Annotated in this window: 37 protein-coding genes and 1 pseudogene (1 of these 38 cut by a window edge); 17 read left to right on the top strand and 21 right to left on the bottom strand. The window is 67.5% G+C overall.

Annotated elements, in window-relative coordinates; all coding sequences use genetic code 11:
* The 3 genes in view from nth to C9412_RS03790 are tightly spaced (at most 4 nt apart) and all read right to left on the bottom strand, a layout consistent with a single transcriptional unit that may run on beyond the window.
* On the bottom strand, window positions 1-193 hold the start of the coding sequence (gene nth, locus C9412_RS03780; RefSeq protein ID WP_107230372.1) for an endonuclease III. It extends 500 nt beyond the left edge of the window; 193 of the gene's 693 nt are visible here — the first part of the coding sequence; the start codon lies at window positions 191-193; the stop codon falls past the left edge of the window.
* On the bottom strand, window positions 193-546 hold the full coding sequence (locus tag C9412_RS03785; protein WP_107230373.1) for a hypothetical protein: 354 nt from the start codon (window positions 544-546) through the stop codon (window positions 193-195). The genes nth and C9412_RS03785 overlap by 1 nt, the downstream gene beginning before the upstream one ends.
* A gap of 4 nt (window positions 547-550) precedes the next feature.
* Window positions 551-1,333, bottom strand: a complete 783-nt coding sequence (locus C9412_RS03790; protein WP_107230374.1) for an enoyl-CoA hydratase-related protein — start codon at window positions 1,331-1,333, stop codon at window positions 551-553.
* A 167-nt stretch (window positions 1,334-1,500) separates the two neighbouring features.
* Here C9412_RS03790 and C9412_RS03795 point away from each other — a divergent pair, with 167 nt between their 5' ends.
* The 3 genes from C9412_RS03795 (at window position 1,501) to C9412_RS03805 (ending at window position 4,001) form a co-directional block, all read left to right on the top strand.
* The gene (locus C9412_RS03795) at window positions 1,501-2,202 is read left to right on the top strand and encodes an FKBP-type peptidyl-prolyl cis-trans isomerase N-terminal domain-containing protein (protein ID WP_005408797.1); all 702 of its coding nucleotides are present in this window, start codon (window positions 1,501-1,503) and stop codon (window positions 2,200-2,202) included.
* Window positions 2,203-2,298: 96 nt separating this feature from the next.
* Complete coding sequence (locus C9412_RS03800) at window positions 2,299-3,102, top strand: CoA pyrophosphatase (protein WP_107230375.1); 804 nt, start codon at window positions 2,299-2,301, stop codon at window positions 3,100-3,102.
* Window positions 3,099-4,001, top strand: a complete 903-nt coding sequence (locus tag C9412_RS03805; RefSeq protein ID WP_107230376.1) for a sulfurtransferase — start codon at window positions 3,099-3,101, stop codon at window positions 3,999-4,001. The genes C9412_RS03800 and C9412_RS03805 overlap by 4 nt, the downstream gene beginning before the upstream one ends.
* A gap of 286 nt (window positions 4,002-4,287) precedes the next feature.
* Here C9412_RS03805 and C9412_RS03815 read toward each other — a convergent pair whose 3' ends face one another.
* Window positions 4,288-4,854 carry an N-acetylmuramoyl-L-alanine amidase gene (locus tag C9412_RS03815; protein ID WP_107230377.1) on the bottom strand — a complete coding sequence of 189 codons (567 nt, stop codon included), beginning with the start codon at window positions 4,852-4,854 and terminating at the stop codon, window positions 4,288-4,290.
* A 72-nt stretch (window positions 4,855-4,926) separates the two neighbouring features.
* Here C9412_RS03815 and C9412_RS03820 point away from each other — a divergent pair, with 72 nt between their 5' ends.
* Together C9412_RS03820 and rlmKL are read left to right on the top strand one after the other, a co-directional pair.
* The gene (locus C9412_RS03820) at window positions 4,927-5,454 is read left to right on the top strand and encodes a YqiA/YcfP family alpha/beta fold hydrolase (RefSeq protein ID WP_107230378.1); all 528 of its coding nucleotides are present in this window, start codon (window positions 4,927-4,929) and stop codon (window positions 5,452-5,454) included.
* A 144-nt stretch (window positions 5,455-5,598) separates the two neighbouring features.
* Window positions 5,599-7,737: a bifunctional 23S rRNA (guanine(2069)-N(7))-methyltransferase RlmK/23S rRNA (guanine(2445)-N(2))-methyltransferase RlmL gene (gene rlmKL, locus C9412_RS03825; RefSeq protein WP_107230379.1), complete on the top strand. Its 2,139-nt coding sequence runs from the start codon at window positions 5,599-5,601 to the stop codon at window positions 7,735-7,737.
* Between the two features lie 137 nt (window positions 7,738-7,874).
* Here rlmKL and C9412_RS03830 read toward each other — a convergent pair whose 3' ends face one another.
* From C9412_RS03830 to C9412_RS03860, 7 genes are all read right to left on the bottom strand, one after another.
* Window positions 7,875-8,204, bottom strand: coding sequence for a DUF3325 domain-containing protein (locus tag C9412_RS03830; protein ID WP_107230380.1), 330 nt, complete (start codon window positions 8,202-8,204; stop codon window positions 7,875-7,877).
* Window positions 8,201-9,829, bottom strand: coding sequence for a PepSY-associated TM helix domain-containing protein (locus tag C9412_RS03835; protein ID WP_107230381.1), 1,629 nt, complete (start codon window positions 9,827-9,829; stop codon window positions 8,201-8,203). The genes C9412_RS03830 and C9412_RS03835 overlap by 4 nt, the downstream gene beginning before the upstream one ends.
* Window positions 9,826-10,140, bottom strand: a complete 315-nt coding sequence (locus C9412_RS03840; RefSeq protein ID WP_107230382.1) for a DUF3649 domain-containing protein — start codon at window positions 10,138-10,140, stop codon at window positions 9,826-9,828. Before C9412_RS03840 ends, C9412_RS03835 begins: the two co-directional genes overlap by 4 nt.
* Window positions 10,141-10,246: 106 nt before the next feature.
* Window positions 10,247-12,445 (bottom strand): TonB-dependent siderophore receptor, encoded by a 2,199-nt coding sequence (locus tag C9412_RS03845; protein ID WP_107230383.1) that lies wholly within the window; start codon window positions 12,443-12,445, stop codon window positions 10,247-10,249.
* 273 nt (window positions 12,446-12,718) lie between these two features.
* On the bottom strand, window positions 12,719-14,005 hold the full coding sequence (locus C9412_RS03850) for a DUF445 family protein (protein ID WP_107230384.1): 1,287 nt from the start codon (window positions 14,003-14,005) through the stop codon (window positions 12,719-12,721).
* A gap of 103 nt (window positions 14,006-14,108) precedes the next feature.
* The gene (locus tag C9412_RS03855; RefSeq protein ID WP_107230385.1) at window positions 14,109-14,987 is read right to left on the bottom strand and encodes a plasmid replication/partition related protein; all 879 of its coding nucleotides are present in this window, start codon (window positions 14,985-14,987) and stop codon (window positions 14,109-14,111) included.
* 63 nt (window positions 14,988-15,050) lie between these two features.
* A complete protein-coding gene (locus C9412_RS03860; protein ID WP_107230386.1) occupies window positions 15,051-16,403 on the bottom strand; it encodes an aspartate aminotransferase family protein in 1,353 nt (450 codons plus the stop codon).
* Between the two features lie 103 nt (window positions 16,404-16,506).
* On the opposite strand from C9412_RS03860, the gene C9412_RS03865 reads away from it, so the two are divergent.
* Both C9412_RS03865 and C9412_RS03870 read left to right on the top strand, forming a co-directional pair.
* Window positions 16,507-18,003, top strand: coding sequence for an aldehyde dehydrogenase (locus C9412_RS03865; RefSeq protein WP_107230387.1), 1,497 nt, complete (start codon window positions 16,507-16,509; stop codon window positions 18,001-18,003).
* Between the two features lie 231 nt (window positions 18,004-18,234).
* Window positions 18,235-19,536 (top strand): MFS transporter, encoded by a 1,302-nt coding sequence (locus C9412_RS03870; protein WP_107230388.1) that lies wholly within the window; start codon window positions 18,235-18,237, stop codon window positions 19,534-19,536.
* On the opposite strand, the gene C9412_RS03875 is transcribed toward C9412_RS03870, so the two are convergent.
* Both C9412_RS03875 and C9412_RS03880 read right to left on the bottom strand, forming a co-directional pair.
* Entirely contained in the window at window positions 19,517-19,978 is a 462-nt protein-coding gene (locus tag C9412_RS03875) for a bacteriohemerythrin (RefSeq protein WP_053509854.1), read from the bottom strand. The two genes, C9412_RS03870 and C9412_RS03875, sit on opposite strands and share 20 nt — an antisense overlap.
* A gap of 85 nt (window positions 19,979-20,063) precedes the next feature.
* Window positions 20,064-21,407 carry a diguanylate cyclase gene (locus tag C9412_RS03880; protein ID WP_107230389.1) on the bottom strand — a complete coding sequence of 448 codons (1,344 nt, stop codon included), beginning with the start codon at window positions 21,405-21,407 and terminating at the stop codon, window positions 20,064-20,066.
* Between the two features lie 201 nt (window positions 21,408-21,608).
* On the opposite strand from C9412_RS03880, the gene C9412_RS03885 reads away from it, so the two are divergent.
* Entirely contained in the window at window positions 21,609-21,995 is a 387-nt protein-coding gene (locus C9412_RS03885) for a hypothetical protein (protein WP_258189968.1), read from the top strand.
* Window positions 21,996-22,107: 112 nt separating this feature from the next.
* On the opposite strand, the gene C9412_RS03890 is transcribed toward C9412_RS03885, so the two are convergent.
* On the bottom strand, window positions 22,108-23,718 hold the full coding sequence (locus C9412_RS03890) for an MASE1 domain-containing protein (RefSeq protein ID WP_258189969.1): 1,611 nt from the start codon (window positions 23,716-23,718) through the stop codon (window positions 22,108-22,110).
* A 213-nt stretch (window positions 23,719-23,931) separates the two neighbouring features.
* A complete protein-coding gene (locus C9412_RS03895; protein WP_107230392.1) occupies window positions 23,932-25,209 on the bottom strand; it encodes an FAD-binding oxidoreductase in 1,278 nt (425 codons plus the stop codon).
* A 160-nt stretch (window positions 25,210-25,369) separates the two neighbouring features.
* Between C9412_RS03895 and C9412_RS03900 the strand changes: the two genes are divergently transcribed.
* From C9412_RS03900 to C9412_RS03930, 7 genes are all read left to right on the top strand, one after another.
* The gene (locus C9412_RS03900) at window positions 25,370-26,131 is read left to right on the top strand and encodes a gamma-glutamyl-gamma-aminobutyrate hydrolase family protein (protein WP_107230393.1); all 762 of its coding nucleotides are present in this window, start codon (window positions 25,370-25,372) and stop codon (window positions 26,129-26,131) included.
* Window positions 26,128-27,525, top strand: coding sequence for a glutamine synthetase family protein (locus C9412_RS03905; protein ID WP_107230394.1), 1,398 nt, complete (start codon window positions 26,128-26,130; stop codon window positions 27,523-27,525). Before C9412_RS03900 ends, C9412_RS03905 begins: the two co-directional genes overlap by 4 nt.
* Before the next feature lie 91 nt (window positions 27,526-27,616).
* Entirely contained in the window at window positions 27,617-28,726 is a 1,110-nt protein-coding gene (locus C9412_RS03910; RefSeq protein WP_107230395.1) for a polyamine ABC transporter substrate-binding protein, read from the top strand.
* A gap of 278 nt (window positions 28,727-29,004) precedes the next feature.
* Window positions 29,005-30,141: a polyamine ABC transporter ATP-binding protein gene (gene potA / locus C9412_RS03915; protein WP_107230396.1), complete on the top strand. Its 1,137-nt coding sequence runs from the start codon at window positions 29,005-29,007 to the stop codon at window positions 30,139-30,141.
* Window positions 30,138-31,070 carry an ABC transporter permease subunit gene (locus C9412_RS03920; RefSeq protein ID WP_107230397.1) on the top strand — a complete coding sequence of 311 codons (933 nt, stop codon included), beginning with the start codon at window positions 30,138-30,140 and terminating at the stop codon, window positions 31,068-31,070. Before potA ends, C9412_RS03920 begins: the two co-directional genes overlap by 4 nt.
* Window positions 31,067-31,909 (top strand): ABC transporter permease subunit, encoded by an 843-nt coding sequence (locus C9412_RS03925; protein WP_106550353.1) that lies wholly within the window; start codon window positions 31,067-31,069, stop codon window positions 31,907-31,909. The genes C9412_RS03920 and C9412_RS03925 overlap by 4 nt, the downstream gene beginning before the upstream one ends.
* Window positions 31,910-31,975: 66 nt before the next feature.
* The gene (locus C9412_RS03930) at window positions 31,976-33,340 is read left to right on the top strand and encodes an NAD-dependent succinate-semialdehyde dehydrogenase (protein ID WP_107230398.1); all 1,365 of its coding nucleotides are present in this window, start codon (window positions 31,976-31,978) and stop codon (window positions 33,338-33,340) included.
* 138 nt (window positions 33,341-33,478) lie between these two features.
* Here the strand turns inward: C9412_RS03930 and C9412_RS03935 are convergent, their stop codons facing one another.
* The 6 genes from C9412_RS03935 to C9412_RS03960 form a co-directional block, all read right to left on the bottom strand.
* Window positions 33,479-34,501, bottom strand: a complete 1,023-nt coding sequence (locus C9412_RS03935; RefSeq protein WP_107230399.1) for a magnesium and cobalt transport protein CorA — start codon at window positions 34,499-34,501, stop codon at window positions 33,479-33,481.
* 6 nt (window positions 34,502-34,507) lie between these two features.
* Window positions 34,508-35,761, bottom strand: a complete 1,254-nt coding sequence (locus C9412_RS03940) for a DUF4105 domain-containing protein (RefSeq protein WP_107230400.1) — start codon at window positions 35,759-35,761, stop codon at window positions 34,508-34,510.
* A complete protein-coding gene (locus C9412_RS03945) occupies window positions 35,758-36,639 on the bottom strand; it encodes a transporter associated domain-containing protein (protein WP_107230401.1) in 882 nt (293 codons plus the stop codon). Before C9412_RS03945 ends, C9412_RS03940 begins: the two co-directional genes overlap by 4 nt.
* Before the next feature lie 64 nt (window positions 36,640-36,703).
* On the bottom strand, window positions 36,704-37,273 hold the full coding sequence (locus C9412_RS03950) for a hypothetical protein (RefSeq protein ID WP_107230402.1): 570 nt from the start codon (window positions 37,271-37,273) through the stop codon (window positions 36,704-36,706).
* A gap of 53 nt (window positions 37,274-37,326) precedes the next feature.
* Window positions 37,327-37,812: an rRNA maturation RNase YbeY gene (gene ybeY, locus C9412_RS03955; RefSeq protein ID WP_107230403.1), complete on the bottom strand. Its 486-nt coding sequence runs from the start codon at window positions 37,810-37,812 to the stop codon at window positions 37,327-37,329.
* A complete protein-coding gene (locus tag C9412_RS03960) occupies window positions 37,809-38,795 on the bottom strand; it encodes a PhoH family protein (protein WP_107230404.1) in 987 nt (328 codons plus the stop codon). Before C9412_RS03960 ends, ybeY begins: the two co-directional genes overlap by 4 nt.
* A 423-nt stretch (window positions 38,796-39,218) precedes the next feature.
* Between C9412_RS03960 and C9412_RS03965 the strand changes: the two genes are divergently transcribed.
* Window positions 39,219-42,401, top strand: a complete 3,183-nt coding sequence (locus tag C9412_RS03965) for a type VI secretion system Vgr family protein (RefSeq protein WP_107230405.1) — start codon at window positions 39,219-39,221, stop codon at window positions 42,399-42,401.
* A pseudogene (locus C9412_RS03970) lies at window positions 42,401-44,063 on the top strand (phospholipase); the annotation flags it as partial. The gene C9412_RS03965 and the pseudogene C9412_RS03970, both read left to right, overlap by 1 nt.

The following is a 44,063-nucleotide window of genomic DNA, read 5'->3' on the forward strand; positions in this document are numbered from 1 at the left end:
TGACGCCGACGTCGGTAGCCTGCGCCGACAGCGCGACCGCCACCAGCAGCTCGAACGGCGAGCTGTATTCCAGTTCGGTCTTCGGGTGCGGGTTGAGTTCGCGCAGGCGGGTGAACATCTCCACCACGTCGGCGCGCGGCATCGCGCCGGCACGGCGCGCCGGTGCGCGCGGGGTCTTCTTCGCGGTGGCCATTACTGCTCCTTGCCGCTGGCGCGGGCCTTGGCCCGGGCGAGGATGGCGGCCGCCGCAGCGGGCAGGGCGGGCTTCACATCCGGCGCCGGCGCCGGCGTGCGTCGTGCGTCGCGCTCGGCCTCGCGTCGTGCCAGGCGCACCGCACGGGCGCGGTAACGCTCGCGCGCGGCCCAGGCCGTGTGCAGCTGCTGCTGGGCCTGTTGCAGGCGCTGCGGAAGCTCTGGGTGGCCGGGCAGCAACTGTTCGTCACCGGCAAGGGCCACATAGTCCATCAGCCCGGCCTGCAGGGCGCCATCGAGATCGTCTGCCTGGACCCGGGCGAACAGCTGCGCGGGGTTGGGTCGGGATGCCATGGCGTCAGCGGTTCTGGAAGGCCGGCGGGCGGCGCTGCAGGAAGGCGCTGGTGCCTTCGCGCATGTCCTCGGTGGCGAACAGCAGGCCGAACTGCGCGCTCTCGTATTCCAGGCCGGCCTCCAGGCTGCATTCGCCGCCCACGTGCACCGCATCGAGCAGGCCACGCAGGGCCAGCGGTGCCGAGCGCGCCAGCTGGCGGGCGACATCCTGGACGCGATCGTCCAGCGCGTCGGCCGGCACCACTTCGTTGACGATGCCCAGTTCCAGCGCACGCGCGGCGGTGATCGGTGCACCCAGCAGGCACAGCTCCAGAGTGGCGGCGCGACCGCACAGGCGCAGCAGGCGCTGGCTGCCGCCGAAGCCGGGAATCAGGCCGAGGTTGATCTCCGGTTGGCCGACCTTGGCGGTATCGGCGGCAATGCGCAGGTGGCAGGCCATCGCCAGCTCCAGGCCGCCGCCCAACGCAAAACCGTTCACGCGGGCGATCACCGGCTTGGGCATGCGTTCGATCTGGCGCATCAGGGCCTGGCCCAGCAGCGAGAAATCACGTCCCTGAACCGCGCTGAGTGTGTTCATCTCCGTGATGTCGGCGCCGGCCACGAAGGCCTTCGGGCCGGCACCGGTCAGCACCACCACGCGCACGTCCGGGTCGGCGGCGGCGGCGCTGAACGCCTCGGCCAGGGCCTGCAGGGTCGCGGCATTGAGGGCGTTGAGCTTGTCCGGGCGCTGGACGGTCACGGTGCGGATGGCGCCGTCGTCGGCGACAGCGATCAGGGCATCGGCCACGGGGAAACTCCTGGAACGTTAAAAAAAAGTGATATTGAACTCTGCAAACGCAGACGGGTCATAGCCTGCATCGTGAGTAGCGGTTACACGTTGCGCCCGTTATCCTAACCCGTCGCCTCAGGGCGGCGCAGAACGTCCCTGAGTTACCACCCCTGGAGAACTGTTTGATGAAGTTGCGTTCTATCGCGGTCGCCGTCGCGGCCCTGGCCCTGACGGGCAATGCCTTCGCCCAGGACGTTTCGTCCGAAAAGGGCAAGCTGAGCTACTACTTCGGTTACGACTACGGTAACAACCTGGCGGAGCTGACCGGTCGCGGTGAGCAGCTGGACATCAACTCGGTGGTGAAGGGTCTGCAGGACGCCTACGCCAAGAAGCAGCCGGCGATCACCGCCGAGCAGCTGAAGCCGGCCGTTGAAGCGTTCCAGAAGCGCGAGCAGGGCCGTGCCCAGGCCGCCAAGGCCGAGTACGAAAAGGCTGCTGCCGAAAACAAGACCAAGAGCGATCAGTTCATCGCGGCGAACAAGGCCAAGGCCGGCGTGCAGTCCCTGCCGAGCGGCGTGCAGTACCGCGTGATCGAAGCCGGCAAGGGTGCCAAGCCGACCCAGGCCAGCACCGTGCAGCTGGAAGTGGCCGGTCCGTTCCCGTACGGCCAGCGCCCGACCGAAGCCCGCCCGGCCCAGCAGATCCCGTCGATCAAGGTCAGCGAAGTCGAAATGAAGGCCATGCGCGAGACCCTGCTGCAGATGCCGGCAGGCTCGAAGTGGGAAGTCACCCTGCCGCCGGACCAGGCCTACGGTGCCGACCCGCGCACCCCGTTCCCGCCGAACGTGGCTGTGCAGTTCGAGATCAAGCTGGTCAGCGTCAAGTAAATCGAAGCAGCAAACCCAACGCGCCGGTGATCCCACCGGCGCGTTTTTGTTTGCGCAAATCCCGCCCAATCGCGCTACTGTTGACGGGTGCAAACAATGGAAGAATCGGCGCGTGTTGTCGCAAGTCCCTGCATCGGAGTGTGCACGCTGGATCCGCACCGGCAATGCACCGGCTGCGGGCGGAACCTCGACGAAATCGCGCGGTGGTCGTCGATGAGTAATGACGAACGCAGCCGCATCCTGCATCGCGTGCAACCGTTGCGTGCGCAGCTTCAGCAGTCGCTTCGCGGCTCGCTGGCCGACCCCGAACGATTGATGCGCGCGCTGCATCCGTTGGCCGATCCCCCGGCCGGCGATGGCTGGAACCGCAGTGAACTGATCGATCTGTTGCCGCCTGGGCCTCCCGTGGAAGCGGCGGTGCTGGCCGGTATCGTGCCGCGCGCCAACGGCGCCCAGGTGATTCTCACCCGCCGTACCGAAACACTGCGTACGCATGGTGGCCAGGTCGGCTTCCCCGGTGGCCGCACCGAACCTGACGACCGCGACGCGCTGGCGGCCGCACTGCGCGAAAGCCAGGAAGAAATCGCATTGGCGCCAGGCCAGGTGCAGGCACTGGGGTATCTGGATCCCTTCGTGACGATTACCGGCTACCGGGTCACCCCGGTGGTGGCGGTGGTCGATCCGGACTTCGTGCCGATACCGCAGCCCAGCGAAGTGGCCGAGGTGTTCGAGGTGCCGCTGGACTACTTGATGGCTGCCGACAATCTGCGCCAGGTCGAAATCAACCATCGTGGCCGCATCCGCCACGTCCTCGAATACGGCTGGCCGGGCCAGCGCATCTGGGGCGCCACCGCGGCCATTCTCTACAACCTGCGTCGCCGCCTGGAGCAAGTGCAATGAAGCCGATCGATCCGCCGTGGACCACCCTGGTCGATGTCGCCACCCTGGCCGCTGCAATGGGCGAGGGCGTGCGCGTGGTCGATGCGCGCGCCACCGCCAGCACCGCCGTGCGCGTGGTCGATGCGCGGGCCTCGCTGGCCGATCCGCAGGCAGGTGGTGGCCAGTATCTGGCAGGGCATGTGCCGGGTGCGGTGCATGCCGATCTCAATCGTGACCTGTCCGATCTGTCGCGCGTCGGCCATGGTCGCCACCCGTTGCCGGACAGCGATGCCTTTGCCGCCAAGCTTGGCCAGTGGGGCATCGGCCCCGACACCCAGGTGGTGGTCTACGACGGCAGCGACGGCAGCATGGCCGCCTCGCGCCTGTGGTGGCTGCTGCGCCTGATCGGGCATGGCAAGGTCGCCGTGCTCGACGGCGGCATCGCCGCCTGGCAGGCGGCCGGCCATGCACTGGCGACCGGCCAGGAAACGGTAGCAGTGCTGCCCGCCTATCCAGGCCGTTTCGACACCGCGCAGATCGCCAATGCCGATGAAATCAGCGCACGCCTGAAGCACGCACCGGGTTGGCTGGTCGATGCGCGCGCCGGCGAGCGTTTCCGTGGCGAGGTGGAGCCGCTGGACCCGGTGGCCGGACACGTGCCGGGGGCGGTCAACCGTCCGTTCGCCTTGAACGTGCTCGACGGCCGCCTGCGCGATGCACAGGAACTGCGCGCCGAACTGCAGGGCGTGATCGGCAATCGCGATCCAGAACAGGTGGTGTTGATGTGCGGCTCCGGCGTGACCGCCTGCCATCTGCTGCTGGCGATGGAAAGTGCGGGCCTGAGCGGCGCGCGCATCTATGCCGATTCCTGGAGTGGCTGGGTCAGCGACAGCAGCCGTCCGGTTGCCACTGGCGCTTGAGCGATCCGAGCAACAAGCAGTCGAGCATGGCTCGACTCTACAAAGGCACCCTTCAATCGATTCGACCCCGTGCCGACCAACGGTCGGCACCCACCAACAGCAGCGGGAAACTATCGAAGGCGGGGTGGGTCCGGTTGCGAGGGTGTCCGCGGCATGGATGCCGCGGCCAAGCCCCCATGGACGGGTTTACGGCGTCCCTCGCAACCGGACCCACCCCGCCATCCCACGGAATGCCAGCGTTTGACGTTGACGTTGCCTCTGCGGGTGCAGGGCGCAGCCCTGCCGCTCACCCAACAGGCTGCAACGGCACCTTCGCCAGCACCCGCGCCCACGGGAACAGCGGCCCCGGATCGCGCTTGCGCGCCACCGTCAGTGCCGGATCATCACTGGCCGGCACCTGCTCCCGGTCCAGCTGGTCGTGTCCGGCAATCCGCCGCAGCGACGGGTAGCGCGCCACCAGCGCCAGCAGCAGCCGCTCCAGCGCCTCCAGCTGCGCCTCGGTGTAGGCCTCCTCCATCGCCTGATGGCGGCTGTCGAACCAGTGCGGGTAGCGCCCGGTATTGACCAGTTCGATGCCCAGCGTATGCGTGTTCATGCCGCGCACGTGGTGGGCCACCCGCTCCGGCGCCACGTACTGCACCACGCGGCCATCGCGGTCGATGTAGAAATGCCCGCTGTTGCCGGCACCGCTCTCGTACAGCACGCGCTCGCCGTACTCGCGGGCCATGGCCAGGTCGGGCAGCTCAGTGCAGTGGATCACCACCATCTCCAGCGTGGCCGGGTCGCGCAGCGGCAGGCGGTCGTGGTAGGGCAGGGGCTGCAGCTGCAGGCCGGGCAGGAGCGGATTGGGCATCCGGCGATGCTAGCATTGCGGCATGAACCTGCCTTCCCTTTCCTCGCCGGTGCGCGCGCACGGAGCCTGTGCATGAGCCGCGGCCACTGCATCCTGTCCCACGGCTTCGAGAGCGGCCCGGGGGCGATCAAGGTGACCGCGCTGGCTGAGGTGGCACAGCGTCTGGGCTGGAGCCACGAGCGCCCCGACTACACCGATCTGGACGCCATGAGCGAGATCAGCCGGGTAGGCGATGTGCCGACCCGACTGCGCCGCCTGGTCGAGCGCGCTGCCGTTGCCGCCCGGCAGGGCCCGGTGGTGCTGGCCGGGTCGAGCCTGGGCGGCTACATCTCCGCCCTGGCCTCGCTGCAGGTGCCGGTGGCCGGCCTGTTCCTGATGGTGCCGCCGACCACCATGGGTCCGATGCCGGCGCTGGATGCTGCCGCGGTGCCGACCACCGTGGTGCAGGCCTGGCATGACGACGTGGTCCCGGCCGCCGGGGTGATCGCCTGGGCACAGGCGCGCGCGGCGCAGCTGCTGCTGGTTGACGACGGGCACCGCCTGGAGCACCACGTGGAGGCCTCCGCGCAGGCCTTCGAGCGTCTGCTGCGGCAACTGTGAAGCCCGGGCGCACGGCGCGCCCGCCCGCTTTGACTACAATGGCAGCCCCGCCGCCCCTGGCGCGGGCCTGCCGGCCGTGCTGCGGCCCTCCTTTCCGACCGGCCCGGCCCCTGTGCCGCGCCCGACCACCTGCGAACCGATCCCGTGAAATTCTTCGTCTCCTGCGCCAAGGGCCTGGAATACCTGCTTGCCGATGAACTGTCGGCCCTGGGCCTTGGCAAGGCCACTGCCACCATTGCCGGCGTCAACGCCGAGGGCGAACTGGAGCAGGCGCTGCGGATCGTGATGTGGTCGCGCCTGGCCAGCCGCGTGCTGTGGCCGATCGACGAGTTCGACTGCCCGGACGAGCAGGCCCTGTATGACGGCGTGCGCGCGCTGCCGTGGCACGAGCACATCAAGCCGGAGATGACCCTGGCGGTGGATGCGCACGTGTCCGGCGACAAGATCACCCATGCGCGCTTCGCCGCACAACGGATCAAGGACGCCATCGTCGACCGCATGCGCGATGAGGGCCTGGAACGCCCGTCGGTCAACACCGACCTGCCGGACGTGCGCGTGAACCTGTCGCTGCGCAAGGGCCGTGCTTCGCTGTCGATCGACCTCGGCGGTGGCCCGTTGCACCGTCGTGGCTGGCGTGGTGCCGCCCACGAGGCGCCGCTGAAGGAAAACCTGGCCGCCGCGCTGCTGCTGCGCGCGCAGTGGCCGCGCCTGCACGCTGCCGGTGGTGGCCTGCTGGACCCGATGTGCGGCAGCGGCACCCTGCTGATCGAAGGCGCGCTGATGGCCGCTGACGTGGCTCCCGGCCTGATGCGCCATGGCAGCCTGCCGCCGAGCCGCTGGCTGGGCTTCGACAAGGCGGCCTGGAAGACCATCCAGAGCGAAGCGCGCGAGCGCGAAGCCGCCGGCCTGGCTGCGCTGAAGCCGGTCATCCATGGCAGCGACATCGATCCGACCGCGATCCAGGCCGCCCGCGAGAACGCGGAAGTGGCCGGTGTGGCCCACGCCATCCGCTTCACCCGTGCCGACGTGGCCGATCTGGCCGCGCCGGAGCAGGAAATCGGCGCGGTGGTCTGCAACCCGCCCTACGACGAGCGCCTGGCCGCCGACCCGGCGCTGTACCGCGCGCTGGGCAATGCCCTGCAGAAGGCGGTGCCGCAGTGGCGCGCCAGCCTGCTGTGCGGCAACGACGAACTGGCCTTTGCCACCGGCCTGCGCGCCGGCAAGAAGTACCAGATGTTCAACGGTGCGCTGGAATGCGCGCTGATCGTCTGCGATCCGATCGCTGTGCCGGGCCGTGACCCGGCGCAGCCGCGCGAGCTGAGCGAAGGCGCGCAGATGGTGGCCAACCGCCTGCGCAAGAACCTGAAGAAGTTCAAGAGCTGGCGCGCGCGCGAGGACATCACCTGCTTCCGCGCCTACGACGCGGACCTGCCGGAGTACGCGGCCGCCATCGACGTCTACGAGGAAGACGGTGGCAAGCACCGTACCTTCCTGCATGTGCAGGAATACGCGGCACCGGCGGCGATTCCGGAGAACGACGTGCGCCGTCGCCGCAACGAACTGCTGGCCGCCGCGCGTGAAGTGTTCGGCGTGCCGCCGGAACAGGTCTCGATGAAGTCGCGCGAGCGCGGCAAGGGCGGCAGCAAGTACGGTCGTTTCGAGCAGCGCGATGAGTTCATCGTGGTGCGCGAGAACAACGCGCTGCTGCAGGTGAACCTGTTCGACTATCTGGACACCGGCCTGTTCCTCGACCATCGCCCGCTGCGCCGGATGATGGCCGAGCAGGTGCGTGGCAAGCGCTTCCTCAACCTGTTCTGCTACACCGGCGTGGCCAGCGTGCAGGCCGCCGTGGCTGGTGCGGCCAGCACCACCAGCGTCGACCTTTCGGCGACCTACCTGCAGTGGTGCTACGACAACCTGGCCTTGAACGGGCAGGGCGGCAACCAGCACCTGCTGGTGCAGGCCGATGCGATGGCCTGGCTGGAAGGCGACCGTGGCCAGTATGACGTGATCTTCTGCGATCCGCCGACGTTCTCCAACTCGGCGCGTGCCGACGACTTCGACGTGCAGCGCGAGCAGCTGAAGCTGCTGCGCGCGGCCGTGGCGCGGCTGGCGCCCGGCGGCGTGCTGTACTTCTCCAACAACTTCCGCCGCTTCAAGCTGGAAGAGAACGCCATCGCCGAGTTCGCCCAGTGCCGCGAGATCACCGCGCGCACCATCGGCCCGGACTTCGAGCGCAATGCGCGCATCCACCGCGCGTGGGAGCTGAAGCGGTTGGGGTAACCCCGGCGGAAAAACACCGGTAGTGCCGGCCGCTGGCCGGCAACGGGGTCAGATCCTCAGAAGGTTCATGGGATGCCGGCCAGCGGCCGGCACTACCCATATCTGGCCGGTAGATCCACGCCGTGCGTGGATGGCGTTTACACCAGCGCCACCACCAGCCCCAGCACCGGCAACGCGATCGCCAGCGGCGCGATCCACGTTGGCCGATACGGGTACAACCCGAACGACAGCGCCACGCCACCCACCGTCATCGCGCCAAGCCACAGCACCGGGCCCATCGCCCAGCCGTGGTCGGCCACGCACAGTGCGAAGGCCACCGTCAGCAACGCCCAGCCCAGCACCCGCCATTGCGTGCGCCGTGCCGGTGCGGCAGCGGCCTTGCCATGCAGATCGTGCTGGTGCTTTTCCATCGCCAGCGACAATGCGGTGAACGCAGAGAACGACAGCGTCAGTGCCAGCAGCATCATGCGCCGGCCTCCGCTTCGGTCGTTTCAATCTGCGTCTTGGACGCAGCTGCCTCCGCAGCACGCTTCTTCTTCTCGGCCGCACTCAGCGGCGGCGTCCAGCGCTGCATGCGCCAGCCGCACATCGCCAGCATCGCGCCGAAGGCAATCATCGACAGATCGACGCCGGCCAGCACCCAGTCACCGTTGCGCAGGGTGACGCCGAGGTGGGCGTGCGTGGTCAGCGCGTTGACCACCGGCACCAGCGCGAACGCGGCCGCGCCCAGGTACAGCTGCCACGCCCACATCATCCGCTTGGGCCAGATGAAGGCGGCCAGCAGTGCCGCGCCCCAGGCATAGAAGAACACGTTGGCCTCGGCGCTGGAACGCTCGGCGATGTCCAGCGGCAGCAGGCGGTTGCCCCAGAAGTAGGCCGCGAAGGCGATCGGCAGGCCGGCCACGGTGCCGATGTTCAGCGCATCGACCAGGCGCAGGCCGAAGCCGGTGCGCCCGCTCTTGGCATGCTTCGGCCGTTCCTTCACCGCCCACAGCACCACGCCACTGGCTACCATCAGGCAGCCGACCAGGCCGGACAGGAAGAACAACGCGCGCAGGCCCCAGTCGGCGAAGCGGGCCAGGTGCAGGCCGTACAGCACGCCACGAGTGGCGGTGGCGCCACCGGACGGCGGCGTTTCTTCCAGCAGCGCACCGCTGACCATGTTGTAGCGCACGGCCGGAGTGTCGGTGGACAGGCGCTTGCCGTCGCGCTGGCGGATGTCGATCACCGCATTGGCCGCGCCCGGATTGGAGACGGTGAAGCCGGCCACTTCCACGCCGTGCCAGTGTGCGCGTGCGCTGTCCAGCAGCTGTGCGATCGGCAACGGGGTGGCGCGCCCTTCGGCCGGCGCGGTCACCTCCGGCATGCCACCGAAGGCCTCGAAGAAGAACTTGTCCTCATCCTGCGGGTAGGCCACCTTCACCCCCCACGGCAGGTACATGATCATCAGGGTGACGATGCCGGTGTAGGTGATCATCGCGTGGTAGGGCAGTGCCATCACCGCGCTGACGTTGTGGAAATCCAGCCAGGAACGCAGGCCCTTGTCCTTGCGGAAGGTGAAGAAGTCCTTGAAGATTTTCTTGTGGGTGATGACGCCGGTGATGATCGCCACCAGCATGAACATCGCGCAGAAGCCGACCAGGTAGCGCGCCCACAACACCGGGATGTAGTGCAGGTCGAAGTGCAGGCGGTAGAAGAAGTCGCCACCACGGGTCTCGCGCGCCTTCAATGCCTGGCCGGTGTTCGGGTCCAGGGTGGCATCACCGAAGCCACCGCGGCGGCCACGGCTGGAGTCGGCCAGTTCCGGCGGCAGCCGCCAGAACATCTGCATGGCTGGGTTGCGCGGCTGCGGCAGGGTGACGAACCAGTTCTCAGCCTGGCTGGCATTGGCCTGCAGGTAGTCCACCGCGCGCTGCGCGGCCACATCGATGCTGACCTTGTTGGCCGGCAGCTCCGGGCGCATCCAGCGGCTGATTTCCTCGCGGTAGTAGCTGGCGGTGCCGGCCATGAAGATCAGCAGCAGCAACCAGCCGACCAGCAGCCCGGTCCAGGTGTGCAGCCAGGCCATCGACTGGCGGAATCCGTTCTTCATGCCCAGGCTCCCATCAGTCGCGCGATGCCGGCCATCAGCAGGGTGGGGGCGAGGATGCCGACCCAGGCGCGCAACGCGCTGCGGGTGGCAAACGCCCACAGTGCGGCGCAGGCGGCAACCAGGATCGCCAGCAGCATGCCGGTCAGCACGGTCTGGCCGCGTGCGCCGGGCAGGGCCACCGCGCAGAACACGCTGGTCATCGAGGCCAGCGCATAGCCGCCGAAGATCGCGGCCAGCGAACGTGACAGCACGCCCCAGCGCGGGTTGGAGAAGAAGGGGCGGGGGCTGGCGGTTGCGGGCGAGCGGTCCACGGCGATCCTGCAGGTTTCAAGGGAAGAAGGCCGGCGCACCGAAGCGCGCCGGGGTTGGCCATCCGTGGCCGGGTGCCGGTCGCAGAACCGGCGCCATCCATCGGGGTCAGAGCTTCCAGCGCAGCGTCACGGTGACGTTGCGTGGTTCGCCCCAGTACACGCCGTTGTAGAAACCGACGTTGTTGAAGTACTTCTTGTCCAGCAGGTTGTTGATGTTCAGCTGGGCGCTGAAGTTTTCGTTGAAGCGGTAGCCGCCGGCGAGGTTGAGCAGATGGAACGCGTCCTGGGTGATGTTGGCCTTGCTGCGATCGGCCTTGGTGCTGGTGTTCCAGATGCGGCTCTGCCAGGTCACGCCACCGCCCAGCCAGAAGCGGCCATCGATGCCGCCGGGGCGCCAGCTGGTGTTGAGCCGGAAGGTGTCCTGCGGGGCGGTGGTCCGCTGTAGCACGCCGTCCTTGTTGCGGATGACGGTATGGGCGAAGCCGGCCGAAATGTTCCACTGCTCGCCGATGCTGCCCTGGGTCTCGATCTCCCAGCCCTTCACCTTGTTGCCCTTGCCGGTGGAGCGATAGGCCTGGCTGCCGTCGGGCAGTGAGTTCACCGGCACCGAATCATCAATCTCGGCGACGTTGTCCTGCTTGCCTTCGAACACGGCGGCCGAGGCATTGAGCAGGCCGCCGAAGAACTCGGCCTTGACGCCTGCTTCGTACATGTTGCCGACCACCGGCTCCAGATAATTGCCGTTGCGATCGCGGTAGTTCTGCGGCTTGAAGATGTCGGTGTAGCTGACATAGCCGCTGAAAATGGAGTTGAAGTCGTAGATCAGGCCGGCATACGGGGTGAGCATGTCGTCCGGCCGGTAGCCGGTGCGGGTGGTGCGGTTGCGGTTGCCGTCGGCATCGTAGCCATAGGCCCAGCTGCGGGTTTCCCAGCTGCCATAGCGCGCGCCGATCACGGCCAGCAACGGATCGGCCAGGCGCAGGCGTGCGGCGACATAGGCTGCACGCTGGCGCAGTTCATTCTGCGATGACAGGCGGCCGAGGCGGGTGACGGGCAGCACCGGCACCTCGCCGGTCCAATGGCGCCAGTCCGGCACCATGGCATAGGCATCGTCATAGTCGAAATCCATGCCTTCCGATTCGCCCTTGCGCACCGCCTGGCCGAGCCCGAACACCAGTTCGTGCTCGCGGCCGAACAGCTGGAACGGGCCACCGACATTGACGTCGAACACGTCCATCGTGCTGTGTTCGTTGAAGTGCGAGATGTAGGCGGTGATGCCGCTGCCATCGGCGCGCGGGTTGCCGGCCGCGCCGTACCAGACGCTGCCATCGGTATCGCGCACGGCGTGGCTGAAGTTGCCCTTCACCGACCAGCCGTTGCCCAGCTGCTGCTCCAAACGCGCGAAGCTGGTCTTTTCCACGATCGGCCAGGCGCTCCACGAGGCCGACAGATTGGTCGAGCGTGGCAGGTTGGCCGGCGCGCCATCGGCGCCCCAGTACGGCACCACGCCCCAGGTCACGCCGGTGGTGCGCGGCGACTGATACTCGTAGCCCACCTCGAACAGCGTGCTGTCGCTCAGGTCGGCCTGCACGATGCCGTAGAACACGTCCTTGTCCAGCGCATAGACATCACGGAACGAATCGCTCTGCTGCTTGGCCGCGACCACGCGCGCACGGATGCGTCCGTCCCAGGCGACTGGGCCACCCAGGTCGGCTTCCAGGCGGCGGTTGTTCCAGCGGCCCACGGTGAGGTTGGCGCCCATCTGGAAGGTATCGGTGGGACGCTTGCGGATCATGCTGATGGTGCCGGACGGATCGCCGGCGCCGGTGGTCAGGCCGGTGGCACCCCGGATCACTTCGATACGCTCGTAGATCACGTTGTCGGTGTTGGTCTTGACCGAGCCACCGAAGGTGTTGAGCATGCCATCGATCTGGAAGTTCTCGATGGTGTAGCCGCGCGAGACATAGTTGATGCGCTCGCTGTCGGTGACCGACACGCTGACCCCGGTCACCTGGCCCATCACGTCCGACAGCGAGAACAGACCCATGTCGTCCAGGCGCTGGCGGGTGATCACCGTCACCGACTGCGGCGTTTCGCGCAGCGACAGGTCCAGCTTGGTCGCACTGCGCGCGCCCTTGACCGTATAGCTGTTGGGCATCTCGCCGTCGGCGGTCACCTTCACCGTATCGAGCGTGCGCGCGGAAGGATCGGCGGTGCCGTCGGCGTGGGCCAGCGGAGCGATCATCAGTGCGGTCACGGCCAGAGCCAGCAGAGTAGGACGGGGGGAGTTGAGCGGCGTTGCCATCGGTGCGGTTCCATGCAGGACGAAACAGGCGATGGAATGCGCAGACGCAGCAGCCGTGCGCTTCGCGCACGTCGCCCAGCGAGTCCCATCGACGGGGCGCCACCCGCGCAGTGCGGGCGACCCGGTAGTCGGGGGATGTACACGGGCGAAGGGGCGGGTGGGTGCGTGCTTCCGTGCCCCGCTTGGCTAAGCGTACAACCGATCAGCAAATGATAGGCATTCGCATTTCGTTAATCAAGCGTGAGGGCGGCATTCGCCGGCGCAGGGTGTACCTCAGAAGCGGAAGAGGACAGTCGCGGCGTGCAGCAGCAGGCCGATCAGGCCGCCGACCAGGGTGCCGTTGAAGCGGATGAACTGCAGGTCGCGGCCCACGCTCAGTTCCAGCTGTTCGACCAGGTGCCGCTCGTCCCAGCCCTTCACGGTCTGCGCGATATGCGTGGTCACGCCCTCGCGCAGGCGCCCGGTCAGACGTTGCGCACCTTCCAGAAGATGCTGGTTCAGCGCGTCGCGCAGGGCCGGATCGGCCTGCAGGCTGGCACCGAGCGAACCCAGGCTGCGCTGCAGGTGGCCGACCAGTGCCGAATCCTCACGCTGCAGGTCCGCGCGCAGGCTGGCGTGGATGCGCGCCCACAGGCCCTGCACGTAGTCCTGCAGCGCCGGGTGGTCGATCATTTCCTGTTTGAGCTGCTCGATGCGCTCGGCCAGCGCCGGATCCTCGCGCAGGCGCTGCACGTAGTTCTGCAGCCAGGTCTCGTAGTCCTGGCGCAGCGGGTGCTCCGGTTCGCCCAGTACCTGCTGCAGTTCTTCGAGCACCGCACGCGCCAGGCGTTCGGCCAGGCTGTCGCCGATCTCGTCGATCGGCTTGACCCAGTTCACCGTGCTCGACAGCGTCGGCCATTCGCGCTGGATGTAGCGCACGATCAGCTGCGAGGCGCGCTCCTTCACTTCCGGCTGCTCCAGCCAGCGCCCCAGCCGTTGCAGGCCTTCGTCCAGCACGCGCTGGTGGCGTCCATCGGCGGTCAGCAGGGCCAGCAGTTCGCCGGCGGTGGCGGCGGCATTCCACTGCCGCAGCTGCTGTACCACGAAGGCATGCAGCTGCCGGCGTACGGCCGTCTCATCGAAGAAATCCAGCGCCTGCAATGCCCAGCCGCGGGCCATGTCGGCCAGCATCCGCGAGCGCGCCGGGTCGGCCAGCCAGCTGCCGAGGCGGCTGGCCGGATCGAACACTTGCAGCTTGGCCAGCAGCACGCCCGGTTCCAGGAACTGGTCGCGCACGAACAGGGCCAGGCTGTCGCCGATGCGTTCCTTGCTGCGTGGGATGATCGCGGTGTGTGGAATCGGCAGGCCCATCGGCCGCCGGAACAGGGCAACGACGGCGAACCAGTCGGCCAGCGCACCGACCGCCGCGGCCTCGCAGAAGGCCGAGACCCAGGCCCAGATGCCGCGCTCGCCCTGCCAGTGGCTGACCGCGAAACCGGCCAGCATCAACAGCAGCAGGCCCAGCGCGAGGGCTTTCAGGCGCCGCAGCTGGGCGCGGCGCGGATCATTGGCAAGCGTCATGCCGGAAGTCTAACCGCCAGTAGTGCCGGCCGCTGGCCGGCAACGACAACGCACCGGGAACGTTCATGGGGTTGCCGGCCAGCGGCCGGCACTACCGCAGGGTTCAGAGCGCTTCGAGCTGCTTGCGCAGCGCGGCCAGCTGCGCGCGCAGGGTATCGTTCTCGCGGGTCAGGGCAACCACGCGGCGGCGCAGCGCCGGTGCGTCCTCACCCAGCTGCTCCAGCGCCGACAGCACGTCGGCATCGCGGCTGGCGATCTCGTCCTCGTCCGCTTCCTCGAAGTCCATCTCGGCCGGTTCAGGCTTCGGTGCGCGCGGCTTGCGCTTGGACTCGCGCACGCGCTTGGCGGCCTGCTTCAACTCGTCCTTGCCGCCGGCAGCGGCGGCGCGTTGCTCGTCTTCCGGCAGATCGGCCACGGCGGCAGCAGCGCTGATCGAGATCACACCGGCTTTGACCGCTTCCACCACTTCGGCGGCGGCCTGGGCATGGATGCGTTCGATCATGCCGACCTGGCTGGTGCTCAGCTTGGCTTCGCGGGCCAGTTCGGCGCGGCTGATTTTCGGTGCCGGTTCCCACGGCGGGCTGTCTTCGCCGCCCTCGTCGGCGATGTCGGCGGTGCCATCGCTTTCGCGCTGCAGCTGGGCCTGCTCGACCTGCTTGCGGGCGGCCAGGATGTCGCGCTTGCGCAACGCCAGCACGCCACGCTGGAAATCGGACACGCTGCGCCGGCCCAGGTGCTGCTCGATCATCCACAGGTGCACGTCTTCCATGCTCTGGAAGCGGGTGTTCTGCACGGTGTTGAACGGCAGGCCGTGCTTGCGGCAGATGCCGAAGCGGTTGTGGCCATCAACCAGCACGTCGCCCCACAGCACCAGCGCATCGCGGCAGCCTTCGGCCAGGATGCTGCGCTCCAGCGCGTCATGTTCGTCCGCGGTCAGCGGGTCGATATAGGCCTTGAGTTCTTCTTTGACGACGATATCCATGGGCACGGCAACGAGCAGGAGCGGAACCGCCCATTGTACCTGCTCGCCAGCGCCGGCCCGGGCTCAGGCGGTGGCCCGGATCATCTCGCTCAGGGTGCCGGTGATCTGGTCGATCTGCGCCTTGTCCACGATCAGCGGCGGCGACAACGCGATGATGTCGCCGGTACAGCGCACCAGCAGCCGGCCGTCGTGGAAGCAGCGCCGGAACACCTCGTAGCCGCGGCTGCCGGGCATGTCCCGGCGTGGCGCCAGCTCGACCGCTCCGACCAGCCCGAAGTTGCGGATGTCGATCACATTGGGCAGGCCCTGCAACGCATGCAGCGATTCCTGCCAGTATTCGCCCAGTTCGATGGCACGTTCGAACAGGCGCTCCTCGGCGTAGACCTCCAGTGTGGCCAGGGCCGCCGCGCAGGCCAGCGGGTGGCCGGAATAGGTGTAGCCGTGGAACAGTTCGATGGCCTGTGGCGGTGCCTGCATCAAGGTGGCATGCACGGCGTCGCTGACCAGCACGCCGCCCAGTGGCACCGCGCCGTTGCTGACCGCCTTGGCGAAGGTCAGCAGGTCCGGCGTGACCCCGAAACGCTGCGCGGCGAAGGGCATGCCGACCCGGCCGAAGCCGGTGATGACCTCGTCGAACACCAGCAGGATGCCGTGGTGGTCGCACAGCTCGCGCAGGCGCTGCAGGTAACCCGGCGCGGGCAGGATCACCCCGGCCGAGCCTGCGATGGGCTCGACGAACACGGCCGCAATCGTCGAGGCATCGTGCAGGGCGATCAGCCGTTCCAGGTCATCGGCCAGTTCAGCGCCCTGGCGCGGCAGGCCTCTGCTGAACGCATTGCGCTGCAGGTCCAGGGTGTGCCGCAGGTAATCAACGCCGCCCAGCTGCAGGCCGAAGGCCCTGCGGTTGTTGGGCAGCCCGCCCAGCGCCATGCCACCGAAACCCACGCCGTGGTAGGCCTTCTCGCGGCTGATGAAGCGTGTGCGCTGGCCCTCGCCGCGCTGGCGGTGGTAGGCCAGCACCGTCTTCATCGCGGTGTCCACCGCTTCGGAGCCCGAGCTGGTGAAGAACACATGGTTCAGCGGCGTCGGCGCCAGTGCGGCCAACCGCTGCGCCAGCGCGAACGCCGGTGGCGAGCCCATCTGGAACGCAGGCGAGTAGTCCAGCGTGCGCGCCTGCTCGATGATGGCGTTGACGATCCGTGGGCGCGCATGGCCGGCATTGCAGCACCACAGGCCGGCCGTGCCATCGAGGATCCGGCGGCCGTCGACATCCTCGTAGTGCATGCCCTCGGCCCGCACCAGCAGGCGCGGCGCGGCCTTGTACTGGCGGTTGGCGGTGAACGGCATCCAGTACGCCTCCAGTGACTCGGGGCGCTGGGTGGCGAGGTCGTGCAGGTCGCTTTCAGGGCGCTTCATGCCGGCTCCATCGGGTCCGATAGGGTGAATGTAGCGCAGCCGCGTCACGGCGGAGTCGCGGCCACGCCGGTATAACCGGGGACACTGTTCCGAGGAGCCTGACATGGCCGACTTCCCCGACCGCAGCCACTGGCAGGCGCTGTCCCAGCGCCTTTCGATGCCGGGCCAGGCCTTCATCGATGGCCGCTACACCGACGCCGCCAGCGGCGCACGCTTCGACTGCATCAGCCCGATCGATGGACGGATACTGGCGGCGGTCGCCGACTGCGACGCGCAGGATGTGGAACGCGCGGTGCTGGCCGCGCGGCACGCCTTCGAGGCCGGCCACTGGTCGCAAGCGAGCCCGGCCCATCGCAAGCGCGTGCTGCTGGCGCTGGCGGCGCTGGTGGAAAAGCATGCCGACGAGCTGGCCCTGCTGGAAACCCTGGACATGGGCAAGCCGGTGCGCGACGCCCGCCGCATCGACCTGCCCGGCGTGGTGCGCTGCCTGGCCTGGACCGCCGAGGCGGTGGACAAGCTGTACGGCGAGATCGCACCCACCGGTCCGCATGAACTGGGCCTGGTCACGCGCGAGGCGGCCGGCGTGGTGGCCGCGATCGTGCCGTGGAATTTCCCGCTGCTGATGGCCTGCTGGAAGATCGCGCCGGCGCTGGCGATGGGCAATTCGGTGGTGCTCAAACCCTCCGAGCGCTCGCCCTTGAGTGCGCTGCGGCTGGCGGCGCTGGCCGCCGAGGCCGGCCTGCCGGACGGCGTGCTGAACGTGCTGCCCGGCCACGGCGCGCGCGTCGGCGAGCCCTTGGCGCTGCACATGGATGTGGACGTGCTGGCCTTCACCGGCTCTACGGCCACTGGCGCGAAGCTGCTGGCGTACGCGGGCCGGTCCAATCTGAAGCGGGTCTGGCTGGAATGCGGTGGCAAGAGCCCGCACCTGGTGTTTGCCGACGCGCCGGATCTGGACGCGGCGGCCAAGGGCGTGGCGCAGGGCATCTTCTTCAACCAGGGTGAAGTCTGTACCGCCGGTTCGCGGCTGCTGGTGCAGCGCTCGATCCGTGAGGACTTCGTGCGCCAGGTGGTTGCCTACGGCCAGCACATGCAGCCTCGTCATCCGCTGGACGCCGATGCGCCGATGGGGGCGCTGGTCGACGCCGCGCACGCGGACAAGGTGCTGGCCGACATCGCCCGCGCCGAGGGCGAGGGTGCCCGCCTGCTGCTGGGCGGCCACCGGGCCGAGGTGGAGGCTGGCGGCTGCTACGTGCAACCTACGGTGTTCGACCAGGTGCGGCCGGAGCAGGCGCTGGCGCGCGAGGAGGTGTTCGGCCCGGTGCTGGCGGTGCTCGGCTTCGATGACGAGGCCGAGGCGGTACGTCTGGCCAACGACAGCCGTTATGGGCTGGCGGCAGGGCTGTGGACGCGCGATCTCGGCCGCGCCCATCGGGTTGCGCGCCAGCTGCGCGCCGGTAGTGTGTGGGTGAACGGCTGGGACGGTGGCGATATGACCGCGCCATTCGGCGGTTACAAGCAGTCCGGCAACGGTCGCGACAAATCGCTGCACGCGTTCGACAAGTACAGCGAGATCAAGGCCACCTGGATCCAGCTCTAGCCGCGCCCGGTTCTGCGCTGTTCCGTAGCGTCGAGCTTGCTCGACGGCTGTCTGCACATTTGTAGAGCCGAGCCATGCTCGGCTGCACCTCGCGAAAGGCCGTCGAGCAAGCTCGACGCTACGGAAGGGCGCCCGCCACCTTCGTCGGCATCGGTGTCGGCTGAAACCATTGGCCCGTGTGGCCACCGGCCCGTGGCAGAATCGAACGATCCACCGTTGCCCGTACTGCCGATGTCGACGATCACCGCTGCCGCGCCACCCGTGAATTCCCCCCGTCGTGTCCTGCTGGCCAGCCTGATCGGCACCACCATCGAATTCTTCGATTTCTACATCTACGCCACGGCGGCGGTGCTGGTGTTCCCGCACCTGTTCTTCCCGGACAGCAGCGAACAGGCGGCGCTGCTGCAGTCACTGGCAACCTTCGCGGTGGCCTTCATCGCCCGCCCGGTCGGCTCGGCGGTGTTCGGGCACTTCGGCGACCGCATCGGCCGCAAGGCCACCCTGGTCGCCGCGCTGCTGACCATGGGCCTGTCCACGGTACTGATCGGCCTGCTGCCGACCCACGCGCAGATCGGCCTGTGGGCGCCGGCGCTGCTGGCGCTGTGCCGTTTCGGGCAGGGCTTGGGGCTGGGCGGCGAGTGGGGCGGTGCGGTGTTGCTGGCCACCGAGAACGCGCCGCCGGGCAAGCGCGCCTGGTATGGCATGTTTCCGCAGCTGGGCGCGCCCATCGGCTTCCTGCTGTCGGCCGGCATCTTCCTGCTGCTGGGGCGCTACCTGAGCCAGGACGACTTCCTGCAGTGGGGCTGGCGCATTCCGTTCGTGGCCAGCGCGCTGCTGGTCGGCCTTGGCCTGTGGGTGCGCCTGAACATCCACGAGACCCCCGACTTCAAGCAGGCGCTGGAACGCAAGGCGCCGGTGCGGCTGCCGATGTGGACGGTACTGCGCGATCATCCGGTGCCGATGCTGCTGGGCACGCTCGGCGCGTTCGCCACGTTCGTGCTGTTCTACCTGATGACGGTGTTCAGTCTCGGCCATGGCACCGCCGTGCTCGGCTACAGCCGCGAGCAGTTCCTGCTGATGCAGATGGCCGGCATGCTGTTCTTCGCGCTGGGCATCCCGCTGTCGGCGCGCTATGGCGACCGCTGGGGCACGCGCCGTACGATGATCGTCGCCAGCGTGCTGATCATCGGCTTCGGCGTGCTGTTCGCGCCGCTGTTCCAGCCGCACAGTCCGTGGCTGGTCACCGCCTTCCTGTGCCTGGGGTTGTTCCTGATGGGCCTGACCTACGGCCCCTGCGGTACCTTCCTGGCCGAGATCTATCCGGTGGAAGTGCGCTATACCGGTGCCTCGTTGTCATTCAACCTGGCCGGCATCCTCGGTGCGGCGCCGGCACCGTACCTGGCTACCTGGCTGGCCGAGCGCTTCGGTCTGGTCGCGGTCGGTTACTACCTGTGCCTGACCGCGGTGGCGACCCTGTGCGCGCTGGTGGCCCTGCACCGGCGCGCGCTGCGGCTCAACCAAAGAAGCGCTTGAGCGTGCGCCCCAGCCAACCGCCGCCCTGGTGTTCGCGGGCGAACTGGTTCAGGTGCGCCTTGACCTGCTCGGCGTAAGCCTGGTCGTCGCCGCGGATGTGGTTGAACAGCCAGCGCGAGAGCATGGTGCGCAGCTCGTCGCTGATGTCCTCGCCGGCCTGGAAGCGCAGCCGGTACTCGGCCACGCGCTTGATGAAGACCTCATGCACGCGCTTGTGCGCGGCACAGAACGGGTAGCCCGCTTCCTCCATCAGTTCTTCCTCGAACGCGAAGTGCGACATGGTGTAGTCCACCACCTCGTCGATCACCTCGCCCACCGCCGCACGCTGCAGGCTGGCCTGGGCCACGTGCAGGTGGTTGAGCATCTCGATGATGCGGCGGTGTTGTTGATCGATCACATCGATGCCGATGTTCAGATCGTCCTGCCAGACCAGTAGTGCCATCCCCGGCGCCCCTTCATGCGTATGTCGGGGCCGACTGTAGAGCCGCCAACCGCAGGCGGCGTTGATCTGGATCAAAGCGCGGCAATCAGGTCAGCGCAGGCTCGCGCGGGCGCAACGGGCTGGCCACCGTGGTGCAGCTGACCCGGTTGCGGCCGCCGGCCTTGGCCAGGTACAGCTGGCGGTCGGCTTCGGAGATCAGCCGGTGCAGCGCATCGCGCTGCGGGCGCAGGCAGCACAGGCCGATGCTGACGGTCATGCGCAGGGTGGCGGTGCCGATGTCCACCTCCAGCGCGGCGATGCGCTGGCGCAGTTCCTCGAAGTACAGCAAGGCCTCGTCCTGCTCCATGTCCGGCACCAGCAGGCAGAATTCCTCGCCGCCGAAGCGCGCGATCAGGTCCTGGCTGCGTGCATGGGCGGCCACCGCGCCGGCCACGGCGCGCAACGCATCGTCGCCGGCCTCGTGGCCGTAGGTATCGTTGATGTGCTTGAAGTGGTCGATGTCGATCATCGCCACCGCCACGCACTGGCCATGCAGCTGCAGCTGCGGCAGTTGGCGCTGGCTCTGCTCCAGGAAGCAGCGGCGGTTGGGCAGGCCGGTGAGGAAATCACGGGTGGCCAGATCCTGCAGGGTGCCGATCAGCTCCAGCTGATCCACGTTCTGTGAAACGCGGCAGAAGAATTCCTCCCGTGAGAACGGCTTGCGCAGGAAGTCGTTGGCGCCGTTCTTCAGGAAGCGCGGGATCAGCGAGGCATCGGTGTTGCCGGAAATGCCGATCACCGCGACCTTGTCGCGCGAGCGCAGGGTGCGCAGGCGGCGGGTGAACTCCACGCCCTGCATGCCCGGCATTTCCTGATCGACCACCGCCAGGCGGATCGCCGGGTGGGCTTCGATCGCGGCCAGGCCCTCGTTGCCATCGGCGGCTTCATGTACTTCATGGCCGTACATGCGCAGCAGAGCGGCGGCATAGCCGCGCGCGGACGGCGAGTCATCCACCACCAGCGCGGCGATGCGCCGGTTGCGCTCCAGCCGCTGCACCAGCCATACCAGGTAATCGATGCTGCCAGGGGTGTTCTTCAGTACGTAATCGATGATCTGCTGCTGCAGCACGCGCTTGCGCAGGTCCTCGTCATAGACGCTGCTGACCACCACGGTCGGCAGGCCACGCTTGAGGAAGAACTCCACCACCGCGTCGCGGTCGCCGTCAGCCAGCACCAGTCCGGTCAGCACCAGGAACCAGCCGCCGCCTTCGCTCAGCAGACGGTCGGCCTCGGCCAGGGTGGGGGCAACCACGACCGGCAGCTCCAGGCGCTGTTCGATCGCCTCGCGCAGCATGCCGGTGAACGCGCGGGAGTTTTCGACCAGCAGGATCCGCTGTGGCAGTGGATCGGCGAGGTCGCCATCGACGGCGGCCTGCGGCAGCACGGGCATGATGCGGTGGCTCACGAGGGAGGGGCTCGGCACGGATAACGGCGGTTTCGGGTGAAACTTTAGGACGAAAACGTCCGTGCTCGTTGTCTGGCCTATTGCCAGACGAGAAGCGGTTAGTATCTGCTTGAGGTTCTCGACGTCAACTTCGACCTGGAGGTCACTGTGCGATTTTCATGTTTTGGTACGGCTGCTGGATTTCTGATGCTTGCCGCTGCCCCGGCAATCGCGGGCGGTCCGTCGGATTTTCACGGAAAGCCATTGGCTACGGCTGGGTTGGGGCAGGCCAGTCCGGCTGCGATCAATCTCAGCCAGGATCCCAGCTGGCAGCTGTATGGATTCCAGCGTGACGGCATCACCTATTTGCAGGTAAACGACCTCCTCGGAAACGTGCAGCTGATCATCGGCAATGCAGGGGGGGCCTACTGGGTGCTGCCAGCAGGCAACAGCGCGGCCCGGGTTTCGCTGCCCCAGCAGCAGATCCAGATACCGGCAGGCGCCAGCCGCTCGCAGATCTACAGCGGCAGTGATTTCTCGCTGGTGCGTTACCGTAGTGGCGGCGAGGTTATCTGGTCGCTTGAAACACCGTAAAAACGGTGAAGTCCGCAGCGGCGTCGGGATTTCCTGCGCCGCTGCGCTTGCCGCGATGGACGCGGCAAGCGGGTAGTTGTGGCAAGGCAAGCCTTTTGGTGGGCCCCGGCCATCAGGTCTGGGTCTGCGAGCTTCCGTGCCCGAAGGTCGTCACGTGATCCATGGCGTTGAACGATGCCATGCCGTTGTCGGCGGAGTCACCCGTTTCCATCATCGCCATGCGTATCCGATTCCGATGGCACTGCACTGTTCCACCATAGGCAATCGTCCGGCCAGCCAAGCGCTCGACCGTGGCCGTGACCGTGGATGGCGACAGGCTGCGGTATGAATCCAACAGTGCAACCGTCATCAGGATGCCGCGGCGCTCTCCTGTCCGGCCGCATCGCACGCGGATACTGATCTGGCCTGATTCACTGTTGATCAGCAGCGAAACGGCTTCGGTGAGGGCGCGATAGGCCGCCAGCTGCAGGCCGACACTGAGCTGGCAGGGGTCGCCAAGCAAGCGAGGGCGCATCACGCGATGGCTCAGGTCCCAGGTCTTGCGTACGCCGCCGGCCTGTAGAGCGACGTAGAGCCCAAGATGCTCCAATGCTGCGGGGTAGACCATGCTGGTCTGTTCACGAAATTGTCGCGAATGGACCGAAGCCATGTGCAGGAGACTGTTCGCTATCGTGGGATGGCCCTGTGCATTGAGCCAGTTCACTACCTCGCTGAGAGAGGTGTCGATGCCGTCCCCCAGCCTCCTCAGGTGCCGCGCGCGCTCACGGAGATCAAGTTCGCTTGCCACCAATGAATTGCGCGCGTGCTTGAGTGCATCTCTTTCACCCACTTCGCCCAATCGCGAACGGTGGTAGTAATGGGTGATGCGCGAACCCAACACCAGGAGTGCCGCGCCGGTGACCGCCATGATCTGCTGGGTCGCGAAGGCGGCTGGATCGAACGCACCTGTGTGGGGGCTTGGTGTGGTCAGGCCAATGATCAAGTTCAGCGACGGCACGCCGATCGCCGCGCCTCGCCAGCCATACAGGCAGGTGAGCACAACGACCGGCAGCGCCATCAGCAGCTGCATCGACGTTTTGGCGTTGGCTTCGTCCAAGGGCAGCTGTGAGGCGTACAGGCCAATCACCGCCATCAGCATCAGGGCAGCCAGTGCAGGCGGGGCGAAGCCCGATCTCCATCGGGTGTTGTTGGACCGTCGCGTCCACAGCAATGCAAGCGGTGCAAGGGTCAGAATGCCGATGAAGTCGCCAACAACCAGACGCGCGATGCTAGCAAGCACCGGCATCTCCGGTGGTGTCGGCCACAGAAGGTGTGCCAGCATCAGATTGAGCGCCGTGACCACCACCGCCGAAGCGGCCGCGACTGAAATCAGCCACGCATTTTTCGTGGTCACCATCATCTTCCGGTGCAGATGTACGATCAGCATCACGGCAGGCATCAGCAGTGCCGAACCAAGCACTATCCAGGTCAGTCCATACTTCCCGATCATCGGTACGCGCATCTGCGCAAAGTAGGCGTATTCGCCCAATAGCAGGTACGGCCACCATCGAGGGGGGAACAACAGTACTGCAGCCACGCGGACGCCAGCGGGCAGATAGAACTGGTCGAGCGACAACTGGCGAGACGCCCAGCACGCGATGGCGTACAACAGCGCAAGGACCAGCCCCGCCGGGCGGATACGCAACTTCAACTGCAGGCCTTCATTCCACCAGTTCAATCGCACTTCTCCCTCTAGTACGTTCCCTGTCAGTATCCATTCGCCGCGGGACCCGGTTCTGAAGGACGGTATCGGCATGAAATGGATAATGCAATTGCCGATGCGATCTGCTGATCAAGTGAGAATTCCGTCACGCCCTTCTCCATGGGGGCTCTTCACATGCTGTGAAGGACCCGGAAATGCCGATTCTTCGGAATCTGTCCTTGTCAGCTCACCGTTTCACCACAACGCATCCCGCAGCTTGTACCACGACATCGCCGCCACCAGCAGTGGCGTGCGCAGCAGCCGCCCCCCCGGGAACGGCGCATGGCGCAGGCGCTGGAACACGTCCAGGCGCTCGCTCTGGCCGGCGATGGCGGCGGCGATGACTTCGCCGGCCAGACCGGCAGCGGCCACGCCATGGCCGGAGAACCCCTGCGCGAAGTACAGGTTGCCGTCCAGCCGGCCCCAGTGCGGGGCGCGGTTGCGGGTGATGTCCACATAGCCGCCCCAGACCTGTTCCAGCGGCACGTCGGCCAGCCGCGGGAACACCTGGTGCATGCGCCGCTGCATCACCCCGCGCAGGCCCGGCGGTGGCAGCGCCGAGTAGCTGGCGCGGCCGCCGAACAGCAGGCGGTGGTCGTGGCTGAGGCGGAAATAGTCCAGTGCCCAGGCGGTATCGGCTACGGCCATGTCGTTGCCGATCAGGGCACGGGCGCGCTCGGCACCCAATGGCGCGCTGGCACCGATATAGGTGCCGACCGGCATGATCCGCCGTTCCAGCTCGGGCAACAGCCCCTGCAGCCAGGCGTTGCCGGCCACCACCAGCTGCTCGGCGCGCACGCTGCCCTGCGCGGTGCGCAGAGTGGGGCGGGGGCCACGCTGCACGCGCACCACTGCGGAGTTCTCATGGATGACCACGCCGGCCGCACGTGCGGCGTCGGCCAGCCCGCGGGCATAGGCCAGCGGGTGCAGGTGGGCGCTGAGCGGATCGAACATCGCCGCCCGGTAGCGCGGGCTGTCCAGCTGCGCGCGCAGGGCATCACGGTCCCACCACTGCATGGGGTAATCGTAGTGGCGCTGCAGGTGCTCGCAGTTGGCGCGCAGGTCACGCTCGTGGCGCTCGCGTATGGCGACGCTGGCATGGCCTTCCACCCAATGGCAGTCGATGCGGTGGCGGTCGATGCGTGTACGCATCGCCTGCACCGCGTCACGTGACCAGTCAAACAGATGGCGTGCATCCTCGCGGCCAAGCTGGCGCTCCAGTTCGTCCACCTCGCAGCCATAGCCGACCAGTGCCTGGCCGCCGTTGCGGCCGGACGCCCCCCAGCCGATCCGCTGCGCCTCCAGCACCACCACGCGGCGCCCGCGTGCGGCCAGTTCCAGTGCGGCGGTCAGGCCGGTGTAACCGGCACCCAGCACGGCCACATCGGCCTGCACATCGCCGCGAAGTGCGGGCAGCGCAGGCGGTTCGGGCAGGCTGGCGGCGTACCAGCTGGGGGGGAAGGCGGCACTCACTGCGGGCCTCGCGGGCGCAGGGCAACGGGGCAGGGCGGGGCGGGACGATCAGCGTTCACGTGCCTAGTTTCGCCGATGGGTGACGGCCGTGGTGTGACGGCGACGACTTGTCGCCGTCGCACGCCGACGGGTAACGTGTCCACACGCCAAGGAGCTCTCCATGCGTCGCCTGCCCTGGGTGGGCCTGCCCACCGACAGCACCGTGCTCGGCCATCACCGCTTCGCGGTGGCCGGCGAAAAGTACGTGCGTGCGCTGGTCGAGGCGGCCGAAGTCACCCCGGTGATACTGCCGAGCCTGCAACCACCGCTGCCACCCGCCGACTGGCTGCACGGCCTCGATGGCCTGCTGCTGACCGGTGCGGTCAGCAACATCGAGCCGCAGCACTACGAAGGCGGTCGCAGCTGGCCGGGCAACCCGCATGACCCGGCCCGCGATGCCACGGCCTTTGCACTGCTGCACGAGGCATTGGCGCTGGATCTGCCGGTGCTGGCGATCTGCCGCGGCTTCCAGGAATTGAACGTCGCGCTGGGCGGCACCCTGCATCCGCAGGTGCACGCGGTGCCGGGCCTGTCGGACCATCGCGAGGACGCGCAGGCGCCGGTGGAGGTGCAGTACGGCCCGGCGCATCCGGTCACCCTGGCCGCCGAGGGCTGGCTGGCGCAGTGGGCGGGCAGCGACCGCGCGCAGGTCAATTCCGTGCACGGGCAAGGCATCGCGCGCCTCGCGCCGGGGCTGCACGGCGAGGCCTGGGCCGAGGACGGGCTGGTCGAGGCGGCACGCAGCCTGCACCATCGGTTCGTGCTCGGCGTACAGTGGCATCCTGAGTGGCGTGTCATGCACGCGCCGTTCTATCACGCTATTTTCCGTGCATTCGGCCAAGCTTGCCGACAGCACCAACAGAACCGACTGGATTCCCGATGAGTTCCCGAACGCGCCCGCGCAAGACGGCCACGCCCCCCGCACCGCAGGAAAGCAGCCTGCTGCGCTGGCTGAAGGAGCGGCGCATCACCGAGGTCGAATGCCTGGTGCCGGACATCACCGGCAACGCGCGCGGCAAGATCATTCCGGCCGACAAGTTCTCGCACGATTACGGCACGCGGTTGCCCGAAGGCATTTTCGCCACCACCGTCACCGGTGAATTCCCCGATGACTATTACGAGCTGACCTCGCCGTCGGACTCGGACATGATGCTGCGCCCGGACCCTGACACCGTGCGCATGGTGCCCTGGGCGGCCGATGCCACCGCGCAGGTCATCCATGACTGCTACACCAAGCATGGCGAGCCGCACGAACTGGCGCCGCGCAACGTGCTGCGCCGCGTGCTGGCCGGATATGCCGAACTGGGCCTGCGCCCGGTGGTGGCGCCGGAGCTGGAATTCTTCCTGGTGCAGAAGAACACCGACCCGGATTTCCCGCTGCTGCCGCCGGCCGGCCGCTCGGGTCGCCCGGAAACCGCGCGGCAGTCGTACTCGATCGATGCGGTCAACGAATTCGACCCGATCCTGGACCTGATGTACGACTACGCCGATGCGATGAAGCTGGACGTGGACACGCTGATCCATGAATCCGGCGCGGCGCAGCTGGAGGTCAACTTCACCCATGCCGACGCCATGGATCTGGCCGACCAGGTGTTCCTGTTCAAGCGCACCATGCGCGAGGCGGCGATGCGCCATGGTGTGTATGCCACCTTCCTGGCCAAGCCGATGGAGAACGAGCCGGGCAGCGCCATGCACATCCACCAGAGCCTGGTGCGGGTGAGCGACGGCAGCAACGTGTTTGCCGGCGAAACCGATGCCGAAGGCGAGTTCAGCCCGGTGTTCGGCCATTACCTGGGCGGGCTGCAGAAGTACGCACCGCAGGCGATGGCGTTCTTCGCGCCGAACGTGAATTCCTACCGCCGGCTGGTGTTCGGCGAGGTCTCGCCGAGCAACGTGCACTGGGGCTTCGACAACCGCACCTGTGGCCTGCGCGTACCACTGGATACGCCGGAAAATATGCGCGTGGAGAGCCGTTTCGCCGGTTCCGACGCCAACCCGTACCTGGCGATGGCCGCGACCCTGGCCTGCGGCCTGCTCGGTATCCGCGAGCGTCTGGCGCCGGATGCGCCGGTGACCGGCAGTGCCAAGGAGCTGGGCTACAACCTGCCGCGCTCGCTGGGCGAGGCGCTGGACGGGCTGGAGCAGTGCAGCGAGCTGCAGGCGCTGTTGGGCGAGCGCTTCTGCCGGGCCTACATCTCGGTCAAGCGCAAGGAATATGAGACCTTTTTCCGTGTCATCAGCTCGTGGGAGCGCGAGTTCCTGCTGCTGAACGTCTGAGCATCCGGAATAGAAAAATCCGCCGCCGGGGGGTAGGCTGGCACCCGTCGCCGGCCCCGCCGGCCCCCCTTCCCGCATTCTGGAGCACCCGATGAAGCTGCGTATCCTCACGCTCGGCCTGGCCTCCGCCATGCTCGCCGCCTGCAGCGGTGGCAACGGCGGCGCGCAGGACAGCCAGGTCCTGAACGTCTACAACTACAGCGATTACATCGCCGAGGACACCATTCCGACCTTCGAGAAGGAAAGCGGGATCAAGGTGACCTACGATGTGTTCGACAGCGATGAGATGGTCGAGACCAAGCTGCTGGCCGGCAACAGCGGCTACGACGTGGTGGTGCCGACGCTGAACTTCTTCGGGCGCCAGATCCAGGCCGGCGTGTTCCTGCCGCTGGACAAGAGCAAGATCCCGAACCTGGCCAATCTCGATCCGGCGGTGATGAAGCGCATCGCCACCCAGGACCCGGGCAACCAGTACGGCGTGCCGTACATGATCGGCACCACCGGCATCGGCTACAACGTGGACATGCTGAAGCAGCGCTTCGGCGGCAGCGCCGACATCGCCAACAGCTGGGACCTGGTGTTCAAGCCGGAGAACATCAGCAAGATGAAGGACTGTGGCGTGACCATCCTGGACACGCCGGCGGACATGATCCCGATCGCGCTGCATTACCTGGGCCTGGATCCGCACAGTGGCGACCCGGCCGAACTGCAGAAGGCCGCCGACCTGCTGAAGTCGATCCGCCCGTACGTGCAGAACTTCCACTCCTCGCAGTACGTCGGCTCGCTGGCCAACGGCGGCACCTGCCTGGTGGTGGGCTGGTCGGGTGACATCATCCAGGCCCGCGACCGTGCCGAGGAAGCCAGCAATGGCGTGCACGTGGCCTATTCGATCCCGAAGGAAGGCGCCCCGCAGTGGTTCGACATGCTGGCGATCCCCAAGGATGCCAAGCATCCGGAGGCGGCCTACCAGTTCATCAACTACCTGCTGCAGCCGAAGGTCGCTGCGGCCAACACCAACTTCATCCACTACGCCAACCCGGTGCCGACCGCGACCCCGCTGGTGGATGAGGCGATCCGTACCGACCCGACCATCTACCCGCCGGCTGATGTGGCCGAGAAGATGTTCACCTACTCGATCAATACGCCGGAGACCGACAAGCTCTACACCCGGCTGTGGACCGAGGTGAAGACCGGCAGGTGAGGGGAGGTGCCGACCGTAGGTCGGCATGCCTTCCCGGCAGGGCCTCGACCCGGTAGGTGCCGACCGTTGGTCGGCACGCTTTCCCGGCAGGGCCCCGACCCGGTAGGTGCCGACCGTGGGTCGGCACGCTTTCCGGCAGGGCCGACCAACGGTCGGCCCCCACCCGATCTGCCAATTCCCGCTTGCCCCGGTGGGTGCCGACCGTTGGTCGGCACGCATTTGCCGCCCCCGGCCGGTAGAATGGCGACCGCTGTCCACCGCCCGCTCCCGGAGCCCCCATGCCCGTTGAAGCCCAGCCGGTAGCCACCGTCGTCGACACGACCGGTGCGCCCGGCTATCTCTCCATTCGTGACCTGCGCAAGGAATTCGACGGTTTCGTCGCCGTCGACGACGTCAACCTGGACGTGCGCAAGGGCGAGATCTTTGCCTTGCTCGGCGGCTCCGGCAGCGGTAAATCGACCCTGCTGCGTTGCCTCGGCGGCTTCGAGACGCCCACCAAGGGCAGCATCACCCTCGATGGCCAGCGCCTGGACGCGCTGCCGCCGTACCAGCGGCCGGTCAACATGATGTTCCAGTCCTATGCCCTGTTCCCGCACATGACGGTCGAGCAGAACATCGCCTTCGGGCTGAAGCAGGATGGCCTGGGCAAGGACGCGATCAGCAAGCGCGTCGGCGAGATGCTGGAGCTGGTGCAGATGGGCCACCTGGGCAAGCGCAAGCCGCACCAGCTGTCCGGCGGCCAGCAGCAGCGCGTGGCGCTGGCGCGGTCGCTGGCCAAGGGGCCCAAGCTGCTGCTGCTGGACGAGCCGATGGGCGCGCTGGACAAGAAGCTGCGCTCGCAGATGCAGCTGGAACTGGTCAGCATCATCGAATCGTCGGGCGTGACCTGCGTGATGGTCACCCACGACCAGGAAGAAGCGATGACCATGGCCACCCGCATCGCGGTGATGGATGCCGGCTGGATCCAGCAGGTCGGCAAGCCCGACGAGGTCTACGAGCAGCCGGCCAACCGCTTCGTCGCCGAGTTCATCGGCTCGGTCAACCTGTTCGACGGGGTGATCGACGAGGACCTGCCCGAGTACGTGACCGTGCGCTCGCCGCTGTTCCCGGCGCCGATCTACATCGCCCACGGCATCACCGGTTATGAAGGGCAGCCGGTCGCGTTCGCGCTGCGCCCGGAGAAGGTGATGATCGGCAAGGACGAGCCGGAAGGGCACACCAACAAGGCCCAGGGCGTGATCGAGGACATCGCCTATTTCGGCAGCCACTCGGTCTACCACGTGCGCCTGCCCAGCGGCGCCAAGGTGCTGGCCAACTTCGCCAACTCGCAGCGCTGGGCCAGCGATGGCCTGACCTGGGGCGACAACGTCTGGGTGCACTGGCGCGACAACGACGGCGTGGTGCTCACCTCATGAGCATCGCCGGCCTGAAGCGCTGGCTGCCGGGGCTGCGTGCCACGGTGATCGGCATTCCGTACCTGTGGCTGCTGCTGTTCTTCGCAGTGCCGTTCCTGATCGTGCTGATGATCAGTTTCTCGCACAGCCGGGTCGGCTCGCCGCCGTACACCTGGCTGCTGCAGTATGTAGACGGCGCGTTCTCGCTGAAGCTGAACCTGGAAAACTACCTGGCGCTGTTCCGCGATTCGATCTACGCGCAGGCGTTCCTGAGCTCGATCAAGATCGCGGCGATCTCCACCTTCCTGACCCTGCTGATCGGCTACCCGATGGCCTATGCCATCGCCCGCCTGTCACCGGCCGCGCGCAACGTGGCGATGATGCTGGTGGTGCTGCCGTCGTGGACCTCGTTCCTGATCCGTGTGTACGCCTGGAAGGCGATCCTGGACCGCAACGGCCTGCTCGACCAGTTCCTGCAGTTCACCGGCCTGCAATCGCTGATGACCAGCCTGGGCCTGCCCAAGCTGCAGCTGATCGATACGCCGACCGCAGCCTACATCGGCATCGTCTATTGCTACCTGCCGTTCATGGTGCTGCCGCTGTACGCCAACCTGGTCAAGCATGACCACCGCCTGCTGGAAGCGGCCTACGACCTCGGCGCCAAACCGTGGCAGGCGTTCCTGCGCATCACCCTGCCGCTGTCCAAGGCCGGCATCATCGCCGGCTGCATGCTGGTGATGATCCCGGCCATCGGTGAATTCGTGATCCCGGAAATGCTGGGTGGCTCGGAGACGCTGATGGTCGGCCGCCAGCTGTGGAACGAGTTCTTCAACAACCGCAACTGGCCGGGTGCCTCGGCGATGGCGGTGGCGATGATCCTGCTGCTGCTTGTGCCGATCCTGCTGTTCAACCGTTCCCAGCAGCGTCTGCTGGAAGGAAAGCAGGCATGAGCCCGCGTACTGCCAAGGGTCTGGGGCTGGGCGTGCTGCTGCTCGGCTTCGCCTTCCTGTACCTGCCGATCCTGCTGCTGATGTTCTACTCGTTCAACAGCTCGCGGCTGGCGATGGTCTGGGCCGGGTTCTCCACCCGCGCCTACAGCGACCTGTTCGCCGACCGTGCGTTGATGGACGCGATGTGGACCAGCCTGGTGGTGGCGTTCTGGACCGCCTGTACCGCCACCGTGCTGGGCACGCTGGCCGCGATGGTGATGACCCGTTTCAAGCGTTTCCGCGGCAAGCCGTTGTTCGGCGCGCTGGTCACTGCACCGCTGGTGATGCCGGATGTCATCCTCGGTTTCTCGCTGATGGCGTTGCTGGCCTCGATGGGCGCGATTCCCGGCTTCCCAGCACGTGGTCTGGCCACCATCTGGATCGCACACGTCACCTTCACCCTGTGCTTCGTCACCGTGGTGGTGTCTTCGCGCCTGCAGGAAATGGACCTCTCGCTGGAGGAAGCGGCGATGGACCTGGGCGCGAGCCGGTTGACCGTATTCGGCCGCATCACTCTGCCGATCATCGCCCCGGCGCTGGTGGCGGGTTGGCTGCTGGCCTTCACCCTGTCGCTGGATGACGTGGTGGTGGCCAGCTTCGTCGCCACACCGGGCTCGACCACGCTGCCGATGAAGGTGTTCGCTTCGGTGCGCATGGGCATCAGCCCGAAGATCAACGCATTGGCCACGCTGCTGGTGTCGGCGGTGTCGATTGCCGCAGTGATTGGCTGGTACATCAATGCGCGAGCGGAAAAGCGCCGCCAGCGCGACCTGCAGCTGGCGCGGCAGGACAACGGCTGACGCCGCAGCCACATCCGGCTCACGGTCGGCAGCGCACAATGGGGGTCACCCTGATGGAGACCCCCCATGACCGTCGAGATCGTCGACCCGGCCAGCGGCCAGGTGACCTACCGCCATGAACTGATGGGCGCTGCCGACATCGAGCAGCGCCTGCAGGCCGCCGCCGATGCCTTCCCCGACTGGGCCGCGCGTTCGTTGCAGGAACGCGGCGTGATCCTGCGCCAGATCGCCGAACAGCTGCGCACGCGCCGTGACGACCTGCAGCAGGCGATGACCCACGAGATGGGCAAGCTCAAGGCCGAAGCGCTGGCCGAAGTGGACAAGTGTGCGGCGGCCTGCGAGTACTACGCCGATCATGCCGCCGACTATCTCAAGCCGCAGCTGATCGATACCGAGGCGCAGCGCAGCTACGTGCGCTACGAGCCGATCGGCTGCGTGTTCGCGGTGATGCCCTGGAATTTTCCGGTCTGGCAGGTGTTCCGCTTCCTCGCCCCGGCGTTCATGGCCGGCAACGTGGCCCTGCTCAAGCACGCCAGCAATGTGCCGCAGTGTGCCGACCTGATCCTGGCCGTGTGCCGTGACGGTGGCCTGCCCGACGGAGTGTTCGACGTGCTGCACATCGACAACGACCAGGCCGCCGACGTGCTGCGCGATGCACGGGTGAAGGCGGTGACGCTGACCGGCAGCGAGCGGGCAGGGCGCTCGATTGCCTCCAATGCCGGCAGCCAGTTGAAGAAGTCGGTCATGGAGCTCGGCGGCAGCGATGCCTTCGTGGTCCTTGACGATGCCGACCTCGACAAGACCGTCGGCGCTGCGGTGAAGTCACGCTTCGACAACAGCGGGCAGACCTGCATCGCCGCCAAGCGCTTCATCGTGGTCGAGGCGTTGGCCGATGAATTCACCCGTCGCTTTGTCGCGGCGGCGGGCGAGCGCCAGTATGGTGATCCCGATGTGCGCGGCACCACGCTGGCACCGATGGCCCGGGCCGATCTGCGCGAGGAACTGCACAAGCAGGTGCAGGCCAGCGTGGCCAAGGGCGCGCGCGTGCTGATCGGCGGTGAACCGATCGCCGGGACCCATGCCGGCTATCCGGCCACGGTGCTCGATCAGGTCGGCCCGGGCATGCCGGCCTACGACGAGGAACTGTTCGGGCCGGTGGCGGCGATCATCCGGGTCAAGGACGAAGCCGAGGCCCTGCGCGTGGCCAATGACACCCGCTTCGGCCTGGGCGGCAGCGTGTGGACCGGCGACCCGGTGCGTGGCGAACGCTTCGCCCAGGGCATGGAGTGCGGCGCGGCCTTCGTCAATGCCATCGTCAAGAGTGACGCGCGGCTGCCGTTCGGCGGCAGCAAGCAGTCCGGTTTCGGCCGCGAACTGGCCGAGCATGGCATCCATGAGTTCATGAACATCAAGACCATCTACGTGGCTTGATGCGGAACGGTAGTGCCGGCCGCTGGCCGGCATTGCCGGGTTGCCGGCCAGCGGCCGGCACTACCAGGTTTTGTGCCACGACCAACGGTCGTGGCCGCCCCCCGTGCCTGGTGGGTATCGACCGTTGGTCGATACGCCCTACAACCACTTCGCGCGCTTGAACAACCGGTACAGGCCCACACACACGCCGCCCACGCCGACGATCATCAGCGGGTACGCCCAGGGTTGGCTCAGCTCCGGCATGTGGCTGAAGTTCATGCCATACCAGCTGGTGATCAGCGTCGGCGCGGCCAGCAGCGCGGCCCACGCACCCAGCCGCTTTACCGTCTCGCCCTGTGCCAGCGTCACCAGCGACAGGTTCACGCTCAGTGCCGTGCCCAGCATCTCGCGCAGGGTATCGATCACGTCGCTGATGCGCACCGCATGGTCGTGCACATCGCGCACATACAGCTTCACCTCGTCCGGGATCAGATCGCCCTGATAGCGCCGGATCTGCGCCAGCACGTCCTGCAGGGGCGCCACCGCCATGCGCATCTTGTTCAGTTCGCGCTTGAGTTCATACAGCCGCACCACCGTGCTGCGCTTGTAGTTGTCGGCGAAGATGTCCTTTTCCAGCAGGTCCAGGGTGTCGCGGAAGCGGTGCACGATCGGCAGGTAGTTGTCGACGACAAAGTCGGTGACCGCGTACAGGCAGTACGACGGGCCCATCTTCAACAGTTGCGGTTCGCGCTCGACGCGCGCACGCACAGGCGCGTAGGACAGCGAGGCACCATGGCGCACCGTCACCAGGAAACGCGGGCCGAGGAAGGCGTGGGTTTCACCGTACTGGATGCGTTCGTCGACCATCTGCGCCGTGGTCACCACCACGAACAGCGAGTTGCCGTAGGTCTCGACCTTGGGCCGCTGGTGCGCGTTGCGCGCATCCTCGATGGCCAGGTCGTGCAGGCAGAATTCCTCCTGCAGTTTCAGCAGTACATCGTCGTTGGGGTCGTACAGGCCGACCCAGACGAAGCCGTTGCCACTGGCGATGACATCGCTGATGGCATCCAGGCTGATGTCGTGGCGTCTGCCTTCGTCATCGTAGTGGACGCAGTTGATGACGCAGGTCGGGTTGGCCGAAGCGGGGGCCGAAGCAGTGGCGGGCAATGACATGCCCGCCATCGTGCGTCAGTGGCGTGTTTCGGACAAGTGAGGATGGCGCCCCAGCACCCAGGCCAACGCCACGTGGATCGGCAGCAGCAGCACGATCCACTGCACGTTGTACTGTGCCTGCAGGCTCAGCCAGTGCAGCACCAGCGCGGCCACGGCCTGCACCGCCAGCAGCCACAGCACGATCCTGAACATGCGCCCCGGCACGCGCCGGCGCAGCAGGGCGATGGCCCCCGGCAGCAGCAGCACCGCCAGCGGCGAAAGCAGCAGCAGGTTGCGGTTGGCCCAGGCCGCGTAGTGGATGCTGAAGCCCCACAGGAACACCAGCAGGCCGCCGGCAACGGTGCAGAACAGCCAGAACGGCAGCGCCAGCCCGGCCAGCAGGCGCGGACGCCGGCGCAGCGCCAGCACACCGGCGGCGACGGCCAGACCCAGCAGCAGCCAGGGCCACCAGCGGCGTGCAGTTTCCTTCGGTTCCGGATCGATGCGGTGCGGCAGCAGTTCCTGCTCGGACTGCACCAGCGGCCGGCCATCACTGTTGCGCGCCTGGCGCAGTGCATCGGCCAGGCGCATCGGTACGAACGCTTCCTGCCAGCGCGACAGCGGCTGGTCGGCGAACGGCCCCAGGCCAAGGTCGAAGCCCAGCCACATCCACGGTGCCGGCGAGGCCAGGCGCACCGACTCGCTGCGGTAGGTGTTGCCGCGCGAACGCCCGGCCAGCTGCGACTTCAGGCCGCCACCCAGCGCCTTGTCCACGGTGTCGCGCACCATCGTGGCGCAGTTGGCGGTGTAGTAGTCGTAGTGGTAGCGCGCGTTTTCCGGCTTCGCGCGTTCGGCCAGATCGGCGGCCATCGCCCGCGCCTGGTCCGGGCGCAGGTCCAGCCACTGCACGCTGGCGCCGCGGCCGGTCTCGTCGTAGTACGACAGGTCCTGCTGCAACGGCAGCGCGACCAGGTAATACATCATCTCCCCGCGCACGAAGCGGCCGATGAAGTCGTCCTCGGACGGATCGAAGTAGCCGAAGTTGTACGAAGTCGCCTGGCCACTGACCGGATCGAGCACGACGATGGCGTCGTGGCCGAAGCGTTCGAAGAACACCGTGCCCGGCTGCATGGTCACCACGCCGATCCGCGGGGCGGGGGCCTCAGTGCCGGCAGGCGCCGCAGCGCCAGACGGGGCCGCCGCCGGCTGCGCGAAGGCGGCCAGCGGCAGGGCCATGGCCAGCACGCACAATGCCAGCCAGAGGGTCGAGATCAGGCCGCGGCGCTTCAAGCGTCGTCCTGCGCGTCCGGCGGCAGCACGGTCACGTGGAAGGCCTGCACCCGGCGCGCATCGGCGCGGGCGACGCGGAACATGAAGCGGTCCAGTGCCAGCTCGTCGCCGACTTCCGGCAGATGGCCCACGGCCTCGGTGACCAGGCCGCCGATGGTGTCGTAGTCCTCATCGGAGAAGCTGGCCCCGAAGCGTTCGTTGAAGTCGCCGATCGGGGTCAGCGCATCGACCACGTACTGGCCGTCGGACTGGATGGCGATCTGCGCCGACGGATCCTCGGCCTCGTCATGCTCGTCGTCGATCTCGCCGACGATCTGCTCCAGCACGTCCTCGATGGTGACCAGGCCGGCAACACCGCCGTACTCGTCGACCACGATGGCCATGTGGTTGCGCGACAGGCGGAATTCCTTCAGCAGCACGTTGAGCTTCTTGGCTTCGGGAATCAGCACCGCCGGGCGCAGCAGCTCACGCACGTTGGCCGGCCCGTTGTCGGCCACCACGCCGCGCAGCAGGTCCTTGGCCAGCAGGATGCCAAGGATGTCGTCCTTGTTCTCGCCGTGCACCGGGAAGCGCGAATGGCCGGATTCGACCACCTGCTTCATCAGTTCCAGGAAGGGCGCCTCGACCGGCAGCGAGACCATCTGCGAGCGCGAGATCATCACGTCGCCCACGGTCAGCTCGGCCACCGAAATGGCGCCTTCCATCATCTTCAGGGTATCGGCGGCGATCAGACCCTCTTCCTGCGCGGTGTGCAGGACAGCGACCAGCTCGTCGCGGGTATGGGGTTCGCCGGAGAAGGCCGAGGTCAGGCGTTCAAGCCAGCCGCGCTTCTTTTCACTGGGCTCCTGTGCGGAGCTACTACTGTCGTCTTCTGACATCTCTGGAAAAAGGGCACCCGGCAAGCCGGGCGTTGGGCCCAGTCTAGCAGGATGTGGCGCCCTGTCAGTGACCGTCGCTGCCTGGGCCGGTGATCGGCGGTGGGGCCAGTTCAGGCCGGGCGGGGGCTTCTTCTTCGGGCAGGTCCAGGCTGTAGGTGCAGCCGGCCAGGGTCTTGCCGGGGTGGGAGGCCACGGTGGAGACGCTGAGGATGATCGACTCGATCTGGGCCTCGCCGGTCTTCGGGTCGGTCACGTCGCGGCTGACCAGCTCGCGTCCGGCCATGAACTTGCCATCCTGGTCGTAGCCGGTCTCCAGCCCCAGCCGCTTGGCCAGCGGGCGTGGGTCGGCCTGGTCGAGGATCGCCATGACGCTGGACCCGGCCACGGCCACATGCTCGGTGCGGGCACCGAACACGCTGATCGGCTGCGCCAGCCGGTACTCGCTCATGAACTGGTTGCCCTGCGGCAGCGGCTGCAGGCCCTGGGCCACGGCCTTGAGCGGGTCGGCCAGCAGGGGCGCCAGCGCGGCCTGGTCGGCCACGCCCTGGCGGCATTCGATCAGGGCCGGCAGATCAAGCGCAGCGGCGGGGGCGGACACGGCAAGCAGCAGGGGCAGGGCAGTACGCAGCAGCACGAAAGGGTTTCCGTTGTAGAGCCGAGCGCAGGTTCGGCGTTGAAATGGCGCGTTCAGCGCTCGCCGGCGTAGGGGTCGGCAATGCCGAGCTCGGCCAGGATCTCGCGCTCCAGCTGTTCCATCGCTTCGGCTTCCTTGTCGTCCTCGTGGTCCCAGCCCAGCAGGTGCAGCACGCCGTGCACGGTCAGGTGCGCATAGTGGGCATTGAGTGCCTTGCCCTGTTCGTCGGCCTCGCGGGCCACCACCGGCGCGCAGATCACCAGGTCGCCCAGCAGCGGGAACTTCACGCCCTTGGGCAGGCCTTCGGGCACTTCGGCTGGGAAGCTGAGCACGTTTGTGGCGTAGTCCTTGCCGCGGTAGTGGCGGTTCAAGGACTGTCCTTCCTTGGCATCAACCACGCGGATGGCCAGGTCGGCCTCGCGGATGCGGCCCTTCAGCGCGGCCGCCACCCACTTGCGGAAACTCACCGCCGACGGCAGGCCGGCACGGGGCAGGGCGTAACTGACGGCGACATCCAGTCGCACGGGACCACGGGTCATGGAGTCGCTCCAGGTTGGATCTGATGCAGGTCGCGGCGATCGTAGGCGCTGACGATGCGCGCCACCAGCGGGTGGCGGACCACGTCGCGCGATTCGAAGAAGGTGAAGCTGACGCCGTCGACGTCGCGCAGCACATCGATGGCGTCGCGCAGGCCCGACTTCACATGCTTGGGCAGGTCGGTCTGGGTCAGGTCGCCGGTCACCACGGCGGTGGAGCCGTAGCCGAGGCGGGTCAGGAACATCTTCATCTGCTCGATGGTGGTGTTCTGCGCTTCGTCCAGGATCACGAACGCATCGTTGAGCGTGCGCCCGCGCATGTACGCCAGCGGCGCGATCTCGATGACGTTCCGTTCCAGCAGCTTGACCACCTTCTCCACGCCCATCATTTCGTACAGCGCGTCATACAGCGGGCGCAGATAGGGGTCTACCTTCTGGCTCAGGTCGCCGGGCAGGAAGCCCAGCTTCTCGCCGGCCTCCACCGCCGGACGCACCAGGATCAGGCGCTGCACCCGCGATTCGTTCAGCGCTTCCACCGCGCTGGCGACGGCCAGGAAGGTCTTGCCGGTACCGGCCGGGCCGATCCCGAAGTTGATGTCATGGGTGGCAATCTGGTGCAGGTAGCGGCCCTGGTTGGCGCCGCGGCCGCGCACCGTGCCGCGCTTGACCTTGATCGCCACGTCCTGTGCCTCGTAGGAGCGCTCGGCGATCTGCTCAAGATTGGCCTGCGCCAGGCGCAGGTGGATGGCGTGGTTGTCGAAGGTGGTCTCGGCGGTCTCGGCGTACAGCGCCTCGATCAGCTTCTGTGCCTCGACGATGGCGTCCTTCGGGCCGCTGATGCGGAACACGAAGCCGCGATTGGCGATTTCCACGCCCAGTTTCAGTTCGACCTGTCGCAAATGGCCGTCGAACGGGCCACACAGGTTGGCCAGCCGCTCATTGTCTTCCGGCGACAGGGTGAAGTCTCGGTGCTCGATGCTTTTCATTGCTCGGGGTGGGGCGGACGCCTTCCACCGCAGTGTCTTCAAGGGGAAACAAGGGTAGCGCGCGGGTGCGCGGACGGCCAGCACGGGCGCGCGGGGAAGTTCTCCACACCGGGTGTGGACGGTACCTGCGCAAACCTGTGGATAGACCTCGCCACTGCTTGTGCCACAAGCTGTATGAGCCGGTGGTGAAAAAAACGTCACGGAGGCTGGCCGCCGGGGCGCCGGAAACTTGACGGCAGCCCCGTGCGGGGACGAGTATCGGCGCCGAGCCCCAAGGAAACAGGGTCTTCCACCCGGTCCTGCGTTGTGCGCGGACTGCCTGCCTGGCCACCTCCGGACTCCCGGCGGCGGTGCGGTCAGGTGCAGGGGGAAGCAGGCAGGCAAGCCATCGCCAGGACAGGAGTGCCTGGCTCAGGAGACGTCATGGATGCTTCACACGCGCGAGTCGCACTCGCTTCGCTGGCCGGGCTGGAGCCCGAGCGCCAGCTGCACCGTCTGCAGGCCGAGGGCCTGCCCCCGCTGCTCGTCGAACAATGGTGGGGGCACGAGCGCCTCGGTGACGGATTCGATTACTGGGTGGATGTGCTGCATGTGGATGCCGGCCTGCCCATCAGTGAGGGACCCGGGCGCAAGGCGACGCTGATCACCCGGCTGGATGACGGCCAGGACCATGTCCGTTGCGGTTACATCGCCACGATGCGCCTGCTCGATACCGACGGCGGGCTGGCGCGCTACCGCCTGCACTGTGTGCCGTGGACCTGGCTGCTGGGGCATGCCCGGCACAGCCGTGTGTACCAGGCGCGCAGCGTGCGCGAGATCGTCGAGGACGTGCTGGGCGGGCATGCCGAACTGGCCCGGTGGCGCTGGAGCGATGATGCGGTGGCCGACCTCGCCGCGGCGCCGGTGCGCAGCTACTGCGTGCAGTACCGGGAATCGGACCTGGCCTTCGTGCAGCGCCTGCTGGCCGAAGAGGGGATTGCCGGTGCCTTCCAGAGCGACGCCGAGGGCGCACTGACGCTTGTGCTGTTCTCCGACAGCAGCGCGCAGCCGGAAAATCCGCAGTCGGCCCGCGACGGCGGTATCCGCTTCCATCGCCATGACGGCACCGAGCAGGCCGATGCCCTGCAGGCGCTGGGCGCGCGCCGGCAGCTGGGCAGCAACCGGCTGTCACTGGTCACCAGCGATTACAAGGGGCCGGTCGTCCGCCATGCGCAGCTGCCGTTGCAGGGCGCCGGCCACAGTTCGCGCGAAGTCTACGATCCGGCTGGTGCGCATGCCTTCGCCGACGCCGGTGATGGCCAGCGACGGGCCCGGCTGGCCGCCGAAGCCCATGAAGCCGGGTTGGGAGGATGGTGGGGGGCGGGTACTGTCCGCAGCCTGCAGGCGGGCCGGTTCATCCGTGTGCTGGCCACGGGCACCGGTTCGGCGCCGGTGATCCTGCCCACCGAGATACTCCATCATGGCTGCAACCCGCTACCGGTCGCGCAAGGGCGCGATCAGCCGCGTGCGGCGCCGCCGGCCCGCTGGCTTTCCGCCAGCGTCGTGCTGCCCGGTGCGCCGCTGGAAGCAAGCCCGGCGATGGGCTACGCCAACCGGTTCCGTGCCGTCGACCAGCAGCAGCGCTGGCGTCCGGTCCTGCTCGACGGCACCGGGCAGCGGCTCAACCCGCGCCCGATCGCGCCCGGTCACCAGAGCGCCACGGTGGTGTCCGGCGCGGGCCGCGACGACGCCGACCTGCATGCCGACAGCCAGGGCCGGATACGGGTCCGCCTGCATCTGCAGGGGGCCTCCGATGCGGCCGCCACCTGCTGGATGCGGGTGGCACAGCGCTATGCCGGGCCGGGTGTCGGGGCGCAGTTCCTGCCCCGCGTGGGCCAGGAAGTGCTGGTTGGCTTCCTTGAGGGTGACATCGACCGGCCGCTGGTGCTCGGCGCCCTCTACAACGGTCGTGGCGACGCCGGTATCGCCCCCACGCCTGCCGGGGCTGCCGCGGCGGACAGTGGCAGCGGCATGTTCAAGCAGGCCGCCGACAACCGTCCGAGCGCGCAGGGCAACGCGGCCGGCGGTCACGCGCCGGCCTGGCACGCCATGGCCGCCGGCGACGACCAGCATCGGCACGCCGGTGCGTTGTGGGGCATCCAGTCACGGGAATGGTCCGGCAGTGGCTACAACCGCCTGGTCTTCGACGATACCGATGCACAGCTGCGCCTGCAGCTGGCCAGCAGCCAGGCCCACAGCGAGCTGAACCTGGGGCACCTGCTGCACCAGGCCGACAACCATCGCGGTTCCCTGCGCGGTGAGGGCGTGGAACTGCGCAGCGATGCCTGGGGGGCGCTGCGCGCCGAGCGTGGCGCCTGGTTGAGCGCACGCCCGCACACTGCATTGTCGCCGGCCGGCGAAGCGGTGCCCGCAGGCGCGCTGCTGCTGCAGGCCACCACGCTGGCGGCCTCCAGTCACAACGTGGCTGCGGTCCACCGCACCGTTGGCCTGGCCAGCCATGCACCGCCGGACGACAGCGCCGGCCTGGCCGGCCTGCAGCGGATTGCCCGTGCCGCCGTGCCAGGGCAGAGCTATGACCAGGCCCGCGCAGGCGGCGATGACCGCTCCACGGCCGGCACCATCCCGCACACCAGTGAACCTACGCTGGGGCTGCATGGCCACGCAGGGCTGGCGATGGTCACCGGTCAGGGCCTGCACTGGAGCAGCGCCTGCCAGGTGGTCCTGGCCAGTGGCCAGCACAGTGACGCCAGCGTGGCCGGCAACGCGCGCCTGCATGCGACGCAGGCGGTCGGCCTGCTGGCCGCCAGCGGTCGGGGGTTTGCCGGCGATGTGGCATTGACCGTGGTAGCGGGGCAGGCAGCGCTGGACGTCCGCGCCCAGTCCGCTGCGATCACCGTGCAGTCGCGGGCGGCATTGCGTGCCGCCAGCGCCCAGGCCGCAGTCGAGCTGGCCGCGCCGCGCACCCTGCATATCGCCACCGCCGGTGGCGCCAGCCTCACCCTGGAGGGTGGCAACCTGGTGGTGAACTGTCCCGGCACCATCACCGTGCATGCCGGACAGAAATCCTTCGTCGGGCCTGCGCAGCTCAGCTACGCGCTCCCGGACATGCCGACCAGCACCCTCAGCGAGCAGATTCCGAAGCTGGCCTTCCGCCTGCAGGACATTCCGGGACCACAGGGGCATCCGCTGGCAGGCCAGCCCTGGAAGATCGTGCGTACCCGCAAGGCGCTGGACGAGGACATGCGTGATGGCGCGCTGGTACCGGGCAACTGGGCCGAGACCCTTGCCGAAGGCCAGGCCGACGAGCAGGGCGACGTCAGCCTGGATGACACCCTGTGCGCGAAGATCTGGAACGATGCCGGCCGGTTCCCGGGGCGCCTGTTCCTGGTGCATGGGATCGACGTGATTCCCCTGCAGCGTCCGCGCCCCTACAGCAGTTCGCCGGGCGTGCGCGCCACCATGGACACGCTCGAAGCGATCAACTACGGCAAGACCCTGGCCGACCTTCCCGATGACGCGGCGCTGCATGCCTACCGGCAGCGCGCCGAGTACGAATTCCAGTCGCACATCGACGCCGACCCGGCCCAGCGCAAGGAGATCCAGTGATGGCAGACGGCACCAAGCTGGGCAGCGTCCCGCATAACGCATTGACCTGCCTGGACGGGCAGAAGGGCACCACCAGCGGCGACTATTACGCGCCACCGGACCGGCAGTTCGCGCCGGTGCGGAGCGGCAACAAGGTTGACGCCTACACCGACGGCCGCTCGGCGATGAAGGCGATGGCCGATGCCATCCGCGGCGCGCAGAAGTTCATCTTCATCGCCGACTGGCAGATGAACTTCGACACCGAGCTGGACAGCCGCGGTGGTGCCCACGCCAGCCGCCTGAGCGAACTGCTGTTCGATGCCATCAACCAGCGCGGCGTGGACGTGCGGGTGCTGCTCTACGACAGTGTCGAGGCGGCGGCCTACACCCACGAAAACGAGGCGCGCACGGCCCTGTACAAGATGCAGGATGCCAATACGCCGGGGCAGGTGCAGGTCGGCCTGCACAACCCGGCCACCGGCCGCACCGATGCCTTCAACATCGCCTTCTCGCACCACCAGAAGATCCTGGTGGTGGACGGGAAGATCGGCTTCGTCGGCGGCCTGGACATCGCCCACGGGCGCTGGGACGACGGCAACTTCGACGTGGTCTGCGACCCGAAGCTGCATGTGCTCAATGACCACTACAACAACTGCCTGAGCAAATTCCGGGGCATGACGAGTGCTGAGCAGGACCTGACCCTGGACAAGCCCGATACCAGCCCGGACGCGGTCGGCCGTGTCCGCCCCGGCTTTGCCCAGGCATACGTGCCAGGCCTGGCCATCGCGCTGGACCGGATGAAGGCGCAGTGGGATGCCGGCGCCGCACTGGCCGAACTGCAGGACTATGCGGACAAGCTGGGCGTTCCCGATGCATTGGAGCGCGAAGGCATCCGCAAGCTCGCCGAAATGGTCATTCCGGGCATGGAAGAAGCCGTCAAGGTACAGCGTTCAGTCGCCAAGACCTTCCTGGCCATTCAAGGGTGGTTGACCGAGATCGAAAAGGAATACGCCGACGTCATCGCCGCCTCCAACCGGGCCGCCGACGAGGCGGTCAAGCTGAACGTCGGCGAGGCGGCTGCCGCCGCCGGGCGTGCAGTGGAAGGCTTCACCAAGATCCAGGCGAAGAAGTTCGGCGAGTGGGTCGATGAGCGCAAGGCCGCGATCAAGGACGTCATTCTGGGCCCGATCAAGACGGCCACCACCGTTGTGGGATACGTGCGCGATCCTGACTCGCTGGTCAAGGATGCCAAGACCAAATATGACGAGATCGAGGCCAAGTTCAACAAGGCCAAGCAGGCGTGGGAATCGCTGGTGAAGTGGATCAACGAGCCGGTGGATCGCATCCAGCGCCTGCTCGACAGTGGCCGCCAGCCGCGCATGCCGTGGCAGGACGTGCACGCGCGCCTGCAGGGCCCGGCGGTGTTCGATATCTGCCGCAACTTCATGCACCGCTGGAACGCCATGGTCTGGCAGAACCAGCGCGGCGACCGTGAAATCGGCACGGCGGTGCGCAAGGTCCTGAATCGTGGCATCCGCGGCGCCAACGACTGGATGGGCGCCGGCCTGCCGGAGCAGACCACGCTGGCACGTGGCATGGAACTGACGCCGTTGAGCGATCAATGGCTGCAGTCGATGGGCGGCATGCAGGCGTTGTTCGGTAACCTGGCCCGGCCGGGCACGG

This window comes from Stenotrophomonas sp. Nf1 (genome assembly GCF_003028475.1).
Taxonomy (GTDB): domain Bacteria; phylum Pseudomonadota; class Gammaproteobacteria; order Xanthomonadales; family Xanthomonadaceae; genus Stenotrophomonas.

Coding starts and splice junctions, on each gene's coding strand:
- C9412_RS03815 (WP_107230377.1), bottom strand. CDS start 4,854: ATGCCCAATCCGCTCCTGCCCGGCCTGCAGCTGCAGCCCCTGCCCTAC.
- potA (WP_107230396.1), top strand. CDS start 29,005: ATGCCCGTTGAAGCCCAGCCGGTAGCCACCGTCGTCGACACGACCGGT.
- C9412_RS03880 (WP_107230389.1), bottom strand. CDS start 21,407: ATGCCCGTGCTGCCGCAGGCCGCCGTCGATGGCGACCTCGCCGATCCA.
- C9412_RS03785 (WP_107230373.1), bottom strand. CDS start 546: ATGGCATCCCGACCCAACCCCGCGCAGCTGTTCGCCCGGGTCCAGGCA.
- C9412_RS03905 (WP_107230394.1), top strand. CDS start 26,128: ATGAGTTCCCGAACGCGCCCGCGCAAGACGGCCACGCCCCCCGCACCG.
- C9412_RS03930 (WP_107230398.1), top strand. CDS start 31,976: ATGACCGTCGAGATCGTCGACCCGGCCAGCGGCCAGGTGACCTACCGC.
- C9412_RS03805 (WP_107230376.1), top strand. CDS start 3,099: ATGAAGCCGATCGATCCGCCGTGGACCACCCTGGTCGATGTCGCCACC.
- C9412_RS03945 (WP_107230401.1), bottom strand. CDS start 36,639: ATGTCAGAAGACGACAGTAGTAGCTCCGCACAGGAGCCCAGTGAAAAG.
- C9412_RS03800 (WP_107230375.1), top strand. CDS start 2,299: ATGGAAGAATCGGCGCGTGTTGTCGCAAGTCCCTGCATCGGAGTGTGC.
- C9412_RS03845 (WP_107230383.1), bottom strand. CDS start 12,445: ATGGCAACGCCGCTCAACTCCCCCCGTCCTACTCTGCTGGCTCTGGCC.
- C9412_RS03865 (WP_107230387.1), top strand. CDS start 16,507: ATGGCCGACTTCCCCGACCGCAGCCACTGGCAGGCGCTGTCCCAGCGC.
- C9412_RS03925 (WP_106550353.1), top strand. CDS start 31,067: ATGAGCCCGCGTACTGCCAAGGGTCTGGGGCTGGGCGTGCTGCTGCTC.
- C9412_RS03835 (WP_107230381.1), bottom strand. CDS start 9,829: ATGAAGAACGGATTCCGCCAGTCGATGGCCTGGCTGCACACCTGGACC.
- C9412_RS03900 (WP_107230393.1), top strand. CDS start 25,370: ATGCGTCGCCTGCCCTGGGTGGGCCTGCCCACCGACAGCACCGTGCTC.
- C9412_RS03920 (WP_107230397.1), top strand. CDS start 30,138: ATGAGCATCGCCGGCCTGAAGCGCTGGCTGCCGGGGCTGCGTGCCACG.
- C9412_RS03850 (WP_107230384.1), bottom strand. CDS start 14,005: ATGACGCTTGCCAATGATCCGCGCCGCGCCCAGCTGCGGCGCCTGAAA.
- ybeY (WP_107230403.1), bottom strand. CDS start 37,812: ATGACCCGTGGTCCCGTGCGACTGGATGTCGCCGTCAGTTACGCCCTG.
- C9412_RS03885 (WP_258189968.1), top strand. CDS start 21,609: ATGCTTGCCGCTGCCCCGGCAATCGCGGGCGGTCCGTCGGATTTTCAC.
- C9412_RS03820 (WP_107230378.1), top strand. CDS start 4,927: ATGAGCCGCGGCCACTGCATCCTGTCCCACGGCTTCGAGAGCGGCCCG.
- C9412_RS03965 (WP_107230405.1), top strand. CDS start 39,219: ATGGATGCTTCACACGCGCGAGTCGCACTCGCTTCGCTGGCCGGGCTG.
- C9412_RS03860 (WP_107230386.1), bottom strand. CDS start 16,403: ATGAAGCGCCCTGAAAGCGACCTGCACGACCTCGCCACCCAGCGCCCC.
- C9412_RS03875 (WP_053509854.1), bottom strand. CDS start 19,978: ATGGCACTACTGGTCTGGCAGGACGATCTGAACATCGGCATCGATGTG.
- C9412_RS03910 (WP_107230395.1), top strand. CDS start 27,617: ATGAAGCTGCGTATCCTCACGCTCGGCCTGGCCTCCGCCATGCTCGCC.
- C9412_RS03935 (WP_107230399.1), bottom strand. CDS start 34,501: ATGGCGGGCATGTCATTGCCCGCCACTGCTTCGGCCCCCGCTTCGGCC.
- C9412_RS03870 (WP_107230388.1), top strand. CDS start 18,235: ATGTCGACGATCACCGCTGCCGCGCCACCCGTGAATTCCCCCCGTCGT.
- C9412_RS03855 (WP_107230385.1), bottom strand. CDS start 14,987: ATGGATATCGTCGTCAAAGAAGAACTCAAGGCCTATATCGACCCGCTG.
- C9412_RS03795 (WP_005408797.1), top strand. CDS start 1,501: ATGAAGTTGCGTTCTATCGCGGTCGCCGTCGCGGCCCTGGCCCTGACG.
- C9412_RS03830 (WP_107230380.1), bottom strand. CDS start 8,204: ATGATGCTGCTGGCACTGACGCTGTCGTTCTCTGCGTTCACCGCATTG.
- C9412_RS03960 (WP_107230404.1), bottom strand. CDS start 38,795: ATGAAAAGCATCGAGCACCGAGACTTCACCCTGTCGCCGGAAGACAAT.